Below are 55627 nucleotides of genomic sequence, written 5' to 3' on the forward strand. Positions count from 1 at the left end.
GGCAGCGCGGCGGCCAGGCCCTGGCTGTGGACGACCTCCAAGGGCAGGCACGGGGTCTGGGAGCTCAAGTGCTGGGCGAGGAGCGAGGGGGTCAGTCCTTCGGTGAGGACGTCGATGCGCAGCGGTGTGCTGGTGCGGGCGAGGTCGTCGACAAGTCGTTGGGCATCAGTGAGCAGCCGCCGTGCGCGGGTGGTGAAGACCTCGCCCGCGGGGGTGGGGGTCACCTGGCGGCGGTCGCGGTGGAACAGCTGGACGCCGAGGCGCTTCTCCAGGGCGGTGATCTGAGCGGACAGGGTCTGCTGCGCGATGGAGAGCCGGGCGGCGGCCCGGCCGTAGTGACGTTCTTCGGCGAGCGTCACGGCGTAGCGGGCCTGGCGCAGATCGAGATCCACCCCTTCACCGTAACAGCCTGAGACTGTCGAGTGTCTGGCGGAGAGTGTTGGACCCGCCAAGGTGCGCAGACGTTGACTGGGGAGCAGAAGACGCTGTTCGAGACACATCCGAAGCCTCGGCCGGCGATTTAACCGCTCATTCGAAGGTGTAGGCGCAAGCGTGATGAAGGCAGTGGTGATGGACTCCTATGGCGGCCCGGAGGTGCTGCGGGTGGCTGATCTTCCCGAGCCGCAGGCAGGCGCGGGACAGGTCCGGGTGCGGATCAAGGCGGCGGGGCTGAACCCGATCGATGCCAAGATCCGGCGCGGGGAGTTCGACGCGGTCTACGACATCTCTTTCCCTCAGCAGCTCGGCAACGAGTTCGCCGGTGTGGTGGACCAGGTCGGTGACGGTGTCGGCGGTTTCTCGGTCGGGGACGAGGTGATCGGGTTCGTGGACATGGCGGCCTACGCCGAGCAGGTCGTCGTCCCCGAGGAGAACCTGACGCCGAAGCCCGCGGCCCTCTCGTGGGAGACGGCCGCGGTCGTGGGGGCGGTCGGGCAGGCGGCGTTCAACGCGCTGGCCCGGCTGGAGCCGAAGGCCGGGGAGACGGTGCTCATCCATGGCGCGTCCGGTGGCGTCGGGAGCCTGGCGGTGCAGTTCGCCCGAGCGAGGGGCGTCCATGTGATCGGAACGGCGGGCGAGGCCAACCACGACTACCTCCGCTCCCTCGGTGCCACCCCGGTGGCGTACGGCGAGGGCCTGGAACGGCGGGTGCGCGAGTCGGCCCCGCAGGGCGTGGACGCCTCGCTGGACCTGACGGGATCCGAGGAGGCCATCAGCGTGTCCGTCGCCGTGACCGGCGACACGCGCCGGATCGTGACGCTGGCCGGCCCGGGGCTCGCCGAGCGGTACGGCATCACCATGATGTTCGGAACCCGCTCGGCCGCCACCGTCGCCCACGTCGCCCAGGCGGTGGCACGCGGTGAGGCCACCCTGCCCATCGCCCGCCGCTTCGCGCCGGCGGACATGGCCGAAGCGCACCGGCAGATGGAGAGCGGCGGACACCAGGGCAAGCTCGTCCTGACGGTGGACTGAACCCCGGAGCCCCGGTCGGCCGATCCCTACGAACCCCCGCCCGCCACCGCGTAGTCCGGCTCCGCCGGGTTGCGGAGCCCCTCCGCAGCGTCCGAGACGCGGCGCAGCAGGGCCAGGAAGACCGTCTGCTCGGCGGGGTCCAGGGGGGCGAGGAAGACCTGGTTCATCCGGGCCGTGCGGACCGCGAGGCGCTTGTGCACGCGTACGCCCTCCTCTGTGGCGTGCAGCACGGAGCGGCGGCCGTCGCGCGGGTCGCGCACCTTGTCGACGAGGCCGCGGTCGGCCAGCCGGCGGACCACCTCGGCGATGGTGGAGCGGTCGAGGCCGACCCGCTCGCCGACCGTCCGCTGGTCCAGGGCGTCCTCGCCCACCAAGGTGTTGAGCACGGCGAACTGCGGGGAGGTGACCTCCTCCGAGACCATCGTGGTCCACAGCAGCGTGTGCGCCTGCTGCAACCGCCGGGCCAGATGGCCCGGGTGGCTGCCGAGATCGAGTGCGGGCACGGTGGACTCCTCTCTCCCGACGACTCTCCCAGGAGACCGGTGTCCCCGAGCCGGGACAGTGTCTCACGTATGCACAGTGCACTGAGGGTCTTGACCGGCCCGGAAGGCGATGCCAGGCTGCTTCCCGTCGACAAATGCTCAGTGCACTGAGCATTTCTTTCCGCTCGGGAGGAACCAGCCGGATGGACAAGGTGGTGGCCACGGCAGCGCAAGCGGTGGCCGACATACACGACGGAGCGTCCCTGGCCGTCGGCGGCTTCGGCCTCAGCGGCGTACCGAACACGCTCATCCAGGCGGTGTTCGAGACCGGCGTCAGGCGCCTCGCCGTCGTCTCCAACAACTGCGGAGCCTTGGAGTCCGGTCTCGCCGTGCTCCTGGCCGCCGGGCGCATCGCCCGCGTGACCGGCTCGTACATCGGCGCCAACAAGGAGTTCGCCCGCCAGTACCTCGGCGGCGAGCTGGAGTTGGAGCTGATCCCCCAGGGCACCCTCGCCGAGCGGCTGCGCGCCGGCGGCGCGGGCATCCCCGCCTTCTACACACCGGCCGGCGTCGGCACCCAGGTCGCGGACGGCGGCCTGCCCTGGCGGTACGACGGCGACGGCGGCGTCGCGGTGGCGTCCCCGCCCAAGGAGGTCCGGGAGTTCGACGGCGTACCGCACGTCCTCGAACACGGCATCCGCACCGACTTCGCGCTCGTCCGCGCCGCCAAGGGCGACCGCCACGGCAACCTCGTCTTCGCCAGGTCGGCCCGCAACTTCAACCCGCTCGCGGCCATGGCCGGACGCGTCACCGTCGCGGAGGTCGAGGAGCTGGTCGAGCCCGGCGCGATCGACCCGGACCACGTGCACCTGCCGGGCGTCTTCGTCCAGCGCGTCGTCGCCCTTACCCCGGAGCAGGCCGCCGACAAGAAGATCGAGAACCGCACGGTCCGCACGATCCGCCCTGTCCGCCCCGTCCGCCCCGTCCGTACGGACCCTCCGACGCGTACGGACCGCACGACAACCCGAGAGGCGCGTGGCTGATGCCCTGGACCCGCGACCAGATGGCCGCCCGCGCCGCCGCCGAACTGCGGGACGGCGAGTACGTCAACCTCGGCATCGGACTGCCCACCCTCATCCCCGACCACCTCCCCGACGGCGTCCACGTGGTCCTCGAATCCGAGAACGGCATCCTGGGCACCGGCCCCTACCCGTACGAGCACGAAGTCGACCCCGACCTCATCAACGCGGGCAAGGAGACCGTCACCGTCCTGCCCGGAGCCTCGTACTTCGACTCGGCGCTCTCCTTCGCGATGATCCGCGGCGGCCACATCGACGTCGCCGTCCTCGGCGCCATGCAGGTCTCCGCCCGCGGCGACCTCGCCAACTGGGCCGTCCCCGGCAAGCTCGTCACCGGCATCGGCGGCGCCATGGACCTCGTCCACGGCGCCCGGCGGGTGCTGGTCACCATGACGCACACCGCCAAGGACGGCAGCCCGAAGATCGTCGAGGAGTGCACCCTGCCGCTCACCGGCCGGACCTGCGTCCACCGGATCATCACCGACCTCGGCGTCCTCGACGTCACCGACGACGGCCTGGTGCTCGTGGAGACGGCCCCCGGAGTCACCGCCCGGGACATCGCCGACCGCACGGCCGCCCCGGTGCGTACCGGGGCGACCGAAGCCCGTTGAGCCCGCCGATCCCGCAGGAGTTCACCGCCATGGCACTCACCCAGCAGGACATCGACGTCGAGATCGTCCGGCAGCGCACCGCGTACGAGAAGTCCGTCGCCGACGGCGCCCCGCGCGCCGACCACCCGCCGCGCGACTACCCGCCCTACCGCTCCAGCGTGCTGCGCCACCCGCGCCGGCCGCTCGTCACCATCGCCGCCCAGCGCGACCCGGAAGCCGTCGAGCTGGCCGCGCCCGCCTTCGGCGAGACCGACGTGACCGAGCTCGACAACGACCTCACCCGCCAGCACCCCGGCGAACCGATCGGCGAGCGCATCACCGTCACCGGACGCGTACGCGACCGCGACGGGCGTCCCGTACGGGGGCAGCTCGTCGAGCTCTGGCAGGCCAACGCCGCCGGCCGCTACGCCCACCGGCGCGACCAGCACCCGGCGCCCCTCGACCCCAACTTCACCGGCGTCGGACGGACCCTCACCGACGACGACGGCCACTACCGCTTCACCACCATCAAGCCCGGCGCCTACCCCTGGCGCAACCACACCAACGCGTGGCGGCCCGCCCACCTCCACTTCTCGCTCTTCGGCTCCGCGTTCACGCAACGGCTCGTCACCCAGATGTACTTCCCGAACGACCCGCTCTTCCCGTACGACCCGATCCTCCAGTCCGTCACGGACGAACGCGCGCGGCAGCGCCTGGTCGCCACCTACGACCACACCCTGTCCACCCCCGAATGGGCCCTGGGCTACCGCTGGGACATCGTCCTGGACGGCCCCGCCGCCACCTGGATGGAGGACGGCCGATGAGCGCCCTCGACCCCACCCCTTCGCACACGGTCGGCCCCTTCTACGGGTACGCCCTCCCGTTCCCCGGCGGCGGCGAGATAGCCCCCTTCGGGCACCCGGACACCATCACCGTCCACGGGTACGTCCTCGACGGCGAGGGCGGGCCCGTCCCGGACGCGCTCATCGAGGTCTGGGGGCCCGGTCCGGACGGCGAACTGCCGCGCAAGGGCGGCTCGATGCGCCGCGACCCCGTCACCGGGGGCTTCCTGGGCCGCAACGGCGTCGACTTCACCGGCTTCGGCCGCGTACCGACCGACGCCGACGGCCACTGGACGGTACGGACCCTGCGCCCCGGCCGGCGGGGCGCAGGCGCCCCCTACCTGAGCCTGTGCGTCTTCGCCCGCGGGCTCACCCACCACCTCTTCACCCGCGCCTACCTCCCCGAGCCCGCCGGGGCCGGGGCCACCGACGACCCCCTGCTCGCCTCGCTGCCGCCCGCGCGCGCCGCGACACTGGTCGCGCGCCCCGAACCGCACCGGACGTACCGGTTCGACATCCGGTTGCAGGGCGAGGACGAGACCGTCTTCCTGGAGTTCACATGACGGCGTACACGGCGTATACGGCGACCGCGTACGACCCCGAGGAGACGGGCCTGCTCGCCCCCGGGAGCGCCGGCACACCGGCCGAGGCCGCCACCTCCGACGCGGCCTTCCTGCGGGCGATGCTCGACGCGGAGGCCACCCTCGCCCGCGTCCAGGCGCCCCCGGAGGCCGCCGAGGCCATCGCGGCCGCCTGCGCGCGCCCCTTCGACGCCCCGGACGTACGGGACCTGGCCCTGCGCGCGCGTACCGGCGGCAACCCCGTCATCCCGCTCGTCGCGGACCTGACCGCCGCCGTACCGGAACACGCGCGGGCGTACGTCCACCGGGGCGCCACCAGCCAGGACATCCTCGACACCGCGGCCATGCTCGTCGCCTCCCGCACCCTCGCGCCGCTGCTGGCGGACCTGGAGCGCACCGCCGCGTCCCTGGGCGCCCAGGCGGCCGCGCACCGCGACACGCCGATGCCCGGCCGCACCCTCACCCAGCACGCCGTCCCCACCACCTTCGGCCTGAAGGCGGCGGGCTGGCGCGCCCTCGTCCTGGACGCCCGCGACCGGCTGCACGCCGTACGCGACCGGCTGCCCGTCCAACTCGGCGGCGCCGCCGGGACCCTGGCGGCCTTCGAGGCCTACGGCTGCGACCCGCTCGCCCTCGTCGGCGCGTACGCCCGCGAACTCGGCCTCGCCGAACCGGCCCTGCCCTGGCACACCCTGCGTACGCCGGTGGCCGACCTCGCCGGCGCCCTCGCCTTCACCGCCGGGGCGCTCGGGAAGATCGCCGCGGACGTCCTCGTCCTCTCCCGGACGGAGACGGGCGAAGTGACCGAGGGCAGCGGCGGCGGCTCCTCCGCCATGCCCCACAAGACCAACCCCGTACGCTCCACCCTGCTCGCGGCGGCCGCCCGGCGCGCGCCCGCCCTCGCCGCCGTCCTGTACGCCTCCGTCGCCGCCGAGGACGAGCGGCCCCCCGGCGCCTGGCACGCCGAGTGGGAGCCGCTGCGCGACCTGCTGCGCCTCGTCGGCGGCGGCGCGCACCACGCCGTGCGGCTGGCCGAAGGGCTGCGCGTCCACCCCGAGCGGATGCGGGCCGACCTGGACCTCACCCACGGTCTGATCGTCTCCGAGCGGCTGCGGACCCGCTTCCCGAAGGACGTGCTCACGCGTGCGGCGGAGGAGGTCCGCACGACCGGCAAACCGCTCGCCGACGTACTCGGCGTGTCATCCGAGCTGACGGACCCCACCCACTACACGGGCGCGGCCGGGCCCCTCACCGACCGCGCCCTGGAACGCCGATGAAGCCGATGGCGACGAAGCCGAAGAACCAACCCGCCCTTCTCCACCACGTCACGGAGGGCGACGACACCGCCCCCGCCCTGCTCCTCGGGCCGTCCCTGGGCACCTCCACCGCCCTGTGGGACCGCGTCGCACCGGGGCTCACCACCTTCCGCCGCGTGCGTTGGGACCTGCCCGGACACGGGCACAGCCCCGCCGGACTCCTCCGGCCGGGCACCACCACCGCCACCGTCACCGTCGCCGACCTCGCCGCGCACGTCCTGCGCCTCGCCGACGCCCTCGGCCTGGAGCGGTTCCACTACGCGGGCGTCTCCCTCGGCGGCGCCGTCGGCCTCCAGCTCGCCGCGCACCACCCCGACCGGCTGCACCGGCTCGCCGTCGTCTGCTCCTCCGCCCACTTCGGCGAGCCCGGCCCCTGGCGGGACCGCGCCGCGCTCGTACGCCGCGAGGGCACGGCACCGGTCGCGGTGACGGCGGCCTCCCGCTGGTTCACACCCGGCTTCAGCGGTGACCCCCTGGCCCGGCACCTGGTCGACGACCTGCGCCGGGCGGATCCGGTTGCGTACGCCGCCTGCTGCGACGCCCTGGCCGCCTACGACCTGCGCGACGCCCTGCCCTCCATCGCCACCCCCACCCTGGTGCTCGCCGGCCTCGAGGACCCGGCCACCCCGCCCACCCACGCCCATGAGCTCGCCACGGCCCTCCCCGACGCCGCCCTCACCGAGATCCCCGGGGCCTCGCACCTAGCCCCCGCCGAGCGCCCCGAGGAGGTCCTCGCCGCCCTGAAATTCCACTTCACGGCGTGAGGACGCATAGCCGAGCGCAAGCGGGTTACCCGGATGACGTGCCGAGCGCGGCGGGAACCCGCCGCGCGTCGCCGACAGCACGGAAGCGAGGAGTCACTGATGAGCACGGTGAAGGAAGCCGTAGAGGTCGAGGTGCCCCTGCACACCGCCTACAACCAGTGGACCATGTTCGAGTCGTTCCCCCACTTCATGGAGGGGGTCGAGGAGGTCAGGCAGGTCGACGACCGCCACAACCACTGGGTCACCAAGATCGGCGGGGTGAAGCGGGAGTTCGACACCGAGATCATCGACCAGCTCCCCGACGAGCGGATCGCGTGGCGGACGATCAGCGGCGACACCCACCAGAAGGGCATGGTCAGCTTCCAGCCCCTCGACGACACCCACACGCGCGTCGAACTGGTCATGGACGTCGAGCCGAGCGGTATGGCGGACAAGGCCGCCGACATGACCGGCATGATCGACCGCCGGGTCAAGGGCGACATGCGCCGGTTCAAGGAGTACATCGAGAAGCAGGGTGGGGAAGACGGCGGCTGGCGCGGCCGCATCCGCCCGGGCGACTGACGGGCCGGTCCCCCACGGAGCGGGGCCGCCGGCCCCGACGAGCGCGTGCATGACCCTCCTGACCCCCGGACCCACGTGGCCCGGGGGTCAGGCCGTGCCGTACGCCCGCCCCAGCGCCTGTGCCGAAGGGCCGGGCCAGCGGCGAGAAGTCCCGCCTCTCAGCCGAAGAGGTCCAGGAGGTCCGTACGGGAGCCGTTGTCGGCGGAGCGGATCACCCTCGGGCGCGGCTCAGGGTAGTCCGCTGCTGCGGCCCTGGCCCGGACGATCTCCGGCCCGCCGCACGCCGCGACCGCGAAGGCGCCGAAAACCTTGGCGAACGCGGCCGGGTCGCGAAACTCCACGCCGTACGCCTGGCCGTCCAGCAGCGGCACCCACACCACGCGGTCACGGCGGGTCCACTCCAGTACCGGCTGGTGGTCGGCGGTCGACCGCCCCTCCAGCCACAGGCGCGCCACGTGCAGCAGGTTCACCTTCTCCATCGGCAGCCGCCTGCGCCGTATGCGCAGTTCACGTGTCGTCAGCGTGACCTTCTGGTCCCTCTTCGGATACCAGAACACGCCGATCCCGAACGGCACCCACAGCACGAACCAGATGAACGGCCAGGCCACGGCGTCGCTCCACGATCGGACCAGCCCACCGTCCACCAGGTACAGGGCCCCGAAGACCAGGACCCACTTCGCCGTCATCCGCCAGAACCCGCTGCCCTGCCGGTACAGAACCCGCCCCTTGCTCTCCATCGTCATGCCCGCACGCTATCCGCAGCTCCGCGGGGACCAGACCGGTCAGGAACCTACCAAGTCGCGTAACAGAAGAGCTGCTCGCCAGGCGGCATCTCGAAGCGGTCGAGAGATCCGTTCAGCCGATGGTGAAGCGCTGGTTCTGGGCCCCTCGGTCGCAGCGGGCAGTGCGGTAGTAGCCGTCGTCCTGCTGGTAGAGGCAGCGGCCCGTGCCGACGCTTTGGAGCATGACGGCGCTGCGGGCGGCGGGCTGGACGGTGCGCCACTTCTGGTATGAGCCGCCGTTACAGCCCAGGGGGTAGACGTCGCCCCGGTCATTGCTGTCGAGGCAGCGGCCCCAGAAGTTGTTCTTAAGAGTGGTGTTGGTGTTGAGGCGGCCGTTCCACTGCCACAGGAGGCTGCCGCGTCCGGTGGTGCAGCGGTCGCCCTTGAGGTCGGTTTCGGAGCTCTCGCGCAGGCAATCACCGTAGCGGTAGTTCGCGAAGCGGCTGGTGGCGGTGGCAGCCGAGGCGGGTGTGGGGGTGAGGAGGGGGAGGGCGAGGCCGACTGCGGCGATGAGGGCGGCGGAGGCTTTCCGGGTCGGGAGGCGCACTGGAGGTCTCCTTGCAGTGGTTTTCAGAGGTACCTCGACAGGATCCCCGAACACCACCGCCTACGCCTGAAAAATGGGGAAACCCCCGGATGGAGCCGCTCATACCGGCCGATCCGGTCAGGGGACGGCGCTGGGCCGATCACCGCGGCTCGCTCACCGGTTTGCCCGGCCTGGTCCACGGAAGTGGTCGCTCTGGGCAGTCATCAACTTCCCCCTGAGGGAAGTGACGGACCTGCCCCCCCAACCCATCGCACGCACGGGCGATTAGGGGCCAAAGAAGTGGAAACATATTTCCGCTTTTAAGCATGTCTTACGGCAATACTTGCTGCAGGGAACATGTCATGCAAGCGTCGTGACGCTGGCCGAAAACGGCTCCAGTGGCCAGCTACCTGTTCGCGTGGGCATGGCTGATCCCGCAGCATCTGAGCCAGCGCACACGCCTCCCCCAGGGCGAGCAACACCCGCCGCCGCGGGTGGCACGACTCCTCACGCGTCACCGGCCGTCCAGCCCCGGACGGTCGTACCTGCCTGCCGGCCCTCGGGCCCTCCAAGGGAAAACCGCATGCGCCCCGATCACCTGCCGTCCGCCCGTCGGCGCACCAACCGCTTCTCGCCCAGCACCCGCCGGGCCGAGCGCACAGTGTGCTGGAGCCTGGCCGCCGCCATGCTGCTCACCGCCACCGAAGCCCTCGCCACACCCGCACCCGCCTGGTGGCCATGGGTGTGGCACAACGCCTGGACCGCCCACGTCATCACATTGCTGTGCTGGATCGTGCTGCGCACCCTGGAAAAGGCGGAGTTGTCGAACGCCGACGGCGAACCCGCCCCGTGTGATGCGCCCTGCGGCGACGAAAGCCCTGACGCACACTTCGATCAGGCCGCTTGAACGCTCACCCGATACTCCCGGCCGTGTGCGGCCGAATGCGGCGCCCGACGGAACCCCCTACCTGTGGCCGGCCTTGCGGAACGGCCTGTCCCATCGCCCTCGTTCCCAGGTCTTCGAGCCCGGCCGGTTTTCCGTCTGGGTCAAACGAGCGGTGGAAGGTGAAGGCGTACGGCGCGGAGCCGTATTCGTGAAGGTGCTCCAGCCTGGAAACGCCGTCCTGCCAGGTAGGTATCGCGCCGTCGGCGACCCACCAGAACGCGTAACCCGGGTGCCCTGTCCGCTCGAACCAGTCGTAACGCCTGTTGAGCGCCGCGCGGTGCAAGCCGGTGTAGATGGCGTCGAAGGCGGCGCCCAGATCGCTCCAGAGGGAGAGGGTCGCGGCCAGGGCGGTGGTTTCCGCACTGCGGCCTTTGCCGTACCAGGCCGGAACGACGAACTCTCCCCATTCGCCCCAGTCGGCGTCGAAGAGTACGCCCTGGACGTGGTGCGCCGGTTCAGCGTGCGCGATGAATCCGGGGTGCCGGCCGATCTCCTGGTAGACGGCCTCACCGCTCTCGTAGAACTCGCGCGTGAGAGGTCCGGGATCGGTGAGCGGTGATTTCAGGACGCTGAACGTGTACAGAGCGAGATGGGGCATGTGTCTCTCCCTGGCCGAGAGGGCTTGGTGGGGAAGTTCCTGACGGTCCCGCCATACGGGCGTGAACTCGATTCGCGGGCCTGCCCGGTCGCGTGGGGAGTTACAGGCATGATCCACTCAGCCCGATGGAACTCCTATGCGACGGTGGGCGCCGCCGAATGACAGGTGACGATAACCACCGCCGCAGACTCTGTCGAAGTTGCGTTTTCCCTCGTCAAGTGGCTTCTCGTAGAGGCCCTGGTGGCGGTTGAGACGGGAGAGCGCTGCTCGCTGTTCGGCAGTCCACATCGACCGAGAAGCCGACCGGTTGCAATCCGTTCTCCCCGTAGGAGCGGATGGCGCGAGCGTTGCCGGCGCGGACGCCGCCGGTGGGCGTCAGCCCGCCTCACCCCCACCCGCGCTCACCAGCGCACCGCCCGGCCGGAGGCCCGGAACACCCCGCGGGTCCACCACCACCAGTTCGTACGGGTACGTGCGGCCGCGTTGCCACTGGCCGCCCGAGAGGCGGATCGTGGCGACGTTCGGGACCGGGCCCGACGTCCAGTCCAGGGGGCCCGCCATCGTGTGCAGGCGCGTCGTGGCGAGGGCCGCCGTCACGGAGGCCGGGTCCGTCGGGTCGGTGGCGGTCGTCAGGGCGTGGGCGGCCACCTCGAAGAGGGCGTACGCGAGGCCCAGCGGCTGGAGCCATCGATTGCCGGTGGTGCGCTCGTACGCCTCGGCCAGCTCCGCGGCGGTCATGCCGTCCAGGGACGAGCGGTACGGGTGGGCCGGGGTCCAGTAGACGAGTGTCCCCACGTTCGCCTGCGGGGGCTCGCCGGTGGCCGTCGCGGCGGGCGGATACGCCAGCCACCGCGAACAGGTGATCAGCCGGGGCCGCAGCCCGGACGCCGCGGCCTCCCGCCGGAACAGGGCGAGGTCCGCCCCCGTCGCCGCACTCGTGACGACGTCCACCTCCGCCTCCCGGAACGCCTCCAGGGTCCCGCCGGTCCCGTCGAAGCCCCCGGACGGCTCCCGGTACCCCGGCGGGTCCACCAGCCGGTAGCCGCGCGCCCGGGCCGCCGGAAGGAAACCGTGCTCGGCGTGGCGCGACCACGCGCCCTGTGGGCCGTCGTTCCACAGGCACCCCACCGCGCGGCCCGGTCCCGCACCCGCCGCCTCCCACAGGTCCGCGAAGGTCTCCGCGATGTCGTCGAGACCCCAGCAGAAGTGGTACGTCCAGCGGAACGGACGTCGATCCGTCGCGCCGCGCCCGTAGAAGTACACCTGCCAGGGAAAGGTGCTGGACAGGCACGGAACACCGGCCTCCTCGCAGCTGTCGGCGACCGCCGGGAGCACCTCCGTGCCCGCCAGCGTCACCACCATCCGCGCCCCTTCGTCCCGCACCAGCTCCCGCACGGCCCGCCGCGCGCCTTCGGCGGTGGAGCGGCTGTCGCGACTCACCAGGCGCACCCGCCCGCGCAGTCTCGGCGCCAGGAGCTCCATCGCGTACGCCAGCGGATCCCCGAGTTGCGCCAGCCGACCGGTGCGTGCGACGACCACGCCCACGGTCGGGATCCGTCCCTCTTGCCCGTTCTTCTGTTCCATGCCCGGACAACGCCACCGCGCCGCGGGCGTAACGATCCGTCTCCGCGCACCGCCGGGGATGCGGCCGCGCTGTGCCCTGGTCGGGGACGAGATGCCGGGTTGGGCAGTGTCGTCGGAGACCGGGGCTCGTTGCACTTATCCGTAGGAACCTTTCTCTTCTTCCGATCCATACAGGAGTGAGCAGATATGAGCATGCGTCCCGGTATCCGACTGATCACCGTGTGCGCCGGCGTGGCGGGCGCGAGCATGGCGGCGATCGTTCCGGCCGCCGCCGTCGCGACCGCCGTCGCGGAGCAGCCGCCGGCCTCGGTGGGTACGCCCATCTCCTCCAACCTCAACAGCACGGGCCTGCTCGCCTCGGACCCGCAGGGGCAGGGCAAGCCCGGTCAGGCCTCGCCGCTGCCGGTCGGCGGCGGCCCCGTCGGCGGCCTCCTCGGTGGCGTGCCCGCCGGTCTGCCGCTCGGGGGCTGACGGGCGGGACGGCGCTCCGGCGCCACCGCACCGCCACACCACCGCATCACTGCGTCCCTGTGTCACGTCCCTGCTCTTCCAGCGTGCGCAGGAACGCCGTGGTCGCCGGAGTCGGGTTGAACTCGCTCCAGACCAGGTACTCAACCCGGCGCGGCCCCCCGGTGATCGGTACGGTCGCCAGCCCGGGCAGGCCCGCCGCGACCGCGGACGGCAGCAGGGCGATGGCGAGCCCCTCCCGGACCAGCCGCACCATCAGATCCGGCGCCAGCACTTCGAACGCGACCTCACGCGTCAACCGCGCCTCCCCGAACGCCCGGTCGCTCTGGGCCCGGCCGGGCGTTCCGGCGGGGAAGTCGACGAACGTCTCCTCGGCGAGCCGCGCCAGGCCCACCCGGGCCCTCCCCGCCAGGGGGTGCCCTTCGGGTACGACGGCGACCAGCCGGTCGCGCGCCAGCAGCCGTGCGCGGACGCCCCGGGGCCGGTCGCCCTCCGGCAGGCCCAGGGCCGCGACATCGAGCTCTCCCGCCACCACCTGGGCCGTCAGCTCGTCGCTGGCGGCCACGCGGAGGCTGATGCGCACCTCGGGGTGGCGCTCACGGAACACCCGCAGCACCGCCGGGACGTCGATCGCGGCGACGGTGGGGATCACGCCCACCGCCAGGCGCCCCCGCACGACGCCCGCCGCCGCGGCGGCCTCGGCGGCGGCGCGGTCGGCCGCCTCCAGCGACTGCCGCGCCGCCGGCAGGAACGCCTCACCGGCGGCCGTCAGCTCCACCCGCCGGCTCGTACGGGCGAACAGCTTCACCCCGAGCTCCCGTTCCAGCGCGGCGACGCGGTGGCTCAGGGCGGACTGGACGACGAAGCACCGCTCGGCGGCGCGCGTGAAGTTCCGCGTCTCGGCCACGGCGATGACGTAACGCATCTGCTGCAGATCCACCGATTCATCGTGCAGCACGATCGGTGGGATGAAAACCATGCGTTGGATTCATGGTTCCCGCGCGCCGACACTCGATGCATGACCACGGGGACGGCGCTACGGCGCACCACGACGCAGCAGATCGACCCATCGACCGGCCGGCGGGCACGGCGCTCCCGCTGGACGCTCCTCCTCCTCATCGTCACGACCGCGCTCGCGCCGATGGCGTGGGGCACCACCTACTGGGTCACGACCGAACTCCTCCCGCCCGGCCACCCGTTGTTCGCGGCGCTGACACGCTCGCTGCCGCTGGGGCTGCTCGCCGTCGCGGTCACCCGCACACTGCCGCGCGGTGACTGGTGGTGGAAGGCCGCCGTGCTGGGGGTGCTCAACATCGGCGCCCCCTTCCCGCTGCTCTTCGTCGCCGCGGAGCGGCTGCCCGGCGGCGTGGCCGCCACCCTCGGCGCGGCCCAGCCACTGATCGTGGCCGGGCTCGCGATCGTCGTGCTCAGCGAATCGCCGTCGTCCTGGCGGTTGTCGTGGGGGGTGGCCGGAGTCGTCGGCGTAGGGCTCGTGGTGCTGCGCCCCGGCGCCGGGTTCGACGCGCTCGGCGTCGTCGCCGGGGTGGGAGCCGCCGGGTCGATGGCCGCGGGGGTCACGCTCACCAAGCGCTGGGGACGCCCCACCGGGGTCGGCCCGCTGCCCTTCGCCGGCTGGCTGCTCACCGGCGGGGGACTGTTCCTGCTACCGCTGGTCCTGCTGTTCGAGGGCGTACCGCCGTACGTCGACGCGCACGCGGTGACGGGGTACCTCTGGCTCGCGACCGCCGGCGGGCTGATCGCCTATGTGCTGTGGTTCCGCGGCATCGGCCGCCTGCCGGTCACCGCCACGTCCCTCCTCGTCCTGCTCTCCCCGCTCGTCGCCGCGGTGGTCGGGGCCGTGCTCCTCGGCGAGGTCTTCACGCCGACGCAGCTCGGCGGCTTCGCCCTCGCGCTCGCGGCGCTCGTCGCCGGGCAGTTCACCCCCTCACGCGTACACCTCCCCCTACCGCGGGCCGACGTGCCGCGCACCCGGAAAGGCCACCACTCATGAGGATCACCGTCATCGGCGCCACCGGCATGGTCGGCTCGCGCGTCACCGCCGAAGCCGTACGCCGCCGTCACCACGTGACCGCCGTGTCCCGGCGGCCTCCCGAGCCGCGGCAGGCGGCGGGCGTGACGGCGCTGGCCGCGGACTTCACGACCGCCGGTCTCCCGGACGCCGCCCTCGCCGGAGCCGACGCCCTCGTGCTGAGCGTCCCTCCGGTCCTGGACGACGCCGCCGCCGTGACCGGCTCCACGCACCGCCTCCTCGACGCCGCGGCGACCGCGGGCGTCCGGGTGCTGGTGGTCGGCGGCGCCGGACCGCTCCGCACCCCCGGCGACCCCGCCCGGCTCGCCGTCGACGACGAGACGTTCGTCCCCGCGCGGTGGCAGTCCATCGCCCGCGCCAGCCTCGCGCAGCTGCGCGCCTGCGAGAGCCACACCTACCGGGGATGGACGTATCTCAGCCCGCCCGCGCTCCTCGAACCGGGTGAGCGCACCGGCACCTACCGGTGGGGCCGGGACACGCTGCTGACCGACGCCGCCGGGGTGTCGCGCATCAGCGCCGAGGACCTCGCGGTGGCCGTCGTCGACGAGCTGGAGCGGCCCGCCGGCGCGGCGCACCTGACGGTCGCCTACTGACCGGATGGGCGGTTACGGCCGGTGATGCGCCGCCGTCACCGTCACGGTCACCGACGGCGTGAACGCGACCCGCGTGAGCGATCCGTCGCCGGTCCAGCGCACCTCCACCGAGTCGCCGCCGTCCGTGCCTTCCAGGACCGCCGCCTCCGCGAGCGGGGCGGGGTCGGGGGAGGCGGTCAGGGAGGCGAGGGCCACCAGCAGCGCCGTACCGCCGTCGCACGGACCGGTGCCGACGCGGGGGAGGGTGGCCCAGCGGGTGTACGCCGTCCCCTGCGGCGCGCGCAGCTCGGCGGCGTCCGCGCCCGTCCAGCCGTGCAGGCCGTGCAGCTGCGAGACGAGCGGCTCGTCCGGGCCCGTGGCCCATCCGGACAGGTGGACGCGCGCGCCGCGCGGCAGGCCCGTCACCCGGTGCACCCGCAGCTCGTACCGGCCGCGCGCCACCGTCACGTGCTCCACCCTCAGGCCCGGCACCATCGGCGCGCCGGAGGGGAAGGAGGGCCGGTGCCAGGAGGCGGCCCAGCCCCAGCCGTCGCCGTGGCCCACGCCCAGGGGGCGGACCCGGCACCGTACGGACGGGACGCCGTCGACCTCGACGGACAGGTGGTTGTCGGGTGCGTTGCCGGCCGACGTCGGCCCCGTACGGGTCGAGTAGGCGAGCCGCCCGTACAGCACGTCGTGCCGGTCCGCCGACTCGCCCTCGAAGGGCCGCAGAGGGTCGCTGCCGTGGTTGTGCAGCCGCGCGATCCCGTCGGCGGCCGTCGTCTGCACCAGCAGCCCCGGCGCGGGCAGCGCCCGCACCCGGTCGGCGCCGTCCTCGGCGGGCGCGGCCTCCTCCCGTACGGTCCACAGCGGGGCGTCCGCCGGGACGAGCAGCGCCACGAACGCCTTGGACGCCCAGTACGGCGACGCCGGGCCCGAGTACGCCTGGAGCGTCGGCTCGTGCGGGCCGTGCCACCCCGGTGTCAGCAGCCCGTCGCCGTCCACGGCACCCCGGTCCAGGAAGTACCGCAGGCAGCCGCTCAGCAGCCGCCGCGAGACCCCGGGCGCCAGCGGCGTGTGCCCGGTCAGCGCGCCGAGGCCCACCGCCGCGCCCGCCGCGAAGCGGTACGTCAGCGACCGCCCGAAGTGGACCGGCGCCCCGTCCCCGCCGAACAGCAGCGAGAACCCCTCCAGGTGTGTGCGCAGCCGGGGACCGTAGACGTCCGACATCCCCTTGTCGCCCGCCAGATGGGCGTGGAGCACCGGATACAGGTGCAGGGCCCAGCCGTTGTAGTGGTCGAAGGCCCGGCCGTCGCCGTCCGCGTACCAGCCGTCGCCCTGGTACCAGGACTCCAGCAGCCCCAGGCCCCGCTCGACCGCCCGCGCGGTCTCCGCGTCGCCGCGCCCGACCGACTCCAGGAACCCGGCCACGGTGAGCGGGAAGAGGTACCAGTTGTTCGGCGCGGGCGTGTGCCGCAGGGCCCCGCGCAGCCACACCTCCGCCCGGTCGCGTACGGCGTCGTCGAGGCGGTCCCACAGCCACGGCCGGGTCAGCCGCAGCCCGAGCGCCACGGAGGCGGCCTCCACCATCGGCTGCCCCTGGACGTGGTGGTCGAGGACGAGGGGCCACGACTCGGCGTCGTCCCGGCCGGGCGTGCGCGTACCCGCCGCCAGCCCGTCCGCGTACCGGCCGAGCAGGCCGTACGGGTCCCCGCCGCCGGCGCCCGCGACCCGGAAGGCGGCCGCGAGGAAGGTCCGGGCGTACCCCTCCAGGCCGTCCGAACGGACCCCGGACACGGACGGGCGCCCCGGCAGGTCCAGCAGCGCGCCCCCGGGCGTCGCCCAGCGCCAGGCCGCCCGGACCAGGCCGTCGGCCACCGCCTCCCAGTGGGCGCGGGTGAAGCCGGTGTACGGGCTGGACTCGCGGTCGTAGGGCGGCAGTTGTGGCAGCCACGGCATCGTGTCACTCCCGTCGTCGGAACACGGGAATCGTGATCGCTCGGCGGTAAGCCGGTCAATGGATCGCCGGCAATCGATCGGACGATCAGGTGATCAGCGGAGTCGGGTGGCGATCTCCGCGATCGTCTCCGGCCCCACCCGGCAGCACCCGCCGATCAGCCGCGCCCCGGCCCGCCGCCAGCCCTTCACACGGCCGGCGGAGAAGGTCGGACGCCCGTCCCACGCGTGCGCCCGGGCGTCCCAGCGCTCGCCGCTGTTCGGGTACACGACGACCGGCTTGCCGGTCACGCGGGCGGCGAGCGCGACCGCCCGGTCGGCGTCCTCCGGGGCGCAGCAGTTGACGCCGACGGCCACGATCTCCTCCGCGTCCGCCGCGAGGGCGAACGCCTCTTCCAGCGGCTGCCCGGCGCGCGTCCGGTCCCCGGCGACGGTGTACGACAGCCAGGCCGGTACGCCGAGGCCGCGCACCGCGCGGAGCAACGCCCGCCCCTCGTCCGTGTCCGGCACGGTCTCCAGCGCCAGGACGTCAGGCCGGGCGGCGGCCAGCACCTCCAGGCGCGGCCGGTGGAAACGCTCCAGCGCGTCGACGTCCAGCCCGTACCGCCCCCGGTACTCCGAGCCGTCGGCCCGCATCGCCCCGTACGGCCCGGCGGACGCGGCCACCCACAGCGCCCGGCCGGGGCTCCGGGCCTCCGCACGGCGCGCGGCCTCGCGCCCCAGCTCCACGCTGAGCGCCAGCAGTTCGGCCGCCCGGTCGTGGTCGACGCCGCGCCGGGCGAAGCCCTCGAAGGTCGCCTGGTAGCTGGAGGTGATCACGACGTCCGCGCCCGCCGCGTAGTACGCCCGGTGCGCCTCGACGATCGCCTCGGGCCGCTCGGCGAGCAGCCGCGCCGACCACAGGTCGTCGGAGAGGTCGTACCCGGCGGCCTCCAGCTGGTTGGAGAGGCCGCCGTCCAGGACGAGGGCGGGGCCGTCGGTGAGGGCGTCGGTGAACGGGGGAGGGGTGACGGCGCTGCTCATGACGCCGAAGCTAGCGGAACCCGCGCCGTGCGCCGTGCTGCCGGGGGAGGGCGCCTGAGGTTTCTTGGTGCCATGAACGCCGTGAACGCCATGAGTGCCTTGAGCACCTTGAGCACCTTGAGCACCCTGAACCGTAAGAGACGTACCGCCCTGCTGGTCGCGGTCGCTGCCGTGACCCTGCCTCTGCTCCCCGTCTGGGCCGTCCCGCCCGCGCACGCGTCGACGGCGTACGGGCAGGTGGTGGACGCCTGCACCGGGACCGGCACCGGGACCGGTTCCGGCACCGGGACCGGGGCCCGTGTCGCGCCCGTCGTCTGCCACTTCGACGTCCCGCCCGGCACGTACGACGTCACCGTCACGCTCGGCGGCGAGCGCGCCGGCGCCACCTCCGTCACCGCCGAGACGCGGCGCGCGATGCTCCCCGAGACCGCCACCGCGGCCGGCGAGCGGATCCGCCGCTCCTTCACCGTCGACGTACGCACCCCCGAGGGCGAGCCCACCGGGCCCGCCGGGACGCCGGGGCTGCACCTGGTCTTCGGAGGCCCGGCGCCCGTGCTGTCCGCGGTCCGCGTCACCCCGGCGCCGTACGCCACCCGCAGGATCGTGCTCATCGGCGACTCGACGGTGTGCGACCAGCCGGGTGAGCCGTACGCGGGCTGGGGGCAGCGGCTGCCCGAGCTCCTCAGGCGCGGGCTCTCGGTCGCCAACCACGCCGACTCCGGCGAGAGCACCGTCACCTTCCTCGCCCACCCCGCCCTCTTCCCGGCCGCGCGACAGCGCGTCCGTCCGGGCGATCCGGTGCTCATCCAACTGGCCCACAACGACAAGCGGACCGACGCGCCGACCTACCGCGCGAACCTCACCGCGCTCGTCGACGGCGTACGCGCGCGGGGCGGCCGGCCGGTGCTCGTCACGCCCATCGTGCGCCGCTGGTTCAACGCCGACGGCACCCTCGACAACGACGCGGCCCTGCACGTCAACGCCCTCGGCGTCGACCACCCGGCGGAGATCCGCGCCCTGGCGGCCCGGCTCGGCACCCCGCTGATCGACCTGACCGCGCTCACCAAGGCGCGCGTGGAGGCGCTCGGTACGGAGGCGTCGAAGGCCCTGTACCTGACGGACGAGAAGCGCGACAACACCCACACCTCGGTGCGTGGCGCCACCGAGTACGCCGGGCTCGTCGCCGACGAGCTGGTGGCCCAGGGCCTGATCGGCGCGCGGCAGCGCAGGTGAGGGACGGTCAGACGCAGGTGCCGAGGGTCGCCAGGGCCGGCCACGCCGAGTCGGCGGCGAACAGCCGGGGCCGCGCCGCCGCGCCGGGCGTCAGGAGCGCGTAGTGCAGCGGCGTGAGGGACAGTGCGCCCCACGGCTCGACGGTGTGCACGCGGGCCAGTACCTCGCCGCAGCGACCGCAGCCGATCCACGGCACGACGGCCTGACCGGTGCCCTGGACCGGCAGCGGCCGGGCGTCCGGGTGTTCGATCAGCCGGAGCGCCGGCTCCTCCGCGCCCGGCCGGACGGCGGCGCAGCGCAGGAGCCGGGGCGTGAGCACCTCGCCCATGCCCCACTCCCGGGCCACGACCGCGATCTCGGCGACGACGGCCTCGCTCACCACCACGCCGTGTGCCTGGAGACCGGCCACGAGCCGGTCGAGACCGGCTTCCTGTTCTCCTGTGGCCCAAAGGTCCCGGACCTCGGTGGCCGCGGGCTCCGGAAGCAGGTCGGCGAAGCGATACCAGCGAGTAACTTCATCGATCACCCGGAGAGGTTATCGGGAGGAAGGCGAAGGCGAACGGTCCGGGGGCGTGACGGGACCCAGGTCACCCCTGAGGACGGTCCCGGTGATCGGGGCCGCCGACATCGAGAGCCGCCAGCCGATCACGCCCTGGCACACCCTCGCAGGCCCTCCCGCGCCCGGCAGCGACGCCCGCCAGGCCGGGTTTTGGACCGGCGCCCCCTGAATGGCGGGAAGTTGCTCTCTGGTGATGAGCCCCTTCACGGTGTAGCGTCGATGCCAGATGTCGTGGTTCGCAGTTCCTGCCCACGCGGAGGCGTGGGCTTCTTGCTGTGCAGTGCAGGACCAGGGCGATCACCTCCGGGTCCGCGCGGTGCGGACCCGTCATCAAACTGAGAGGCACCAGCATGGCCAGCGGAACCGTGAAGTGGTTCAACTCCGAAAAGGGCTTCGGCTTCATCGCGCAGGACGGCGGCGGTCCGGACGTCTTCGCGCACTACTCCAACATCAACGGCAACGGCTACCGCGAGCTCCAGGAAGGCCAGGCCGTGACCTTCGACATCACGCAGGGCCAGAAGGGCCCGCAGGCGGAGAACATCACCCCCGCCTGATCGCCGTGACGGTGCGCTGACCGCGCCTCGCGCCCGAGGCCCCCGGAAGCCGGTGCTTCCGGGGGCCTTCGCCGTCCGCCCCTCCGCCGGGCTCAGGGAAGCTTCGTGAACGGCGAGAGGAACGCCCGGGCGCCCGGGCTGTCCAGGCGGTAGGTCACATTGGTGGCATAGCACGGCGAGTCACCCGTGACGGTGGTGGCGACGAGCGTGCGCCTGCCGCCCAGCGTCGCGAAGTTCGGGCCGCCCGAGTCGCCGTAGCAGGCACCGCCGTTGCCCTGCGGCGCCGTCATGGCCAGGCGCAGCCAGGCGTCGTTGAGGGCGTCGTACGTGACGGGTGCCTTCATCCGGACACCGCCCCCGGGGTGCGTGTGACCGCCCGGGCCACGCCGGGCCTCCTGGGTGCCGTAGCCCGCGACCGTGAACGGCGTCTCCCTGAGCCCCTGCGGACCCAGCGCGCTCAGCGCCCCCGCCTTCGGCAGCGCGGCCGGGGTGAACGCCCAGCGTGCGGCGAGCCGGTCCGCCGGTACCTCGACCACCGCGATGTCGTGGGTGTCCGAGGCCGGGCCGGGGTACGCCGGGTGGTTGTGCGCCGTACCGGGGACGGCGACGGCGCGGGCGACCGCCGCCGGATCGCCGGGGTGCCGCTCGGCGGCCCGGTCGAGCGCCCCTTGGACGTCCTGGTCGAGGGAGACGAAGAACCGCACGTTGGCCGGCCAGTCGCTGGTGCAGTGCGCCGCTGTCAGAAACGTGTCCGTGTCGATCATCGTGCCGGAGCACACCCAGTCGACCCGGTCCGGGGTCGCAGGGTCGTCGTCGTGGTCCCAGGTGGCCACGAGCGCGCCGACCTCGGTGCGCTCGGGCGCGGGCGTGGCGTTGTACGAGTTGATCGCGGAGGACGGCAGGGCCGCGCCGAGGACGAGCGCGCAGGCCGCGGCGAGGACGGCGGTCGCGCGCGCGGAAACGGCGGTGGAGACCGTGGCGAAGGTGGTGGTCAAGAGAAACCCTTCGGTGCGTCGGTGCGTCGGTGCCGGGACGGGGGATTCTCCTGTGGGGGGAGCTGCGTCAGTGAAGCGCGTGAACGGCCGGCCGGGCAAGAGTCCTGCACGGCTCAGGACCCGGCGCCCTGGTTCAGCACCGTCGCCAGCTGCGCCCGCGAACGGACGTCGAGCTTCTGGTAGATGCGCGTCAGCCGTGCCTCGACGGTCTTCACGCTCAGGTACAGCCGGGCCGCCGCCTCCTGGTTGCTCGCCCCCTCGCCGACGAGCCGCGCCAGGTGCAGCTCCGCCTCGGTGAGCCGGGACAGGGCCGCGTTCCCCGCCGGTGCCGCGCCCGGCGCCGGCTCCGCGTACGACGGGTTCTCCGCGGTCAGCGCCAGCCACGGCACCGCGCCCGCCCGCTCGAAGACGGCCGCCGCCGCGTGCAGCGCCTGCTGCGCCGCCGAGCGCCTGCGCCGCCTGCGCTCCACCCGCGACAGCGCGATCAGGCAGCGCCCCTGCTCCAGTACGAGCCCGTGGGCGGCGAACCGGTCGGCCGTCTCGGCCAGCAGGGCCACCGCCTCGTCGGTCTTGCCGCCCGCCGCCATGCACAGCGCGTACGCCCGGTCGAAGCCCAGCAGCACCGTCGTACGGCCCAGGCGCTCGGCGACCGGGCCCACGTCGGCGAGGAGCGCCTCCGCCTCGTCCCGGGCGTCGTTGGCCAGCAGCGCCTCGGCCAGCTCCTCGTGCCAGCGCACCATCGACGGGTCCACGGCGCACTGGGCTGTCTCCGCCTCCTGCACGCGGCGCAGCGTCTCCAGGGCGCTCGCCACGTCCCCCGTGACCAGCTGGACGCGGCCGAGGGCGTACAGGCTGCGCGAGAGGAAGACGTGGTCGCCCTCCTCCTCCGACGCGCGCACGCTGCGCCGGGCGTATCCCGCGGCCCGCGCGAAGCTGCCGCCCGCCGTCTCCGCGAGCGCCAGGTGGTACCACGCGGGCCCCGGCGACAGGCCCGCCTCCAGGGTCAGCGCGAGCGACCGGTGGGCGTGCGCGAGGGCCGCCGCGCACTGCCCGCGCCGGGCCTCCACCTGGGAGAGGGTGTTCAGCAGCTCGATGGCGTCCTCGACCGGGCCGCGCCGCTCGACCAGCGGGAGCAGGGCGTTGAGCTGGTCACGGGCCTCGGTGAGCCGGTCGTCGAAGAGCGCGTGCCGGATCGTCAGGATCTGGGCGGCGTTGCGCACGCCGAGCGGCCGGTCGGTCATCTCCAGGGCCCGCGCCTCCGCCAGCGTCCGTTCGGCGTCCGGCGAGCCGAGCGCCCTGTCCATCCGGGCCTGTACGGTCAGGGCCTTCGCGGCCGTGTGCCGGTCGTCCACCGACGCGGCGAGCGCGGCCGACTCGACGGCGGCCGCCCGCGAACGTACCGGATCGCCGTCCGCGAGCACGTACTTGACCGCGAGCCGCAGCAGGACGCCCGCCCGGAGCCGCGGGTCGCCGTCGGAGTCCTCCATGGCGTGCACGTACAGCTCGTCGAGGTCCGTCAGCCCCTGCCCGGCCGTGTCGAGTACGGCGAGCCGGGCGCGCACCCGGTCGGCGGGCGCCGCGTCGCGGGCGAGCAGGTCGGCTGCGGCGCGCATCGCGAGGTCGGCGCGGGCGGCGCGGGCGGCCTCCTCGGCGGCGTCCACCAGCCGGGCGATGCGCCGCTCCCCGAGGCGCACCGGCGTCGACTCGGCGGCCAGCAGCGCCAGTTCGGCGGCGAGCGCGCTGTTGCCGCGGCGGCGGGCGGTCTCCGCGGCGGCGGTGACCTCGCCGGCGAGGTCCTCGTCGGGCACGTCCGTGGCGAGCGCCCGGTGGCGTACCGCCTCCACCGGGTCGTCCACCACGCGCGCGAGCGCCGCGTGGCCCGCGCTGCGCTCGGTCCAGCAGGTGTCGTGGACGAGGGTGGAGGGCAGCAGGCCCGCCGTGAAGGCGACCGTGCCGTCCTCGGTCACCGATATCAGGCCGGCGCGTTCGGCCGCGGCCAGCTCCGCCTCGGCGGTGGGGCGGCCGGCACGGCGGATCAGCGCCGCCGTCGGGCGCAGCGCGAGCGCCGCGAGCAGCAGCGTGGCGCGCACGTCGGGCGTGGCGGGGGCGAGCATGCGGCGCGCGAGGTCGCGGGCCCGGCCGGACAGCGGCAGCGCCTCGGCGTGGTGCACGGGCGTCCGCGCGTCGGCCAGCGACCGGCCGACGGCGAGCGCGAGGCGCGGATTGCCGCCGCTGGTGCGGTGGATGCGCCCGGCCATCCGGGACGGCAGCCGGTGGTGGACGAGGAGTTCGGCGATCTCGTCGGCCTGGAGCGGCGGTACGAGCAGGACGTCGGCCTCCGAGGGCACCCACAGGGTGCAGGAGGCGCCGTCGGCGTACGGGTCCGGCGTCTCGACCGCGAGGACGCGCAGCGTGGGCGGGGCCAGGTGGAGGGCGAAGCGCAGCAGGTCGGCGCTCTCCGCGTCGATGCGCTGGACGTCGTCGACGACGAGGAGGACCGGCCCGCGCTCGGCCAGGGTGCGCAGGATGCGGGCGATGCCCAGGCGCAGCGCGACGGGGTCCCAGCCGGTCTCGGGTGCCGTGGCCTCGCGGCACAGGACGGCGACGGCGGCGCGTTGCGGCCCGGGCAGCCCGTCGAGCGCGGCGGCGGGCACGGAGGCGATGAGGGCGGCGGCCGCGGCACCGGCCATGTCGCGGTCGGCGGGCTGCGGGGCGAGCCACAGGACCGTTTCTCCACGGCCGCAGGCGGCCTGGTCGGCGGCCGCCTGGGCGACCTCGGTCTTGCCGATCCCGGCCGGGCCGGTGAGGAGCGCGCGGCCGCGGGTGCGGAGGACCTGGTCCAGGCGCGTCAGCAGCTCCGCCCGGCCGACGGGCGCGACGCTCTCTCGCGGGGTGGCGCGCTCGCGTGACGTCGTGCGCTCGCGTGACGCCGCCCGGTACGGCGTCGACCCCGCCTGCACCACGCTCACCACCGCCCTCCGTCCCCGCTTGGGAGCAGAGAATACGAACCCGGCCACCCTCGTCCAGGTGTCGTGTCCGGCATGTGGACGGCCGGCCGGGGACGCGCGGCGGGGCGTGCCCGCGGCGCAGTGCCGCGAACACGCCCCTGACCAGCGGTGGAGCAGGTCATGCGGGGGGATCAGAAGGTGAGACCCCAGGAGTCGATGTAGCCGGTGTCACCCGAGGCCACGTCCTGGACGCGCAGTTTCCAGACACCGTTCGCGGCCTCGGACGAGGCGTCGACGGTGTAGGACGCGAGCACGTTGTCGGCCGAGTCGTTGCTGCTGGAGTTCTTCAGGCGGTACGCGCTGCCGTCCGGGGCCACCAGGTCGATGACCAGGTCACCGCGCCAGGTGTGCTTGATGTCCACGTCCACCTTGAGGGCGGCGGGGGCGTTGCCGGTACGACCGGTGACGGAGATCGAGGACGTCACGGTGGCGTTGTCCGTGATGTTCACGTTGGTCGCGTTGGTGAAGTTCGTACCGGTGCCGGGGGTGCCCGTGCCGCCGGTCACGGCCTGGACGGTCTTCGCGGCGTCGGCGATGCCGGTGCCGCAGCCGCCGGAGCAGGTGCCGGGCAGCGGGCGGGCGTTGCTCTTGATCGCGGTCTCGATCTCGGCCGGGGTCAGGGAAGACTTGGCCGACTTGAGCAGCGCGGCGAGACCGGCGATGTGCGGGGCCGCCATCGAAGTGCCCTGGTAGGGCTTGTAGTTCTCCAGCGACTGGGTCGTGGTGCCGGAGTTCAGGGTGGAGAGGATGCCGTTCTCGGGCGTGGTGATGGTGCCCGGCGTGTCGGTGGCGCGGCGGGTCTCACCGCCCGGGGCCGAGACGTCGATGATGGTGCCGTAGTTCGAGTAGTACGAACGGTTGCCCTCACGGCTGGTGGACGCCACGTTGATGACGTTCGCGCAGTTGGACGGCGTGAAGCCGGACGCGTTGGCGTTGCTGTTGCCCGCCGCGACGACGACGGTCGCCCCCCGCGCGACCGCCCCGTCGATGGCGTTCTTGTACACGGTCGGGCAGGTGGAGCTGGCGCCGCCGAGGCTCATGTTGATGACCTTGGCCGGCGTCGGGTTCACCGGGATGCCCGGGACGGTGCCGCCGGAGGCCCAGGTGATCGCGTCGGCGATGTCGGAGGACGAGCCGCCGCACTTGCCGAGCACGCGCACGTGCTGGACCTTCGCCCCGTACGCGATGCCCGCGACGCCCTTGGCGTTGTGGGTGGTCGCCGCGATGGTGCCCGCCACGTGGGTGCCGTGCCAGGAGGAGCTGCTCGCGCGGGAGCCGGTGCCGCACTCGCCGTCGGTCGCGTTCCAGTCGCCCTCGTCCTTGGGGTCGCTGTCGCGGCCGCCGCCGTCGCGGGCGTCGGTGGAGCTGGAGATGAAGTCGTAGCCGGCGATGGTGTTCGCGCTGAGGTCGCTGTGCGCGGCGTAGCCGGTGTCGATGACGGCGACGGTGACGCCGCTGCCGGTGGTGGTGTCCCAGGCGCCGGGCACGTTCATGCCGCCGGTGGGCTCGAAGAGGTCCCACTGCTTGGCGTACTCGGTGTCGTTGGGGGTGACCGCCATCGCGTAGGCGCGGATGTCGGGCTCGACCGAGGCGACGGCCGGGTCGGCGCGGAAGGCGGCCATGACCTCGGAGAGGTCCTGCTTCGACGCCGCCTCCTGGCCGAGGTCGACGAGCGCGGCGCCGCTCGCGAGGCGGCGCTCGAAGGAGAGGTCCTCGCCGGTCTTGGCGGCCTTCTCGGCGGCGTCGCCCTTGGCGGCGGTGTTGGACGTGGCCTCGGCGGTGCGGGACTTGTAGGTCACGATGACCTTCTCGACCGGCGCGCTGGGCAGCGTGACCCCGGCGGCGGGCCGGGGGGCGGGCTGGGGGGTGGCCTCTGCGGCGAGTGCCACCGACGAGGTGGCGGCCACGCCGATGATCGTGGCGCTCGCGGCCACGACGGATATGAGTCTCCGCCTGGAACCGTTCAAGGTGTTCCCTTTCAGGGCGGCTCCGGCGACTCCCGGAGCAGCTGACGGTGCAGGGCGCGCGGCGGGCGGCTGCGGGGACCGCGGTGCACCATGGGGGCAGTGCTCCGTGGTCCCCGGGCTGGGTGGGCCCGTGGCCGCCGCCGGCGCGACCGGTGGTGCTCAGGGGTTACATGCACCTGACATACGAGGTCAGGGAATGAGAACCGCCGGTGGGGCAGACAGTAGGGAAACCCGAGGTGAACCCGATATGGGGGAAACCCTTGTCCTCCCTGAGGGGGGTAGGGGGAGCCCTCCCCGGGCGCTCCTCGGAGCCTCCCGCGGCCGGCCTGCTGCCCGCCTGCGACTTGCCTGCGACCCGGGGCGGGACCTCGTGGGGGGCCTCGCACCGTGGCCTCGACCGGGGCCTGCCGACGGAACCGGAGTGGGTCTCCGGTAAGGTCGTCGCATGCTCACGACCGCTCCGCGCGGTCAGTGCGGTAGACGAGATCGAGGAGTGTCCGATGCCGGTGCTCGCCACCTACGCCCGCGTGTACGTCGACGACCTGGACACGGCGCTGCCGACGTTCCAGGCGCTGACCGGGACCGAGCCGGAGCTGCGCTTCGCGTACCGGGGCGTCGAGTTGGCGGCCGTCGGCGCCTACCTGCTCGTGGCGGGAACGGCGGAGGCGCTGGCGCCGTTCCGCAATGTGCAGGCCACCACCATCGTCGAGGACCTCGACGCGGTCCTGACCCTCGTCGCGGACGAGGGTGGCCGGATACTCGACGGGCCCAACGAGGTGCCGACCGGGCGGAACCTGACCGTGCTGCACCCCGGGGGCGCGGTGATCGAGTACGTCGCCTTCGACCCCGCCAAGGCGCCCGCACGGCAGGAGCGGTAGGCCGGACAGGCGTGCCCGCACCGCAGCCGCGGTAGGCGCGGTAGGCGCGGGCGCGAGAGGTGCGGTTGCCGGCCGGTCAGCTCCTCCTCACGCGGACCCTTCGGTCAGCGCCGCCAGGTCCGCCAGCGCCTCGGAGGCGAGGACGGGGGACAGCTCGCCCAGGCGCAGCTCACTGTCCCGCGGGGGCGACCAGGCCCCGGGGCGATCGTGCAGCCAGACGGCGTCGAGCGGCTGCTCCGGGTAGACGTCGACGGCCCCGACCGCTATCCCGTCGCGCGGATTGAGGACCAGATACCGGTCCGGCCCGACCTCCTTGCTGAGCCAGCACTCCACCCCGGCGTCCTGGGGCTCCCCGCGCCGCCAGCCGCGCCGCTCCAGGCCCAGCAGGCTGCCGGTGGGCACGGTGATGCCCTCGAAGCGGGGCAGCCGCCACCCCGCCGCCTCCTCCTCCGTGAACCGGTACACGGGCCGCTCCAGCTGCCGCACCGGCTGCTCGATCCCGTGGGCACCGAACACCGCACGCCACGCCGCCAGTTCGCCCTCGATCTCCAGCGGGTGGGCCAGCCGTACGGAGGCGGCCGCGGGCAGCTCGCGGCGCCGGCCCGCGACGTCCGTGCACGCCCGGTCCTCCGCCACCCGGAACGACCACACCGCGTCCCCGTCTTCGGCGAGCCACACCAGCCCCCGCGCCAGGTGACGCAGCAGCGGGTGACCGGCGATCAGCTCCCGGAACTCCTCCACCGTCCATGACCGGCCCGCGATCATGGCCGCCTCCAGCCGCCGCACCTGGTCCGATGCGACGGTCCGCACCTCCTTCTTCAGGGCCGTGAACCGCGCGCGCTCCGCCGACGCCCGTTCCGGATCGTCCTGCGGGCCCGGCTTCGGCAGGCTCTTCAGCCGCTTGCCGGACGCGTCCCGTACGTACGGCCGCAGCCGCTCGTCGAAGCCGACCGTGAAGCGCCGTGCGCCGTAGTCCAGGACCGTGCCGCCCGTCGCGTCGAGGCCCGCGTCCGGGACCAGCCGGTCGCCCAGCTGTTCGCCGGTGAGCCCGAGCCCCAGCGCCACCTCGACGATCCTCTCCTGGGCCCGCGCCTTCAGCGCCTTGAACCGGACGCGCTGCGCGATGCGGTGCAGTTGTGTCAGCGCCTCGTCGGTACCGATGGCGGCCAGCACGTCGAGCCCCTCCACCGCACGGTGGTGCGCCCACTCGCCCGGCCAGGCCCGCAGCACCGGGGCCAGCCGCCGCACGGTCTCGGCGTCGCCCAGCAGCCCCAGGGCGTGCAGCGTCCAACTGTCCTCGGCGGGCATCCCCGCCGACCTCCACCGCTCGAACAGCTCCCATCCGAAAGCGGCGAGCGAGCCGCGGTCGCACAGCTCCCGCACCACCGGCACCCCCGGGTAGACCCCGCCCGGCCGGGACATCGCCAGCATGGTCAGCGTGTGCCGCACCGACTCGGCGGGCAGCGCGCCGCCTCCGCCGCGCAGCAGGATCTGCGGAAGCGCGACGGGATCGGCCCACTCGGGGAGCGCGGGCAGTGTGGCGGGCAGGGCGGCCCGCAGCGGATCGGCGGTCGGCGCCAGCACCGCCCCGACCACCTCCGCGACCTCCTCGCCGTACCGCTCGGCGACCACCCCGCACACCGCCTCGGCCCCGTGCGCGGACCCGATGAGCCCCAGGGCGTACGCGGCATGGCGCCGCGCCGGCCCCGGCGCTCCCACCGCGTCCGGCACCAGCAGGGCGACCGCGGCCAGGCCGTGCCGCGCGAACCACGCGCGCGCCACCCCGTCGGCCTTCTTGAGCCGTACCGTCCACTCGGCCATCAGCCGGGCGGTCCCGGCGTCCCGGAACGGCAGCAGCAGCGCCCCCAGCGTGGCCGGTCGGCGCACGGCCGCCCGCTTCAGCACCGGCAGCGCGTCCGTCCCGTACCGCGCGGCGACCGGCCTCAGGGTGTTCTCGCCCTCCCAGTAGTCGTCCGGTGCCCACTCGGCGAGCAGGGGACGCAGCTCTTCCTCCGGGCCCCGGAGGAAGAGCTGCGCCGACGACAGGTCCTCCAGCCCGTAGCGGCGCAGCGCCTCCACGTCGACGGGCATCGTCTCCGAACCGCCGTCCAGGAGGTGGAGGTACGGCGAGCGGGTGGCCGCCCACGCCTCCCGCTCGCCCGGCAGCCACTCCACGACCGGTGCGGCGCCGGTGTCCAGCCCGGTGACCACCCTCGGCGCACCCATCTCCGCGTCAGCCTCCGCGCCCGGACGGGCCAGCCAGGGCGGGCTCGTCAGCAGCGCGGGCAGCGCCTCGGCGGGTGCGTCGGGCACCCGGTCCGGCCGCTCCAGGAACGGCCGGACGACGGCCGCGAGCGCCTCCTCGAACGTGGGCAGAGCGGCCGTAGCCAGCTCCCCATGGGCGCCGATGTGCTCGCCCAGCAGCTGTCGCGCGGCCTCGGCGCCCCGGCCCGAGCCCTGCGACGCCTCGGCCACCACGCGCAGCGCCGTCATCGGCCGGCGCTCCATTGCCCGCAGCAGCGCGGGCCGCACCCGCTTGTCGTCCGCCCGGGACAGCAGCGCCCGGAGCGCCGCCTCACCCGGCAGCTCGACCAGCGCGGCCGCGGCCGCCCTGACGCTCGCGGCGGAGGCGTACGAACGGTCGAAGACCTCCGCGACCAGCGGGGCCGCGGCCGGACCCAGCCCCTCGGCCACGGTCGCGATCGTGGAGAGCGGCCAGTCGATGTCCGCCTTCCCGCCCAGCCGGACGACCTGCTCCGGCGCGTCCATCGAGCAGAAGAGCATCGACCGCAGATACCCGTCGAGGAAGACGAGCGCACCGGGCTCGGCGCAGCATTCGGTCACCCAGTCGGTCTCGGACGGCACGAGGTACGACACCGCGATCCGCCGCCGCTCACCGTCACGCGCGCCCGCCAGGGCGGCGACCGCCTCCCGGTAGGTCCCCTCGTCGGCCGCCGCGAGCAGGGCCCTGATGCGGTCGGCCAGAGGCCGGCGCTGCTCGGTGAGGTAGGGGATGTGCGTCCCGGAACCCATCGCCGTGAGACCCGGATCCGACCGCCTGCCGCCCGACTGGACCCACACCGCCTCGATGTCGAACAACTCCACCACGGCCCGGGCCGCGAACGGCAGCCCGTGCTCCGCAGCCCAGATGTCCGCCCACGCGGCGGCCGTCGGCGGGGGCACTGCAACCATCGCGGCCACGGCGGCCGCGCCGAGCGGCGAGGGGCCGCTGCCGTCTAGGTGCGCCCGCGCCGCCGCCACCAGCCGTGCATCGCTGCCAGGCGCCGTGAGGAACTCCTCGATCCAGTCCTTGTCCTCCGTCAGGCGCGTTTCGAGGAGGGACGCCGCGTCGTTGTCCGGTCTGCCCGGGGTCCTCCGTACGCCGCCACGCCGCGGATGCAGCTTCCGCCGCCACGCCGCGGGCAGGACGAACGACTGCTCCGACTCCCCGGCCGCCGGGCCCGGCAACTCGTCACGGCGCACAGGCCCTCCTCGTTTCCGTCCATGTCGATCACTGGAAACGACCGTAGCGCGCACCACTGACAACGCCCCCGACCAGGCGTTTCAGAGGCGGGACTCGACCCCCGGCACCGTCCACGACGGTGCGATGCCGGTGAGCTGGCAGACCATCAGGTACAGGGGGATCGGCGGCGTGTACGGCGAGGTGCTGTCCGGCCGGTGGATCAGCCGGGGCCGGCGGTCCGGTACGCAGGCGTCGGCGGCGTAACAGGCGGGCAGGGGCCACCGCAGCTCCGTGTCCGAGCCGGCCGGGACGATCCACCACCACCAGTCGGTGTCGGCGAACACGCAGCCCGTGCCGGGCAGTCGCGACAGCAGCCGGAACCCGTGCCGCGCCGGTACGCCCACCGCGTCGCAGCCCAGCGTGGCCGGCAGCGACGGGGGCGGGGTCAGCCGCACCTGGTCCCGCGAAGCGTCCGGTCGGCCGTGGCGGCCACGCGCGGCGAGCAGCGTGGCCATCGACCTCAGCATGGTCCCGCCATACCGGAGGCCGACCCGGCGGCCTGGAAGGACCCGGTGGCCCCGGAGGCCTCGGCGGTCCCGAAGGCCCCGGCGGTCCCGGCGGCCCCGGAGGCCTCGGCGGTCCCGAAGGCCCTGGTGGTCCCGGTGGTCCCTGTGGGCCCGAAGGCCTCGGCGCCGTCGACGTCATCGAGCACCAGCTCCGCCCACACCACCCGCCCGGCGCCGTGCCGGGCGTCGTGTGCGCCCCACGCGCCGCACACCGCCTCCACGAGAAGCAGCCCCCGCCCCCGCTCCTCGGCGTCGACGTGCCGCCGCCGCGGCTCGGCCGCCGGACAGCCCTCGTCCTGAACCGCTATGCGCAACCGCCCGCCCCTGTCGCGCAGTTCGCACACGACCCGGCCGCTCGCCGTGTGCACCACGGCGTTGGTGAAAAGCTCCGAGACGACCAGTGCGACCGTCTCGCGCACCTCGCCTCCGAGGCGCCACCGGACGAGCCGGTCGTCGGCGAGACGTCTCGCCCGGGCCACCGACTGGGCGAGCGCGGGGAGTTCGAAGGAGAAGCGGCGGTCGTCGGAGGAGGGATACGCATCGGACGCGGACGCGGACGCGGATGTGGATGCGGACGCGGGTGCGGAAACGGTCCACGGTCGCGGAGCGGCCATGACATGAGGCGTCAGCGCATTACCAGGGACCACGACCGCTTCCTAACGTGGGGCGGCAGTACGCACGTTGCCTCTCCCGGAGCGAAGTGCGGGCTGCCGCGTGAACTGGTTCACCGGAATACTTTCCTCCCGACTCCGACACTTGGCAAGTAGCACTCTGAAAATTGCAGAGTGAGCTGTTCTGTCTGACCGTCACATGGCACACTCGCACTCGTCGAAACAGCGCGTGGGGAGGTCTGAAGTGAGCGAGCCGCGGTCCGCCCCCACCGTGGGACAGGTCGTTCTCGGCAAGCGCCTGCAGGAACTGCGGGAGCGTGCGGGGCTGAAGCGCGAGGAGGCCGCCAAGGTGCTCCGCGTGGCCCCGGCGACCATCCGCCGCATGGAGACGGCGGAGGTCTCGCTGAAGATCCCGTACGTCCAGCTCCTGCTGCGGGAGTACGGAGTCCCCGCCGACGAGGCCGACGGCTTCGTCCGGCTGGCCGAGGAGGCCAACAAGCCGGGCTGGTGGCAGCGTTTCCACGACGTCCTGCCCAGCTGGTTCAGCATGTACGTCAGCCTGGAGGGCGCCGCCAGCCTCATCCGGGCCTATGAACCGCAGTTCGTCCCCGGCCTCCTCCAGACCGAGGACTACGCCCGGGCCATCCTGCGCGGCGGAGCCGTCGGGCAGGCCAGGCCGGACGACATCGAACGCCATGTGGCCCTGCGCATGGCACGGCAGTCGCTGCTCACCCGGCAGAACGCGCCGAAGTTCTGGGTGATCATGGACGAGACGGTGCTGCGCCGGCCCGTCGGCGGCAGCCCCGCCGTCATGCGCGCGCAGATCGACCGCCTCCTGGAGGCGACCGCGCTCCCCAACGTCACCCTCCAGATCGCCGAGTTCGCCACCGGGCACCACCCGGGCACGTACGGACCGTTCGTCCTCTTCCGATTCGCCATGCCGGAACTGCCCGACATGGTCTACAGCGAGTACTTGACCGGCGCGGTCTACCTCGACGCGCGCACCGAGGTGGCCTCGCACCTGGAGGTCATGGACCGCATGGCGGCGCAGGCCGCCACCGCACCACGTACGAAGGAGATCCTCCGGGGTTTCCGCAAGGAGCTGTGAATGGACCGCGACCGCATATACAACGGCATGCCCGCCGCCGAGCTCGGGGCCGAGGGGTGGCACAAGCCGTGGAGCGGCGGCAACGGCGGCAACTGCGTCGAGGCCATGAAGCTGGCCGACGGCAGGGTCGCCGTACGCCAGTCCGCCGACCCGGACGGCCCCGCGCTCATCTACACCCACGGCGAGATCGCCGCGTTCATCCAGGGGGCCAAGGCCGGACAGGCCGACTTCCTGCTCACCTGACCCCCACCGAGTACACCCGGCCGATCAGCCGGCCTGCCGACCAGCCGACTCACCGATCAGCCGACTTACCGACCAGCCATCACCCAGCCGACCACTGGAGCGCCCGATGACCGGACAAGAACCTGTCGCCGTACCGCCTGCCACCGTGCACATCGACACGAGCAAGCCCCACCCGGCCCGTATGTACGACTGGTTCCTGGGCGGTAAGGACAACTACCCCGTCGACGAGGAGATGGCCAAGCAGCTCCTCACCGTCGACGCGCGCGGCAGGGACATGGCCCGGGTCAACCGCGCCTACATGCACCGCGCCATCCGGTGGCTCGCCGCCCAGGGCGTACGCCAGTACCTGGACATCGGCACCGGCATCCCGACCGAGCCCAACCTCCACCAGATCGCCCAGGAGACGGCCCCCGAGTCGCGGATCGTCTACTGCGACAACGACCCCATCGTCCTCGCGCACGCCGAGGCGCTGCTGCGTTCCACCCCCGAGGGAGCCACCGAGTACATCCAGGCGGACGCGCGCGAGCCCGAGGTCATCCTGGAGCGGGCGGGCAAGGTCCTCGACTTCGGCAGCCCCATCGCGCTGTCCATGCTGGCCCTGCTGCACTTCGTGGACGACGAGGACGGCGCGTACGAACTGGTCCACCGGCTCGTCGAGCAGCTCCCGTCCGGCAGCTACCTGGTCCTCTCCCACGTGACCGGCGAGTTCGACCCGGAGGGCGCCGCCAAGGCCCGCGCCCTGTACACGGCGCGCGGCCTCACCCTGCGTCCGCGCACGCGCGAGGAGTTCGCGCGGTTCTTCGACGGCCTGGAGCTCGTCGAGCCCGGGGTGTCGCTGACGGCGGACTGGCACCCGGAGCTCGGCGAGGTGGTCCCGGTCGCCGGCGACGAGCCGATCCCGGGCTACGCGGGCGTCGCCCGCAAGCCGTAGCCCTACGGGGAAGCCTTCGGGGGCACCAGCGTGACGAGGAACCTCTCCGCCGCGCCGGTGTTCCCGGCCGCGTCGACCGTCCGGTACTCCACGGTGTGCGTGCCGTACTCCGGCGTGGCGTCGTCCCACGGGACCACGCGCGCGCGGCCCAGCTTCCCGTACACCAGGCCGTCGATCTCCGTCCCGCCCGGCGTGAAACGGAAGGGCGCGTCCGCGTCCGTAGGCCAGCCGTAGTAGGTGTACCAGCCGTCACCGTCCACACGGAATTGGCGGACGACGTAGCCCTCCTGGTCGTCGCGCGCGGTGAGCCGCATCGTGAACGGCCCGTCATAGACGAACTCGTCAGGCCGCCCCGGCCGGCGCACCGTGCGCAGCGGCTCCGAGAGTTCATACGCCGCCGTCGCCGCCGTGGCGTCCACCGCCCAGCGCAGTTCGTCCTGCGAGCCCGAGTCCTCCCGGTCCGAGGTGCCCGCGATCCGGGCCGTCAGCGTGTACGTACCGGGCGACAGCCGCAACGCCGACAGGTCCAGGTCCCGGTCGTTGCCCGGGTTCGCCACGGGCCGCCCGTCCAGCGACCACCGCACCGCGAGCGTCCGGTCGTCGGGATGGGTGGTGTCGGCGTACACCACCGACCAGGCGCCCACGGGCGCGTCGGTCGCCGTGTGCCCGGTGAACCTCGGCACCACCACACCCGGCTCCGTGACCACCGACGTGTCCACCGTCCACGTGACCGTACGGGTCAGGGCGGACGAGGCCCGCACCGCCGGGTCCCGTACGAACGGCGTCGGGTCCGTCACCGTCGCCGTCAGCGTGTGGGTCCCACGGGCCAGGTCCAGCCGTCGCAGATCGACCGTCCGGACCCCCCTCAGCGCCCGCAGCGGGCGTCCGTCCAGCCGCCAGGCCACGTCCAGCTCGCCACCGTTCGGATGCAGCGTCTCCACCCAGACCGTCCGGTCCGCGCCGAGCGGCGCCGTGTTCGGGGTGTGCTTCTGCACCAGGTTCACCTTCGACGCGATGGCCTGGACCATCACCTCGCGGCCGACCTGGTCGAAGGCGTACCCCAGGGTCTTCATCATCGAGTGCGCGCTGGGGCGTCCCACCCCCGTGGTGCTGTACAGCCCGCCCTCGTGACGGCCGATGACACCGCCCGACTCGCTCTCCTCGCCCAGCCAGCGCCACCACTTGGCCCGCCGGTCCCGCATCGCGGCCTCGGACAGCACCGTGTGGTGTGCGGACGCCGGCTCGCCGCCCTCGTACGCGCCACCGGGGACGCCCCGCGCGTAGTAGTCGTACTCGTCCTGGAGCCTGCCCAGTGAATGGCCGATCTCGTGCGGGGTGATCAGGGCGGACAGGGCGTTGCCGCCGGACGCGGTGGCGTACGTGCCGCCCGCGCCGCCGTAGGTGTCGCTGTGGGCGAGGGCGACGATCTGCCGGTTGGCGCCCGTCGTACCGGGGACGAGGTCGGCGAGCGCGTTCGCCGCGCCGCCGTCCACGGTGAGCAGCCGCTGCACGCTGTCCGCGTCGCAGCCGCCCCAGAAGCCCATCCCCAACGGCGTGTCGCGGCGCGGGGCGTCCAGCCCCGGATCGCAGTCCACGCCCGACTCGCGCGAGGGGACCTCCACGGCCCACACGTTGACGTACGAGCGGTACGACGCGAACGGCTCGATGCTCCACAGCACGTTGAGGTGCCGCTCGACGTCCGCCCGGAACTCGAGCAGCTGCTCGGCGGTGTATCCGTCGCCGAGCAGGATCAGGTTGAACCGCTGGTCGGCCGGACCCGTCGTCTGTACGGGCACGACGGTGGCGGCTTCGGTGACCGGTGGGCGCTGTCCGGCGGTGGCCGGACCGGCGCCCACCAGCGCGGTGGCGAGGAGGACGGCCGCACCGGTCAGCGCGGCGGCCCGTCCGAGGCGTGGGGAGACCATGGGGCCGGAGCGTACGGTGCGCTCAACGCGCGGTAAAGAGAGCGCCGTTGCGCCACACGGTGAGGGCCTGTCCGCGGATCTTGTCGGTGGGCACGGGGCGGTGCCACCAGCGCAGGGGTGCGTGGGGGCCCGGCAAGATCGGCAGGACACCCCCTAGCGGAGGACCTGCTCGATGTGGTGGTCGAGGAGATGTCCGGCGGCTTCTGGGGTGCGGTAGCCGAGGGCGATGTCCACGCCGAGGCTGGTGGCGAGGGACCAGCAGATGTCGGCGTCGGCACGTTCCTCGCGGCGCGGCTTGCTGCCCCGCTCCTCCCGGGCCGCCGCGATGAGGCCGGCGGTGAAGGTGAGCAGCTCGTCGTCGCCCGGTGCCAGGACCTTGGCCATCGTCGGATCGGAGACTGCCCGGCCCGCGGCCGCCAGCGCGAAGCGCATCAGCCGTGTGCTCTCTGGGGCCGGGCTGATCAGGGCGTAGAGGCAGGCGCGGAGGATGGCCTCCGGGCTGGTCGTGCCGGCGGCGGTGACCGCGTTCTCGATGGTGGCGTTGACGGCCCGTACGGCTCGGTCGAGGGCGTCGCGGATCAGGGCCTGCATCGAGGAGTAGTAGTGCTGGACCTGGCCCATCGAGACGCCCGCCTCCTCGGCTACCTTTCGCAGCGACACCTGCTCGATGCCGCCGCGCACGGCCAGTGACCAGACGGCCTCGACGAGGCGCGTCCTGCGCGCTTCGTGATCCACGATCTTCGGCACGGTACCGCCGCCTTCCTCGCCACTTTCACCATGCGATCGCATTGTAAAACGAGTGCCATCGGTTTACAGTGCACGTGCATGGTAAACCGCGATCAGACGGAGAGGATCCCATGAAATACGGCCTCTACCAGGTGCTCGGCATGGCGCTGCTCGTCATCGGAGCCCAGGGCGCAATTCGCCAGCTCGTCGACCACGACAACGCCGGCCTGCTGGGCTGGTTACCAGGAGGCTTCGCCGCGAGCATCACCGTGTACGTCTTGGCCGTCGTGATCGGCGCGGTCATCGCGGGGCGGGCTCACGATGCTCGCAAGGCGGCCGGCAACTGACTCGCTGCGAGTGGCTGGGGGACTGTTCGGCGGATCATGGGCGGACTGGTCCTTCGGTTCCGGGAGCCAACGAGTGACCAGTCGGAAAGTCACATGATCCACCAGACGGGCCCTAGGATTTCGCCAGATACGCCAGGCCCGTGTGCTCCGCCACGTACGCGTCCAGCAGCCGCCGCGCCACCGCCACCGAGTCGACCAGCGGGTGCAGCGCGAACGCCTTCACCGCCGCCTCCCGCGAGCCGCTCTCCGCCGCCGCCAGCACCTCGCGCTCCACCGCCTTCACCGCCGTCACCAGACCGACGGCGTGGTACGGAAGCGGCGCCACCGCCACCGGATGGGCGCCGTTGGCGTCGACGAGGCAGGGCACCTCCACCACGGCGTCGGCGTCCAGCACCGACAGCGTCGTACGGTTGCGGACGTTCAGGATGAGGGTGGCGCGCTCGTCGCGCGCGATGGCCCGCATCAGCGCCAGCGCCACCTGCTCGTAACCGCCGGGCTCCAGGTCCTCCGCGGCCCGCTCCCCGGCGCCCGCGGCGGCCCGGTTGGCCGCCATGTACGTCGCCTCCCGCTCGGCGAGGGTGCTGTGCCAGGTGGCGAGGGACGGGGAGCCGTAGAAGGCCGCCTGCTGGTCGCGCAGGTAGGCGCCCCTGGTCCGTTCGGCGCCCCGGTAGGCCGAGGCCGCCTCGCGGTTGAAGTAGTAGTAGTGCAGGTACTCGTTCGGGATCGCGCCCAGCGAGCGCAGCCACGCGGCGCCGAAGAGCCGGCCCTCCTCGAAGGAGCCCAGCGCCTCCGGGTCCGCCAGCAGCCGCGGCAGCTCGTCCCGCCCGCCCACCCGGACGCCGCGCAGCCAGCCCAGGTGGTTGAGGCCCACGTAGTCGAACCACGCCTCCGCCGGGTCGGCACCCAGCAGCCGCGCCACGCGCCGCCCCAGACCCACGGGGGAGTCGCAGATGCCGATCACGCGGTCGCCGAGCACCCGCGCCATGGCCTCCGTCACGAGCCCCGCCGGATTGGTGAAGTTGATGACCCACGCGTCCGGGGCGACCGCCGCGACACGCCGCGCGATCGCCGTCGCGACCGGCACCGTGCGCAACCCGTACGCGATGCCGCCCGCGCCCACCGTCTCCTGGCCCAGCACGCCCTCGGCGAGCGCCACCCGTTCGTCGGCCGCCCGGCCCGCGAGACCCCCCACGCGGATCGCCGAGAACACGAAGTCGGCGCCGCGCAGGGCCTCGTCGAGATCCGTGGTGGTGCTCACCGCGGGCGCGTCCGGGACACCCGCCGCCTGCTCGGCCAGCACCCCGCCGATCGCCGCGAGCCGGCCCGCGTCCACGTCGTACAGCGTGACGCGCGTGACCCGGCCCGGCCCGCGGTCGCCGAGGAGCGCCCGGTACACCAGCGGGACGCGGAAACCGCCACCGCCCAGAATCGCTAGCTTCATGGCGGCAACGCTACAAGCACGCCGTCCACGTCACCCCAGGTCGAGGGCGTTGCGCAGGCCCAGCCGGTAGCGGGTGCGGTCGTGGCGCTTGAGGAGCTCGATCTCCGGGGCGCGGAACAGCGGCTTGACCGTGCAGCGGGGCGCCGTCGAGCCCGTGCGGTCCAGCAGGGAGTTGACCGCCTGGCGGGCCGCGGCGTTGGCGCCCTCCATCGTCGCGAGGTCGATGTCGACGGAGACGTAGTCGCCCGCCAGGTAGAAGTTGGGGATCGCCGTGGCGGCCGACGGCCGGTGGTGGAAGGTGCCGACCGGGTGGATGAGGAGCTCGTCCTCGTTGGTCGGGTTCGGGGTGCCGAGGCCGTCCACGCCCGGGTCCAGGTACCAGGAGTGCAGCGCGCTGTCCTTGAGCGCCGTACGGCCCGTGTCGTTGAGCGCCGCCTTCAGCTGGGCCCACACCTCGCGGGCCACCTGCTCGCGCGTGCACTGCTTGGCCGTCTTCCCGTACAGGATCCCCGGCTTGTCCCACTCGGAGATGTCGACGGACAGGCAGTCCACGGCCACGCCGTCACCGTAGTCGGCGGGGAAGTCCCGGTGAGGCCAGTGCTCGGCCTGTGCGATGGCGGTGAGCGACCAGGGCGAGTCGATGCAGTTGAGGTGGCCGTGGACGAGCGGCGGGCGCTCGGTCAGATAGAACTGGATGCCCGTCATCCAGTCCGTCTGGAGCTTGTCGCACCGCGCCAGCTGCGGATCCGCCGCGCGCAGTGCCGGACCCCAGGTGCGGCGGGCGTGCTCGACCGGCAGCGCGCAGACGTAGTGGTCCGCGGTGACGTTTCCGCGCACCCCGTCCGGGTCCTCGACCAGCGCGCCGCCGACCCGCCCGTCCCCGTACAGCACCTCGCGCAGCGTCCAGCCGATCCGAAAGTCCACGCCCAGGGAGCGGAGATGGGCCTCCCACGGGTCGATCCACGCCTCGTTGGTGGGGGCGTTGAGGATACGGTCCGGCGGGCCGTCCGCGCCGCGGCCGAGCGCGTTGAAGACGAACGCCTCGCCGAGGGTGCCGACGGTGCGGGTGCTGGCCTCCTCGGCCTTCGTCGCGACGATGTTGCGGGTGACGCCGATGGCGAGGATCCGCTGGTACGTCTCCGACATCCGCGCGGCCCGGGTGAAGTCCCACCACGGCGTGCGCTCCCACACCTCGTCGCGCCGCTCGTCGCAGCTGGTGAGGAAGACGAGCGCGCGGTTGACGAAGTACGCGGTCTCGTGCGGCGGCAGCCCGGCGGCCGTCTCGACGAGGGCGGTCAGCGCCCGGCGGATGTCGTCGAGCGTGAGGGCGGCCGGCTTGTGCCCGGGCCAGGGGATGGACATCCGCAGGTCCTCGCGGCCGGTGCGGGCGAACATCATCTCGGGCGGTGCGACGAGGTTGTCGAAGACGCCGCGCGCGTTGCCGGGGTACGGGATGCGCCGCATCGTGTCTGGCAGGTTGTGGTAGATCCCCGGGATGAACCGGAACCCGTGCTCGGCGGGGAGCGGTCTGCGCCCGCCCTTCGCGCTGCCCGGTACGTCGAAGCTGCGCGCCTTGCCGCCGAGCGCGCGCCGTTCGTAGACGGTCACCCGGAAGCCGCGCTCCGCGAGCTCGTGCGCGGCGGTGAGCCCGGCGACGCCGCCGCCGAACACCGCGACGGACCGGCCGGCCGCGCGCTCCGCCGCGGCCTCCGGCGAGCCCTGCGCGACGGCGGCCGCTGCGGGGCCGGCCGGGAGGAGGCCCGCCCCCACGGCACCGGCCGCCGCTGCGGCCCCCGCCACGAAACCACGCCGTGTCGTACCCGTACGCTCCATGCCCCACCCCTTACCCGCGGTAACGGTCACGTTGGTCGCAGGAGCATAGGGCCGCCCCGCCCGGCTCGGAACCGACCAGGAGTGCACGGGGAGCACATTGGCCGGTTTCCGCCAGGGCGGGGCGGGGCGAGGACGTCCGGGGGTCGCCCGGGGGTTGCCCGGGGTCAGCTGGTGTAGAAGCGCTTCACCGCCTTCAGGAACTCCTTGCCGTCGACCCGTCCGCTGTCGTCGGCGTCGAGCCGCGCGAAGTACTCCCCGGCCTCCTCGGCGGTCATGCCGAGGAATTCCGCCGCCCGTACGAACTCGTCGCGGTCGATCGAGCCGTCGCCGTCCGCGTCCAGGACGTCGAACAGTGTCCCGGAGACGTCACCCTCGCCTTGGTGTTGCGGGGCGCGGAAGGAGGGCGAGATGCGGGCGGCCGTGTACTCGTCGACCGTCAGGGTGCCGTCCTCGTCCTTGTCGGCGATCGAGAGCAGGAAGCCCCACTGCCGCTCGTTGGCGTCCATGAGGGCGCGGCCCTTGCCCGCGTCCTCCGGAATGCCGAGCTCCTTCAGGAGCCTGCGCGGGGCCCGCAGGAAGTCGTCGCGGCCGACGGAGCCGTCCCCGTCCGCGTCCATGCTCCGGAACTCCCGGAGGGCCGAGAGGTGTGCCTTGCTGCTGGTGTCGGTCATGTTCCGAGAGCGTGCCACCCGCACGGCCGCCGGTGGGCGATCCGTCGATCATGTTCGCTCCGACGGGTGATGCGGCGCCAGCCAGGAGGCGACCGCCTCGGCGATCGGCTGGCCCGTCTCCGCCTCCACGAAGCCGAACTGCCCGCCCTGGTTGCACTCCAGGAACCACCACAGCCCCTCCTCGTCCTCGGCGAAGTCGAAGGCGGCGTACGCCAGTCCGGCCAGGTCCGTGTAGTCGCGCACGCCCCGGACGATCCGGTCCGGCACCTCGGCCGGCTGCCAGGGGTGCCCGGTGTCGCCGTAGCGCCCGTCGACCTGGCCGGGCGCGGACGACTTCCGGGCGGCGAAGAGCCTTCCGCCCACATAGGTGACCCGCAGGTCGGCCCGCTTGGGCACGTACTGCTGGAGCAGGGTGGGGCCGGCCGCGACGCCGGTGAAGTCCGTACCGGGCCCGAGCAGCGTGGTCGGCAGCTCGACCGGCGGCCCGCCGCGCGGCGGCCCCGACAGGGACTTGACCACGACCGGCCCGTACGTCGCCGCGAACTCCTCCGCCACCCGGGGGAAGGTCGTGATGACGGTGGGCGGCACGGCGAAACCGCTGTGGTGCGCGAGCCGCAGCTGCCACGGCTTGTGCCGGGCCTGCGCCGCCTGCCGGGGGTGGTTCATCCAGCGCGCCGTGGTGGAGTACAGCATTCCGTACAACGCTTGCGCGGTCTCGGCGCCGAGCCAGTCCGAGCGCCCGGGCGCGTGCGCCGCCGGCTCGCCGGGCCTGCGCATCCATATGGAGCGCAGGGCCCGGGAGCTGACCATGCGGCCCTGCGCCGACAGATAGCCGTGGAAGTCGCCGCGTACGTACTCGGCCGACAGGTCCACCTCACCCGGGAGGTCGGCGGGATCCAGGCGGACCAGGGGGACGCCCCGGGCCTGCAGCTTGTCCACCACCATGTCGGCCGTGACGTCCTGAGGGCTGGTCAGGATCAGTACGGTCATGAGCGGGCCGCCGGCCGCTCAGTCGTCGAAGTGGGTCTGGGAACCGGCCTTGGACGTGGTGGTGCCGGCGGCCAGCAGGATCGCGGGCTCGGCGATGGCGGGGCGGCCGTCCGGCAGCACGTTCAGCTGGCGTGCGGCATCGTAGGTGTACAGCTCCGTGACGTCGACGTCGTCCGCGCTCTCCTGCGGACGGGCGTAGGCGTAAGCGAAAGGGTGCATGGCTCTCCCTCGTCTCATCATCTCGTTCATCGTGGTGCCGGCTCTCGATCCGTATGACAGTACGCAGCCAACCTGTAGGGTTCTCGTGACTGTGTGCCACGGCGGCGTGTGGGCGGTCCCCGTACGTTTTCCCCGTCGGCTCATGAACTCTCCTTGCGCGTCGCCCGGTTCCCGGCGGCGCGCGACCCGGCGGCGCCCGCTCCGGCGCGTCGGGGCAGAATGGGGCGTATGGCCCGACGTACCCCCCGACGTACCACCCCACCGCGCCCCGCACCGGCGGTCTCCGCCGTACGGGCCGACGCGCCCTGCCCCTGCGGGCGTGGGGACGCGTACGGGGCCTGCTGCGGACGGTTCCACGCGGGGGAGGCCCACGCCCCGACCGCGGAGTCGCTGATGCGCTCCCGCTACAGCGCCTTCGTCGTCCGCGACGAGCCGTACCTGCTGCGCACCTGGGCCGCGCGTACGAGGCCGCCGCGCGTGGAGTTCGACCCCGACATGCGCTGGACGGGGCTGGAGGTCACCGAGGCCACGGACGGCACCCTGTTCCACACGACCGGCACCGTCACCTTCGTCGCCCGCTACACCCACGGGGGAGAGCCCGGCGCGCTCCACGAGCGGAGCCGGTTCGAGAAGGAGGACGGGGCCTGGGTCTACGTGGACGGGACGTTCATCGACTGATCAGCCCTGACCGCGCACTGGCCGGACACCGGTCAGGCACTGGGCCGGACACCGGTCAGGCGCCGGTCAGGCGCCGGTCAGGCGCCGGTCAGGCGCCGGTCAGGCGCCGGTCAGGCGCCGGTCCGCGCGGTGTCGGCCGACGCCAGGTCCTCCGCCAGCATGCGCTTGGCGATCGTGTCCGTCGCCGCCCGCAGCTCCGGGCCGCTCGGGCTGTCGCTGTCCCGTTCGAGCCGGTCCGTCAGCCAGCGTGCCCACGCCTCGCTGATCACCGCGGCCTCCCGCGCCCCCGCCTGGGTGAGGGAGAACAGGTGCCCGGCCCGGGTCAGGTACCCCTCCTCGACCATCCGGTCGAAGACCGGAACGAGCACCTCCGGAGGCACCCGCCGCCGCGCCGCGATCAGCCCCAGGCTCGCGTGCCCCACCAGGCGGGTGAACAGCTCCACCTGCATCACCGCCCACGCGCCCGCCACGTCCAGCCGCGTGTCGGAGTCCTCGATCACCCGCCGCACCGTCGTCAGGTCCACCCGGCGCAGCAGCCTGCCCACCGACAGCTCCAGCAGCCGCGCCGAGTCCGCCGTCGCCACCGGTGACGAGAAGCCCTCGCCCATGTCCGACGCCGTGACGCGCGCCGCGTCCCGCAGCCGTACCTGCCGCAGGAACAGCGACACGGCGAAGCCGGCCACGGCCACCGGTACCGTCCACAGGAACACGGTGTGCAGGGTGTCCGCGTACGCCTCGATCAGCGGCACCGCCCGCTCGGCCGGCAGGCCGTGCACGCCCTGCGGGCTGAGCGCCGCGCGGGCCAGCGCCGCCGCCTCCGCCGGGGCCGCCGAATCCGGAACGTCCGCCACCGCCTCGCCGATGCCCTCCCGCAGGTTCGGCGCCAGGGCGTTGGCGTAGATCGTCCCGAAGACCGCCGTACCGAAGGACATGCCGAGCGTGCGGAAGAAGGTCACGCCCGAGGTGGCCGTGCCAAGGTCCGCGTACTCCACGGTGTTCTGCACGGCGATCGTCAGCACCTGCATGCACAGGCCGATCCCGATGCCGAGCACGAACATGTACAGCGACTCCAGCCAGGCGTCCGTCCCGCGCCCCATCAGGGACAGCAGGTAGAGCCCGACCGCCATCACCAGCGAGCCGACGATCGGGAAGACCCGGTACCGGCCGGTCTTGCTGGTCACGTTGCCGCTGTAGACGGAGGCGATGAGCAGCCCGATGACCAGGGGCAGCGTACGGACGCCGGAGACGGTGGCCGAGTCGCCGTCGACGTACTGGAGGTACGACGGCAGGAAGATCATCGCGCCGAGCATGGCGAAGCCCACGATGAAGCTGAGCACCGAGCACACGGTGAAGACGGGATTGCCGAACAGCCGCATCGGCAGCATCGGCTCCACGGCCCGCGTCTCGGCCACGCAGAACAGCCCGAGCGCGACGACCCCGCCCACGAACAGCCCGACGATGACCGGCGAGCCCCACGCGTACTCGTTGCCGCCCCAGCTGGTGGCGAGGATCAGCGCGCTCGCGCCGACCGCGACGAGGGCGATGCCGGGGTAGTCGATGACCGGCCGGGACGCCGACCTGACGGACGGGATGGTGCGGGCGGCGGCGAGCACCACGACGACGGCGATGGGGACGTTGACGTAGAACGCCCACCGCCAGGACAGGTGATCGGTGAACAGCCCGCCGAGCAGCGGTCCGATCACCGTCGACACCCCGAAGACCGCGCCGATCGCGCCCTGGTACTTCCCGCGCTCGCGCAGCGGGATGACGTCCGCGATCAGCGCCATGGACGTCACCATCAGCCCGCCCGCGCCGACGCCCTGCACCCCGCGCCAGAGGATCAGCAGCGGCATGTTGGCGGCCAGGCCGCACAGGAAGGAACCGGCGACGAAGACGACCGCGGAGACCTGGAAGACGACCTTCCGCCCGAAGAGGTCGCCGAACTTGCCGACCAGGACGGTGGCGACCGTCTCCGCCAGCAGGTACGCGGTGACGACCCACGACATGTGCGCGGCGCCGCCCAGGTCCGCGACGATCGTGGGCAGCGCCGTGCCGACGATCGTCTGGTCGAGCGCGGCCAGCAGCACCCCGAGCATGATCGTCACGAAGACGACGTTCCGCTGCCGGGCGTCGAGCACCGGCGGCGCCGCCACCGGTGCCTGCTGCGTGGTCGTCGTCGTCACGCTTGCACCCTCACACCGGCAGGGCACCGCCGCATGCGGGCACGGTCCGGACCGGTGACGGGCGCGCGCCTGGGGGTGTCTTCGGGATCAGGCCCTAGGTGAGTTCGATCTGGTACCGGATGAAGCCCCGGTTCTCGGCCACCTTGTCGTAAAGCCGCCGGGCCGTCGCGTTGGACTCGTGCGTGTTCCAGTACACCCGTACGCAGCCCTGCTCGCGCGCCCACTCCGTCACGGCGGCGATCAGCGCCCGCGCCACCCCCCTGCCGCGTACGTCGGCCGCGGTGAACAGGTCCTGGAGGTAACACACGTCCGGACCCGAGGTGTTGGCGTGCACGAAGAAGTGCGTGATGCCCACGAGGCGGCCGTCCAGCCGGGCCCCGAGGGCGTGCATCCGTGTGTCGGCCTGGAACTCACGCCAGGCCCGCTCGTACATCTGCGGCGGCTCCACCCTCTGGTAGAAGTCGATGTACGCGCGGAAGAGCGCCTCCCAGGCTTCCCGGTCGGACGGCTCCAGCTTTCCCGTGGTGATCATGGGATCACTGTGGCACGCGCCCCGGCGGGCTCAGAGGGCGGCCCCGCCCGGCCGCAGGAGCAGGCCCGGGTTGTACGCGCCGAGCACCTTGTTGGCCCTGGCCAGCAGCGCCAGCGCGTGCTCGCGGTCCGCCTGGTCCTCCTGGCACATGGGGAAGCGGAAGCGGCGGACCTCGCGGGCCGCGCACTCGGCGTCGATCTCCGCCTGCAGGATGCCGATCGGCATGCACGACCCGATCAGGGCGGCGACACGGTCGGGGATCGGGACGGGCACGAGGGGCGAGGCGGTCACGTCAGGTCCTTTGCTGCTTGCTGCCCGCTGCTCGGTGGCAGCGGTCCGATGCGGTGCTCCCTCCATGAGTACAGGACGCGTATCCCGGTTTTCCCGCGGGTTTGTATCTGTGCTGCAACCGTTTCTCACCCGGGCGCACCAGTCACGGGCGCGTGAGCCCTCCGATCAGCGGCCCCGGCCGCCCGGCCGCCCGCTCCGCAGATGGAGGGCCCGCAGCACCGCCTCCAGCGCGAACCGGGCCTCCGGATCGGTGAGCCGCCCGCCCAGCCGGTGCTCCAGGCTCCGCATCCGGTAGCGCACCGTCTGGGGGTGCACCTCCAGGAGCCGGCCCATCTGGGCCGCCGTACCGCGGGTTTCCAGCCAGACCCGCAACGTCTCGACGAGCCGGGAGCGGCGGGTCGGGGTGAGCTCGGCGAGCGGCGCCAGTTCGCGTTCGGCGAGCTGTTCGGTGAGCGCGGGATCGGCGAGCAGCCACAACGTCACCAGGTGGTCCGCGCAGAAGACGAGCGCCCGGTCCTCGATGGCCTCCGCGTCGATGAGCTCCAGCACGCGCCGAGCCCAGCGCAGCGAGTCGGCGGCGGAGGCGGTCGGCAGGGTGAGGCCCACGGCGGCGCGTACGGTCGGCAGCGCCGCCTCCAGCATGCGGCGGCGGGCGTCGTCCACGGCGCCGGGAATGAGCAGCAGCGGCTGCGGGTCGGCCGGGTCCAGCAGGACATCGTTGTCCAGCACCGACGGGGAGAGCGTTGCGGGGGAGCGCAGCGCCACCGGGGTGACCAGCTCGGGCAGCGTCCAGCCCGTCTGCTCGCACAACTCGGTGAGGGCGGTACGCGGCAGGGGCGGCCCCGACAGCACGAGGTGCAGCAGCCTTCTCCGCAGCAGCTCCGAGCGCGCGTCGGCCTGCGCCCGCACCTCCAGGTAGCCCTCGCGGGAGAGCGCTTCCAGCTCGTCGACGTACGCGAAGAGGGCGTCGGCGAAGCTCAGCAGCAGCGTCGGGGAGAGGTTGTAGCGCCGGCCGACCTTCTTCGCACGCCGCAGCGCGACCCGGGCGCCGAGGCGGTACGCGCCCTGGAGGGTCTCCAGGCTCCGGCCCTCGTACGCCTCGAACCGGCCGAACCGGCGGCACACTTCGTCGCGCAGCGTCGTGGGGGCGGAAGGGGAGGCGACACGCTCGGCGAAGGCGGCGATGTTCTGCTCGACGCCGTACTGGAGCGCCTGCCGGTAAGGGCCGTTGAGTAATCGCGCGTACTCGGGATAGGCCCGGGTGACCTCGATGCCGATCTCTTTGACCAGGCTGGGCAGTTCGGGCCTGATGATGGCGGCGAACTCCTGGGGGAGCTGCCCCAGCGGCTCGCCCGCGTCCGACGGCTGGGTGGTTCTGGGCATGCGGCTGTCCCCTCGTTCTCCGGACGTCCGGTGGGGGTGGGAGCGGGCGTGGGCGGTGAGAGCGCTCCCGCGGATCGACGGTCCGAGCACTTCCGGTGGCACTTCGTGGGGGCCCGAACATAGTCCAGGAGGTCCGGGCCGCGCAGTAGTTGGGACAGCCGCCGGGGGTCCGCCGCGGTGATTTGGCCGAAGCCGGACGGTGGCGGGGCGGCGGCCGGACGGTGGCGGGGGTTGGCCAGGGGCGGCCGGGCGGATGGCCGGGGGTTGTCGAGGGCGGCCCCGGGGTGGCCTGGCGGGTGGCCGGACCCGGCGAGGGCCGAAGGCGGGAGCGACGGGGAGCTGCTCACTTCTCAACAAGAAAGCGTGGCGATCTGCTCCGGTGACGACAAGAAAATACCGGCGAGTAAGGGCGCCGCGGAAAACCGTCGGCCGAGTATTGCGCGCTTGGTTACCCGCTCGTAGCGTCACTGGCGCAAGGTGCTTACGCCCGGCGGCCGATGGAGCGGGACATATCGGCGCCGCGTTCTGAGAAGTGAGCCGCTCACGCTTTCCGTACCTCCCACCCGAAAGAGCCGCGCGGGGACGGAAAGCGGTCCATCGGGTACGCCCGAATCCCCAGGAGGGAACACCCATGCGACGCATGACGAAACTGTCCGCCATCGCCGCCGCCGCGCTCCTCGGCGCGGCCGGAGTCACCGCCACCAACGCCTCGGCGGCCGCACAGGCCTCGTGGACCGTCACCAACCCCGCCGCCGACGACAAGTTCACCGCCGTGAACGTCGCCGGGACGACGGCGGTGCTCACCAACAAGTCCACCGGCGCGCAGGTCACCTGTCGGACCATCGCCGCGTCCGGCACCGCCGTGGACGGCGTCGACTCCGACGGCATCGGCCTGGCCATCATCCAGAACGCCACCTTCGGCAACTCGGCCTCCAAGTGCACCGGCCCGCTCGGCTCCACCTGGATCGCCACGAGCAACGCCCCCATGTCGCTCAACGGCACCACGTACAGCGCGGGTGTGACCAAGGGCAACATCACCGCCATCGACGTCAAGCTGACCGGCACCAGCATCGCCGGTACCTGTTCCGCACGCATCAAGGGGGCGGCCAACACCGGTTCGTACACGAACGCCACCGGTGTCCTGAGCATCGCGGACGACGCGACGCCCGCCCTGACGATCTCCGAGGTCACCGGTGCGTGCGCCGGTCTGCTGAACAACGGCAACGTGGCGACGTTCCGCGCCCAGTACAAGGTCACGCCCATCCTCACGGTCACCAGCCCGTAAGGCCCGTCGAGGGGCGGACGGCCGACTGCTGCCCCGCCGCGCGGACGGCTCACGTCCGGCCGCGCGGTCGGGACTCCGGGCTTCGGGACTCCTGGCTTCGGGACTCCTGGCTTCGGGACTTCGGGCTTCGGGACTTCGAGAGAGGGCGCGACGGTATGAGCGAGGCAGCGCACGGGCGACGGGGCCTGCGCCGTACGGTGGCGATGGGGGCCGTCGTACTGGTGGCGGGGCTCGTTCCCGGTACAGGTGTCGGTACGGGCGCCGCCGCCGACGAGGGCGGGCAGACCGTGGACCGGGCCCTCGCCTACCGCTGCGTCCTGCCGGGCGGCGGCGGGGAGCGGGCGGCGACGGTACGGATCTCGGCGGTCCTGCCCCGGCAGGTGCGGGCCGGACGGCCCGTTCAGCCGGAGTTCGTCACCGTGGGCGTGCGGCTGTCGCCGGAGGCGGTCGCCGATCTCGCCGCAGTGGGGGCGGCGAAGACCGGTGGCGTTGTCCGCCTCACCACGCTCGTCACCCAGGACGCCCCGGATGCCGAGGCCGTGGAGGCGCCCTGGGCGCAACTGTCGGCCCCGGAGACGGCCGTGCCCGCGCAGGGCGCGTACACGATCGAGGCACGGGGCGCCGTGCCGACGGTCACCGCCCGTTCCGAGGGTGAACTCGCCTTCTCGGCCGGGGCCGTCTCGCTGGACCTGCTGGCGCGGGGGGCGGACGACATGCCCACCACACCACCGAACCTGTCCCTCGCCTGCACACCCGAGCCGGGCGAGAAGACGGAGTTCGCGCGGGTCGCCGTGACGGCGGCGACCGCCCCCGCGACGCCGCCCGGGCCCGGCCCGGGGGAGCGGCCGAGGCCTCCGGTGGTGGAGGAGCCGGGCGGCCCGGCGCGGCAGCCCGGCCGCGGCGAAGAGCCCGGGGGCGGCAAGGCCGACGGAAAGGCCGACGGCGGGGCCGGCGGAAGGGCCGGCGGAAAGGGGGACGGCAGGGAATGTGTCGAAGAACCGCCCTTCCCCCTGGAACCGACTCCGGCGCACGGGTACATCGCCGGCTACTCGAATGTCCGGAAGCTCGGCGGGGCCATTTTCCTCAAAGAGCCGGGCATGCTGCGCGTGAACATGCTGAAGGCCTATCAGCTGCTCGTCTGCAACCCTCCCGAAGGGCCGTATTTCGCCATCTACAGCGATGTCCGGTTCGACCACCGCGGAAAGCCGCAACTCCCGCCCGCGACCTCGACCTTCCTCACCTTCGGCTTCATGCCCACCACCGCCACCGTGGAGCTGACCGCGGTCGGGCCGATGGAGATCGTCACCCACGGCTACCCCCTGGACGAGCAGGGGCGGCAGCCGGAGGTCTCCACGGTCACCGGCAAGGTGTGGATCCGGCTGTACGACGTGAAGGTCAACGGCACCCCGCTCGACGTCGGCCCCCGCTGCCGCTCGGCCCGCCCCATGGACCTGGTCCTGACCGGCCGCGGCTACAACGACGTCGACGGCCGGCCCCACGGGTACACCGTCGCCGGTGGCGGACCGCTGACGGCCACCGCGACGCTCCCGGACTTCCGCGGCTGCCGGGCGGGAGCAGGCGCCGGAACAGGAACGGGCGCAGGGGCGGGCGCGGGAGTTCGGGCGGGCGTTCGGGCGGGGGAGGACCTGGACCGGCTCTTCACCGCGTCGCTCTCCGGTACGGGCAATTACATGAAGATGACGCAGGGCCCGCTCTGCGCGCCCGGCAGCCCGCACTGCCCCGACCCGCCGAGGCCGCGGCCCGAGCGCTGAGGCGGGGCGGCCCGGCCGATACGCACCGGGCGACAAATTCCGCCGGCGGATTTGTCACGCGATGACAAACGCGCGGGTCACCCCGGAAAGCGCCGGCGGAACGCTTGTCCGTGCCTTCACCGTCACCGTAACGTGCGCTTTCCCCGGTGCACTTTTGTCACTTCCTCAGCACGAGCGGCGTCTGTCTGGAGTTGTGGTGGGATGGGAACAGAAGTGGTCGTCGAAGGGCTCACCAAATCCTTCGGCAAACAGAACATCTGGCAGGACGTGACCCTCACCCTGCCCGCCGGTGAGGTAAGCGTCATGCTCGGGCCCTCCGGCACGGGGAAGACCGTCTTCCTGAAATCCATCATCGGGCTCGTCAAACCCGAGCGCGGCCGCGTCCTCATCAACGGTGTCGACATGGTCAACAGCCCGGAACGCGACATCTACGAAACCCGCAAGCTCTTCGGTCTGATGTTCCAGGACGGAGCCCTCTTCGGCTCGATGACGCTCTTCGACAACGTCGCGTTCCCGCTCCGCGAACACACCCGCAAGAAGGAGTCCGAGATCCGCCGCATCGTCATGGAGCGGATGGACATGGTCGGACTCGTCGGCGCCGAAGGGAAACTCCCCGGCGAGATATCCGGCGGCATGCGCAAACGCGCGGGCCTGGCCCGGGCGCTGGTCCTGGACCCGCACATCATCCTGTGCGACGAGCCCGACTCCGGGCTCGACCCCGTGCGCACCGCGTATCTCTCGCAGCTGCTCATCGACCTGAACGCGCAGATCGACGCGACGATGCTCATCGTCACGCACAATCTCGACATCGCGGCGACCGTTCCCGACAACATGGGGATGCTCTTCCGGCGCCGACTCGTCACCTTCGGGCCGCGCGAGGTGCTGCTCACCAGTGACGAGCCGGTCGTGGCTCAATTCCTCGCCGGACGGCGCGAGGGGCCGATCGGCATGTCGGAGGAGAAGGACGCCGCGACCCTCGCGCGCGAACAGCGCGCCTCCGCTCCGTACCCGCCGCACCCCCGGCCGCTGGCACCGCAGTTGGAGCCCTCGCCCGGCATGCCGGCCCGCGCGGCCGTACTGCGCCGTCGCGAGAGGGTCCTCGGGATGCTGTCGGACCTCCCGGAAGCCGCCAGGTCGGCCATCCTGCGCAGTTACGCCCCAGCCGGCGGTCCCGCCTCATGACCCCCGAACACCCGGCGCCCGGCGCCCGGCACGTCGAGGTCCCGGCGCCCGAGCCCGCACCGCCCGAGCCCGCACCGCCCGAGCCCGGATCGCCCGAGCCCGGATCGCCCGAATCCCGGTCGGCCGCCGAGACCCCCTACCCCCAAACCCCGGTGCCCTCACGCCTGCTCGCGCCGCTCCGCGAGAGCGGCAAGCTCTTCGCGCTCGCCGCCACCGTGTCCCGCGACATCTTCCGGCGGCCCTTCCAGTTCCGGGAGTTCGTCGAGCAGTTCTGGTTCGTCGCGAGCGTCACCATCCTGCCCGCCGCCCTGGTGTCGATCCCGTTCGGCGCGGTCATCGCGCTCCAGGTCGGCTCGCTCACCCAGCAGCTCGGCGCCCAGTCGTTCACCGGCGGCGCCAGCGTCCTCGCCGTCATCCAGCAGGCCAGTCCGCTGATCGTGGCCCTGCTCATTGCCGGCGCCGGCGGCTCCGCCATCTGCGCCGACCTCGGTTCGCGGAAGATCCGCGAGGAGCTCGACGCCATGGAGGTCATGGGCGTCTCGCCCGTCCAGCGGCTCGTCGTGCCCCGCGTGCTCGCGACCATGCTCGTCGCGGTGCTCCTCAACGGCATGGTCTCCGTCGTCGGCACCCTCGGCGGCTACTTCTTCAACGTCGTCATGCAGGGCGGCACCCCGGGCGCGTACCTCTCCGGCTTCTCCGCCCTCGCCCAACTGCCCGACCTCTGGATCAGCGAGATCAAGGCGCTGATCTTCGGCTTCCTCGCCGGCATCGTCGCCGCCCACCGGGGCCTGAATCCGCGCGGCGGACCCAAGGGTGTCGGCGACGCCGTCAACCAGTCCGTCGTCATCACCTTCCTCTTCCTCTTCTTCGTCAACATGGTGCTCACCGCGATCTACCTCCAGATCGTCCCGGCGAAGGGGGCCTGACCATGGCCTCGCCCCTCGCCTGGCTCGACCGCTCCGGCGACCAGCTCCTCTTCTACGTCAAGGCGCTGCTCTGGATCCCGCGCACCCTGCGCCGCTACCTGAAGGAGGTCCAACGCCTCCTCGCCGAGGTGGCCTTCGGCAGCGGCGGCCTCGGCGTCATCGGAGGAACCATCGGCGTGATGGTCGCCATGACGCTGTTCACGGGAACCGTCGTCGGTCTCCAGGGGTACGCCGCGCTGAACCAGATCGGCACCTCCGCCTTCACCGGCTTCGTCTCCGCCTACTTCAACACCCGCGAGATCGCCCCGCTCGTCGCCGGACTCGCCCTCTCCGCCACCGTCGGCGCCGGCTTCACCGCGCAGCTCGGCGCGATGCGCATCAACGAGGAGGTCGACGCCCTCGAAGCGATGGGCCTGCGCTCGATGCCGTACCTCGTCACCACCCGCATCATCGCGGGCGTCGTCGCGATCATCCCGCTCTACGCGATCGGCCTGCTGTCCTCGTACGCCGCCTCCCGCGCGGTCACCGTGCTCTTCAACGGCCAGTCGGCGGGCACGTACGACCACTACTTCGCCCTCTTCCTCTCCCCGGACGACGTGCTGCTCTCCATCCTCAAGGTGCTGATCTTCAGCGTGATGGTGATCCTCGCGCACTGCTACTACGGCTTCCACGCCCACGGCGGCCCGGCGGGCGTCGGGGTCGCCGTCGGCCGCTCCGTACGCAACGCCATCGTGCTGATCAGCGTCACCGACTTCTTCCTCTCGCTCGCCATCTGGGGCGCGACCACGACCGTGAAGGTGGCCGGATGAACACGCGCACCCCCACGCGCACCACGCGCACCCCCACGCGCACCCCCATGCGGACCCAGGCGCGGACCCGCGTGCGCACCCTCCGCAGACGCCTCGCCGGGGCCGTGTTCCTGCTCGTCCCCGTCCTCCTCATCCGGCTGTCGGTCGCCGTATACGACAAGGAGTTCAGCCGCGACGCCACCGTCACCGTCCTCACCGCCAGCGTCGGCAACGAGATGCACCGCGGCGCCGAGGTGAAGCTGCGCGGCGTGGTCGTCGGCGAGGTGCGCGACATCCGCGCCGACGGCACCGGTGCCCGCCTCACCCTGGCCATCCGCCCCGGCCACCTCGACCGCATCCCGGCGGACGTCACCGCCCAGATGCTGCCCACCACCCTCTTCGGCGAACGGTTCGTCGCCCTCGTCCCACCGGCCGCCACCTCCTCACCGCGTACGCTCGCGGCGGGCGCCACCATCCCGCAGGACCGTTCCGCCAACGCCGTCGAACTCGAACAGGTCCTGGACCAGGTGCTCCCCCTGCTCACCGCCGTGAAGCCCGAGAAACTGTCGGCCACCCTCACGGCCGTCGCCCAGGCACTCGAAGGCCGCGGCGAGCAGCTCGGCCGCACCCTCGTCACGCTCGACGCGCACCTGAAGAAGCTCAACCCGCACCTGCCCGCCCTCAACCGCGACATCACGCACCTCGTCGAGGTCAGCCGGGTGTACGGGGACGCCGCGCCCGACGTCCTCGACGCGCTCACCGACTTCACCACCACCAGCGGCACCCTCGCCGAGCAGCAGGCACAGCTCTCCCGGCTGTACGGCGCCACGACGGCGACCGCCCACGACCTGACGGCCTTCCTGCGCGAGAACCGGCACAACCTCATCCGCCTCTCCGCTACCTCGCGCCCCACCCTTGAGCTCCTCGGCCGCTACGCCTCCTCCTACCCCTGCACCCTGCGCACCCTCGCCGGCTTCGTCCCCGCGATGAACCGGGCGCTCGGCAAGGGCACCGACGAGCCGGGGCTCCACGTCACCGTCCGTACCGTGCCGTCCCGTGGCGCGTACGTGCCCGGCAAGGACCGGCCCGTGTACGAGGCGAATGGCGGGCCGCACTGCTACTCCGTCCCGTACACGGGGAAACCCGGCGGCGCCGCCGGTGCGAGCGACCGCGCCCGGGGACTGGGCCTGCCCAACTCCCCGCAGGAGAACCAGCTCGTCAACGAGCTCATCGCCCCGGGCCTCGGGACCGCGCCCCAGGCGCTGCCCGACTGGTCCACCGTCCTGACCGGCCCCCTCTTCCGTGGAGCGGAGGTGACCCTGCAGTGAAGCGCCGCTCCCTCGCCGGGCCGCTCACCAAGTCGCTCGCCTTCATCGTGGTGACCGTCTTCGCCACCGCCGTCCTGGCGCTGTCCATCGCCAACACCGGGGTCGGTGAGACCAGCGCGTACCGTGCGCGATTCACCGACGTCACCGGCCTCGTCGAGGGCGACAGCGTGCGGATCGCCGGGGTGAAGGTGGGTCAGGTCTCGTCGATCCGCGTCGTCGACCGGCGCGTCGCCGAAGTCGGCTTCACCGTCCAGAAGGGACGGGCACTGCCCGCCTCCGCCACCGCGTCGATCAAGTACCTGAACATGGTCGGCCAGCGGTACGTCGACCTCGACCGGGGCACCGGCCCCGTCGGGCGGGCCCTGCCGCCCGGTGCCGTCATCCCGCTGGAGCGGACGACTCCCGCCCTCGACCTCACCCAGCTCTTCAACGGATTCCAGCCGCTCTTCGAAGGGCTCTCACCGACCGAGGTCAACAGCCTCGCCGGCTCCATCGTCCAGGTCCTCCAGGGGGAGGGCGGCACCGTCGACTCGCTGCTGCGGCACGTGGGTTCGCTGACCGGCACCGTCGCGGCCAAGGACAAGGTGATCGGTGAGGTGATCCGCAACCTCACCACGGTGCTGCAGACGGTCAACGACCGCGAAGAGAACTTCAACGACCTCGTCGTCACCCTCCAGCAGCTCGTCAGCGGCTTCGCCGGCGACCGCGAACCGCTCGGGGAGGCCATCACCGCCATGGGTTCGCTCACCACCGTCACGGCCGGGCTCCTCGAGGACGGCCGCGCCCCGCTCAAGGAGGACATCCGCCAACTGGGCCGCCTC

At 73.0% G+C, this 55627-nt stretch carries 52 protein-coding genes and 2 pseudogenes (2 of these 54 cut by a window edge); 27 read left to right on the forward strand and 27 right to left on the reverse strand.

Going from position 1 to position 55627, the window contains the following annotated elements:
• Positions 1-392: the 5' portion of a LysR family transcriptional regulator gene (locus AC07FJ_RS05675; protein ID WP_479045608.1), read on the reverse strand. It extends 583 nt beyond the left edge of the window; only the first 392 of its 975 coding nucleotides appear in the window; its start codon is at positions 390-392; the stop codon falls past the left edge of the window.
• 163 nt (positions 393-555) lie between these two features.
• On the opposite strand from AC07FJ_RS05675, the gene AC07FJ_RS05680 reads away from it, so the two are divergent.
• Entirely contained in the window at positions 556-1470 is a 915-nt protein-coding gene (locus AC07FJ_RS05680; protein WP_479046896.1) for an NADP-dependent oxidoreductase, read from the forward strand.
• Between the two features lie 26 nt (positions 1471-1496).
• Here the strand turns inward: AC07FJ_RS05680 and AC07FJ_RS05685 are convergent, their stop codons facing one another.
• Complete coding sequence (locus AC07FJ_RS05685; protein WP_479045611.1) at positions 1497-1973, reverse strand: MarR family winged helix-turn-helix transcriptional regulator; 477 nt, start codon at positions 1971-1973, stop codon at positions 1497-1499.
• 182 nt (positions 1974-2155) lie between these two features.
• Here AC07FJ_RS05685 and AC07FJ_RS05690 point away from each other — a divergent pair, with 182 nt between their 5' ends.
• The 7 genes and pseudogenes from AC07FJ_RS05690 (at position 2156) to AC07FJ_RS05720 (ending at position 7685) form a co-directional block, all read left to right on the forward strand.
• Positions 2156-2995, forward strand: coding sequence for a CoA transferase subunit A (locus AC07FJ_RS05690; protein ID WP_479045613.1), 840 nt, complete (start codon positions 2156-2158; stop codon positions 2993-2995).
• Positions 2995-3642 (forward strand): CoA transferase subunit B, encoded by a 648-nt coding sequence (locus AC07FJ_RS05695; protein ID WP_479045616.1) that lies wholly within the window; start codon positions 2995-2997, stop codon positions 3640-3642. The genes AC07FJ_RS05690 and AC07FJ_RS05695 overlap by 1 nt, the downstream gene beginning before the upstream one ends.
• A gap of 29 nt (positions 3643-3671) precedes the next feature.
• Positions 3672-4445: a protocatechuate 3,4-dioxygenase subunit beta gene (pcaH, locus tag AC07FJ_RS05700; RefSeq protein WP_479045618.1), complete on the forward strand. Its 774-nt coding sequence runs from the start codon at positions 3672-3674 to the stop codon at positions 4443-4445.
• Entirely contained in the window at positions 4442-5026 is a 585-nt protein-coding gene (gene pcaG / locus AC07FJ_RS05705; protein WP_479045620.1) for a protocatechuate 3,4-dioxygenase subunit alpha, read from the forward strand. Before pcaH ends, pcaG begins: the two co-directional genes overlap by 4 nt.
• Complete coding sequence (gene pcaB, locus AC07FJ_RS05710; RefSeq protein ID WP_479045623.1) at positions 5023-6321, forward strand: 3-carboxy-cis,cis-muconate cycloisomerase; 1299 nt, start codon at positions 5023-5025, stop codon at positions 6319-6321. Before pcaG ends, pcaB begins: the two co-directional genes overlap by 4 nt.
• A 5-nt stretch (positions 6322-6326) precedes the next feature.
• Positions 6327-7115 (forward strand): annotated as a pseudogene (locus tag AC07FJ_RS05715) (alpha/beta fold hydrolase); the annotation flags it as partial.
• A 108-nt stretch (positions 7116-7223) separates the two neighbouring features.
• Positions 7224-7685 (forward strand): SRPBCC family protein, encoded by a 462-nt coding sequence (locus tag AC07FJ_RS05720; RefSeq protein ID WP_479045625.1) that lies wholly within the window; start codon positions 7224-7226, stop codon positions 7683-7685.
• Between the two features lie 158 nt (positions 7686-7843).
• Here the strand turns inward: AC07FJ_RS05720 and AC07FJ_RS05725 are convergent, their stop codons facing one another.
• Positions 7844-8428 carry a hypothetical protein gene (locus AC07FJ_RS05725; RefSeq protein ID WP_479045627.1) on the reverse strand — a complete coding sequence of 195 codons (585 nt, stop codon included), beginning with the start codon at positions 8426-8428 and terminating at the stop codon, positions 7844-7846.
• A 112-nt stretch (positions 8429-8540) separates the two neighbouring features.
• On the reverse strand, positions 8541-9014 hold the full coding sequence (locus AC07FJ_RS05730) for an RICIN domain-containing protein (protein WP_479045629.1): 474 nt from the start codon (positions 9012-9014) through the stop codon (positions 8541-8543).
• A gap of 562 nt (positions 9015-9576) precedes the next feature.
• Here AC07FJ_RS05730 and AC07FJ_RS05735 point away from each other — a divergent pair.
• Complete coding sequence (locus AC07FJ_RS05735; RefSeq protein ID WP_479045631.1) at positions 9577-9900, forward strand: hypothetical protein; 324 nt, start codon at positions 9577-9579, stop codon at positions 9898-9900.
• 4 nt (positions 9901-9904) lie between these two features.
• On the opposite strand, the gene AC07FJ_RS05740 is transcribed toward AC07FJ_RS05735, so the two are convergent.
• Together AC07FJ_RS05740 and AC07FJ_RS05745 are read right to left on the reverse strand one after the other, a co-directional pair.
• Entirely contained in the window at positions 9905-10537 is a 633-nt protein-coding gene (locus tag AC07FJ_RS05740) for a DUF3291 domain-containing protein (RefSeq protein WP_479045633.1), read from the reverse strand.
• Positions 10538-10912: 375 nt separating this feature from the next.
• Positions 10913-12121, reverse strand: a complete 1209-nt coding sequence (locus AC07FJ_RS05745) for an ABC transporter substrate-binding protein (RefSeq protein WP_479045635.1) — start codon at positions 12119-12121, stop codon at positions 10913-10915.
• Positions 12122-12307: 186 nt separating this feature from the next.
• Between AC07FJ_RS05745 and AC07FJ_RS05750 the strand changes: the two genes are divergently transcribed.
• Entirely contained in the window at positions 12308-12592 is a 285-nt protein-coding gene (locus AC07FJ_RS05750; RefSeq protein ID WP_479045637.1) for a hypothetical protein, read from the forward strand.
• A gap of 46 nt (positions 12593-12638) precedes the next feature.
• On the opposite strand, the gene AC07FJ_RS05755 is transcribed toward AC07FJ_RS05750, so the two are convergent.
• Complete coding sequence (locus AC07FJ_RS05755; protein WP_479045639.1) at positions 12639-13529, reverse strand: LysR family transcriptional regulator; 891 nt, start codon at positions 13527-13529, stop codon at positions 12639-12641.
• 78 nt (positions 13530-13607) lie between these two features.
• Between AC07FJ_RS05755 and AC07FJ_RS05760 the strand changes: the two genes are divergently transcribed.
• The gene (locus AC07FJ_RS05760) at positions 13608-14600 is read left to right on the forward strand and encodes an EamA family transporter (protein WP_479045641.1); all 993 of its coding nucleotides are present in this window, start codon (positions 13608-13610) and stop codon (positions 14598-14600) included.
• A complete protein-coding gene (locus AC07FJ_RS05765; protein WP_479045643.1) occupies positions 14597-15232 on the forward strand; it encodes an NAD(P)-dependent oxidoreductase in 636 nt (211 codons plus the stop codon). Before AC07FJ_RS05760 ends, AC07FJ_RS05765 begins: the two co-directional genes overlap by 4 nt.
• A 12-nt stretch (positions 15233-15244) precedes the next feature.
• Here AC07FJ_RS05765 and AC07FJ_RS05770 read toward each other — a convergent pair whose 3' ends face one another.
• Both AC07FJ_RS05770 and mmuM read right to left on the reverse strand, forming a co-directional pair.
• A complete protein-coding gene (locus AC07FJ_RS05770; RefSeq protein WP_479045645.1) occupies positions 15245-17170 on the reverse strand; it encodes a DUF2264 domain-containing protein in 1926 nt (641 codons plus the stop codon).
• Between the two features lie 93 nt (positions 17171-17263).
• The gene (gene mmuM / locus AC07FJ_RS05775; protein ID WP_479045648.1) at positions 17264-18190 is read right to left on the reverse strand and encodes a homocysteine S-methyltransferase; all 927 of its coding nucleotides are present in this window, start codon (positions 18188-18190) and stop codon (positions 17264-17266) included.
• 117 nt (positions 18191-18307) lie between these two features.
• Between mmuM and AC07FJ_RS05780 the strand changes: the two genes are divergently transcribed.
• Entirely contained in the window at positions 18308-19423 is a 1116-nt protein-coding gene (locus AC07FJ_RS05780; RefSeq protein ID WP_479045650.1) for a rhamnogalacturonan acetylesterase, read from the forward strand.
• Between the two features lie 7 nt (positions 19424-19430).
• Here AC07FJ_RS05780 and AC07FJ_RS05785 read toward each other — a convergent pair whose 3' ends face one another.
• A complete protein-coding gene (locus AC07FJ_RS05785) occupies positions 19431-19949 on the reverse strand; it encodes a hypothetical protein (RefSeq protein ID WP_479045653.1) in 519 nt (172 codons plus the stop codon).
• 383 nt (positions 19950-20332) lie between these two features.
• Between AC07FJ_RS05785 and AC07FJ_RS05790 the strand changes: the two genes are divergently transcribed.
• The gene (locus tag AC07FJ_RS05790; protein ID WP_190203608.1) at positions 20333-20536 is read left to right on the forward strand and encodes a cold-shock protein; all 204 of its coding nucleotides are present in this window, start codon (positions 20333-20335) and stop codon (positions 20534-20536) included.
• Between the two features lie 92 nt (positions 20537-20628).
• Here the strand turns inward: AC07FJ_RS05790 and AC07FJ_RS05795 are convergent, their stop codons facing one another.
• The 3 genes from AC07FJ_RS05795 to AC07FJ_RS05805 form a co-directional block, all read right to left on the reverse strand.
• On the reverse strand, positions 20629-21531 hold the full coding sequence (locus tag AC07FJ_RS05795; RefSeq protein WP_479045655.1) for a trypsin-like serine protease: 903 nt from the start codon (positions 21529-21531) through the stop codon (positions 20629-20631).
• 113 nt (positions 21532-21644) lie between these two features.
• Positions 21645-24500, reverse strand: a complete 2856-nt coding sequence (locus tag AC07FJ_RS05800; protein WP_479045657.1) for a helix-turn-helix transcriptional regulator — start codon at positions 24498-24500, stop codon at positions 21645-21647.
• 170 nt (positions 24501-24670) lie between these two features.
• Positions 24671-26473 carry a S8 family peptidase gene (locus AC07FJ_RS05805; protein ID WP_479045659.1) on the reverse strand — a complete coding sequence of 601 codons (1803 nt, stop codon included), beginning with the start codon at positions 26471-26473 and terminating at the stop codon, positions 24671-24673.
• 533 nt (positions 26474-27006) lie between these two features.
• Between AC07FJ_RS05805 and AC07FJ_RS05810 the strand changes: the two genes are divergently transcribed.
• Positions 27007-27384 (forward strand): VOC family protein, encoded by a 378-nt coding sequence (locus tag AC07FJ_RS05810; RefSeq protein WP_479045661.1) that lies wholly within the window; start codon positions 27007-27009, stop codon positions 27382-27384.
• A gap of 87 nt (positions 27385-27471) precedes the next feature.
• Here AC07FJ_RS05810 and AC07FJ_RS05815 read toward each other — a convergent pair whose 3' ends face one another.
• The 3 genes and pseudogenes from AC07FJ_RS05815 to AC07FJ_RS05825 all read right to left on the reverse strand — a co-directional run.
• On the reverse strand, positions 27472-30867 hold the full coding sequence (locus AC07FJ_RS05815) for a DUF4132 domain-containing protein (protein WP_479045663.1): 3396 nt from the start codon (positions 30865-30867) through the stop codon (positions 27472-27474).
• A gap of 81 nt (positions 30868-30948) precedes the next feature.
• Entirely contained in the window at positions 30949-31374 is a 426-nt protein-coding gene (locus tag AC07FJ_RS05820) for a hypothetical protein (protein ID WP_468283693.1), read from the reverse strand.
• A gap of 185 nt (positions 31375-31559) precedes the next feature.
• Positions 31560-32060 (reverse strand): annotated as a pseudogene (locus AC07FJ_RS05825) (ATP-binding protein); the annotation flags it as partial.
• Positions 32061-32268: 208 nt separating this feature from the next.
• On the opposite strand from AC07FJ_RS05825, the gene AC07FJ_RS05830 reads away from it, so the two are divergent.
• The 3 genes from AC07FJ_RS05830 (at position 32269) to AC07FJ_RS05840 (ending at position 34306) form a co-directional block, all read left to right on the forward strand.
• Positions 32269-33132 carry a helix-turn-helix domain-containing protein gene (locus AC07FJ_RS05830; protein ID WP_479045666.1) on the forward strand — a complete coding sequence of 288 codons (864 nt, stop codon included), beginning with the start codon at positions 32269-32271 and terminating at the stop codon, positions 33130-33132.
• A complete protein-coding gene (locus AC07FJ_RS05835) occupies positions 33133-33375 on the forward strand; it encodes a DUF397 domain-containing protein (RefSeq protein WP_355357486.1) in 243 nt (80 codons plus the stop codon).
• 106 nt (positions 33376-33481) lie between these two features.
• Complete coding sequence (locus AC07FJ_RS05840; protein ID WP_479045668.1) at positions 33482-34306, forward strand: SAM-dependent methyltransferase; 825 nt, start codon at positions 33482-33484, stop codon at positions 34304-34306.
• A 2-nt stretch (positions 34307-34308) separates the two neighbouring features.
• Here the strand turns inward: AC07FJ_RS05840 and AC07FJ_RS05845 are convergent, their stop codons facing one another.
• Together AC07FJ_RS05845 and AC07FJ_RS05850 are read right to left on the reverse strand one after the other, a co-directional pair.
• Positions 34309-36231, reverse strand: coding sequence for a M64 family metallopeptidase (locus tag AC07FJ_RS05845; protein WP_479045670.1), 1923 nt, complete (start codon positions 36229-36231; stop codon positions 34309-34311).
• A 153-nt stretch (positions 36232-36384) separates the two neighbouring features.
• Positions 36385-36966: a TetR/AcrR family transcriptional regulator gene (locus AC07FJ_RS05850; RefSeq protein ID WP_479045673.1), complete on the reverse strand. Its 582-nt coding sequence runs from the start codon at positions 36964-36966 to the stop codon at positions 36385-36387.
• Between the two features lie 122 nt (positions 36967-37088).
• Between AC07FJ_RS05850 and AC07FJ_RS05855 the strand changes: the two genes are divergently transcribed.
• Positions 37089-37304 (forward strand): hypothetical protein, encoded by a 216-nt coding sequence (locus tag AC07FJ_RS05855; RefSeq protein ID WP_479045675.1) that lies wholly within the window; start codon positions 37089-37091, stop codon positions 37302-37304.
• 112 nt (positions 37305-37416) lie between these two features.
• Here AC07FJ_RS05855 and AC07FJ_RS05860 read toward each other — a convergent pair whose 3' ends face one another.
• The 5 genes from AC07FJ_RS05860 to tgmA all read right to left on the reverse strand — a co-directional run bounded on the left by AC07FJ_RS05860 (position 37417) and on the right by tgmA (position 42458).
• Entirely contained in the window at positions 37417-38745 is a 1329-nt protein-coding gene (locus tag AC07FJ_RS05860; protein ID WP_479045677.1) for a 6-phospho-beta-glucosidase, read from the reverse strand.
• Positions 38746-38775: 30 nt separating this feature from the next.
• Entirely contained in the window at positions 38776-40578 is a 1803-nt protein-coding gene (locus AC07FJ_RS05865; RefSeq protein WP_479045679.1) for a hydroxysqualene dehydroxylase, read from the reverse strand.
• Between the two features lie 164 nt (positions 40579-40742).
• Positions 40743-41249 carry an EF-hand domain-containing protein gene (locus tag AC07FJ_RS05870; protein WP_479045681.1) on the reverse strand — a complete coding sequence of 169 codons (507 nt, stop codon included), beginning with the start codon at positions 41247-41249 and terminating at the stop codon, positions 40743-40745.
• 48 nt (positions 41250-41297) lie between these two features.
• Positions 41298-42239: an ATP-grasp ribosomal peptide maturase gene (tgmB, locus tag AC07FJ_RS05875; RefSeq protein WP_479045684.1), complete on the reverse strand. Its 942-nt coding sequence runs from the start codon at positions 42237-42239 to the stop codon at positions 41298-41300.
• Between the two features lie 18 nt (positions 42240-42257).
• Positions 42258-42458 carry a putative ATP-grasp-modified RiPP gene (gene tgmA / locus AC07FJ_RS05880; RefSeq protein WP_468283674.1) on the reverse strand — a complete coding sequence of 67 codons (201 nt, stop codon included), beginning with the start codon at positions 42456-42458 and terminating at the stop codon, positions 42258-42260.
• 228 nt (positions 42459-42686) lie between these two features.
• Here tgmA and AC07FJ_RS05885 point away from each other — a divergent pair, with 228 nt between their 5' ends.
• The gene (locus AC07FJ_RS05885; RefSeq protein ID WP_479045686.1) at positions 42687-43136 is read left to right on the forward strand and encodes a YchJ family protein; all 450 of its coding nucleotides are present in this window, start codon (positions 42687-42689) and stop codon (positions 43134-43136) included.
• A gap of 110 nt (positions 43137-43246) precedes the next feature.
• Here the strand turns inward: AC07FJ_RS05885 and AC07FJ_RS05890 are convergent, their stop codons facing one another.
• The 4 genes from AC07FJ_RS05890 to AC07FJ_RS05905 all read right to left on the reverse strand — a co-directional run bounded on the left by AC07FJ_RS05890 (position 43247) and on the right by AC07FJ_RS05905 (position 47525).
• Positions 43247-45319 carry an MDR family MFS transporter gene (locus AC07FJ_RS05890; RefSeq protein ID WP_479045689.1) on the reverse strand — a complete coding sequence of 691 codons (2073 nt, stop codon included), beginning with the start codon at positions 45317-45319 and terminating at the stop codon, positions 43247-43249.
• Between the two features lie 94 nt (positions 45320-45413).
• Positions 45414-45851: an N-acetyltransferase family protein gene (locus AC07FJ_RS05895; RefSeq protein ID WP_479045692.1), complete on the reverse strand. Its 438-nt coding sequence runs from the start codon at positions 45849-45851 to the stop codon at positions 45414-45416.
• Positions 45852-45881: 30 nt separating this feature from the next.
• Positions 45882-46142: a hypothetical protein gene (locus tag AC07FJ_RS05900; RefSeq protein WP_361415506.1), complete on the reverse strand. Its 261-nt coding sequence runs from the start codon at positions 46140-46142 to the stop codon at positions 45882-45884.
• 165 nt (positions 46143-46307) lie between these two features.
• On the reverse strand, positions 46308-47525 hold the full coding sequence (locus tag AC07FJ_RS05905) for a PucR-like N-terminal domain-containing protein (protein WP_479045694.1): 1218 nt from the start codon (positions 47523-47525) through the stop codon (positions 46308-46310).
• Positions 47526-48156: 631 nt separating this feature from the next.
• On the opposite strand from AC07FJ_RS05905, the gene AC07FJ_RS05910 reads away from it, so the two are divergent.
• The 7 genes from AC07FJ_RS05910 to AC07FJ_RS05940 all read left to right on the forward strand — a co-directional run.
• Entirely contained in the window at positions 48157-48810 is a 654-nt protein-coding gene (locus AC07FJ_RS05910; protein WP_479045696.1) for a hypothetical protein, read from the forward strand.
• Between the two features lie 155 nt (positions 48811-48965).
• The gene (locus AC07FJ_RS05915; RefSeq protein WP_479045698.1) at positions 48966-50582 is read left to right on the forward strand and encodes a DUF6801 domain-containing protein; all 1617 of its coding nucleotides are present in this window, start codon (positions 48966-48968) and stop codon (positions 50580-50582) included.
• 201 nt (positions 50583-50783) lie between these two features.
• Positions 50784-51764 carry an ABC transporter ATP-binding protein gene (locus AC07FJ_RS05920; RefSeq protein WP_479045701.1) on the forward strand — a complete coding sequence of 327 codons (981 nt, stop codon included), beginning with the start codon at positions 50784-50786 and terminating at the stop codon, positions 51762-51764.
• On the forward strand, positions 51761-52690 hold the full coding sequence (locus tag AC07FJ_RS05925; protein ID WP_479045703.1) for an MlaE family ABC transporter permease: 930 nt from the start codon (positions 51761-51763) through the stop codon (positions 52688-52690). The genes AC07FJ_RS05920 and AC07FJ_RS05925 overlap by 4 nt, the downstream gene beginning before the upstream one ends.
• 2 nt (positions 52691-52692) lie before the next feature.
• Positions 52693-53499, forward strand: coding sequence for an MlaE family ABC transporter permease (locus AC07FJ_RS05930; protein WP_479045706.1), 807 nt, complete (start codon positions 52693-52695; stop codon positions 53497-53499).
• A 47-nt stretch (positions 53500-53546) separates the two neighbouring features.
• Complete coding sequence (locus AC07FJ_RS05935) at positions 53547-54806, forward strand: MCE family protein (RefSeq protein ID WP_479046899.1); 1260 nt, start codon at positions 53547-53549, stop codon at positions 54804-54806.
• Positions 54803-55627 carry the 5' portion of an MCE family protein gene (locus tag AC07FJ_RS05940; protein WP_479045709.1) on the forward strand. 207 nt of this gene lie beyond the right edge of the window, so the window shows 825 of its 1032 coding nt (coding positions 1-825); it begins with the start codon at positions 54803-54805; its stop codon lies beyond the right edge, outside the window. The genes AC07FJ_RS05935 and AC07FJ_RS05940 overlap by 4 nt, the downstream gene beginning before the upstream one ends.

The sequence above is a fragment of the Streptomyces sp. NPDC045998 genome (genome assembly GCF_056430285.1).

What these genes read in the sequence shown, in the direction of transcription:
- AC07FJ_RS05680 (WP_479046896.1), top strand. Translation starts at nt 556, where the DNA reads ATGAAGGCAGTGGTGATGGACTCCTATGGCGGCCCGGAGGTGCTGCGG.
- AC07FJ_RS05690 (WP_479045613.1), top strand. Translation starts at nt 2,156, where the DNA reads ATGGACAAGGTGGTGGCCACGGCAGCGCAAGCGGTGGCCGACATACAC.
- AC07FJ_RS05695 (WP_479045616.1), top strand. Translation starts at nt 2,995, where the DNA reads ATGCCCTGGACCCGCGACCAGATGGCCGCCCGCGCCGCCGCCGAACTG.
- pcaH (WP_479045618.1), top strand. Translation starts at nt 3,672, where the DNA reads ATGGCACTCACCCAGCAGGACATCGACGTCGAGATCGTCCGGCAGCGC.
- pcaG (WP_479045620.1), top strand. Translation starts at nt 4,442, where the DNA reads ATGAGCGCCCTCGACCCCACCCCTTCGCACACGGTCGGCCCCTTCTAC.
- pcaB (WP_479045623.1), top strand. Translation starts at nt 5,023, where the DNA reads ATGACGGCGTACACGGCGTATACGGCGACCGCGTACGACCCCGAGGAG.
- AC07FJ_RS05720 (WP_479045625.1), top strand. Translation starts at nt 7,224, where the DNA reads ATGAGCACGGTGAAGGAAGCCGTAGAGGTCGAGGTGCCCCTGCACACC.
- AC07FJ_RS05725 (WP_479045627.1), bottom strand. Translation starts at nt 8,428, where the DNA reads ATGACGATGGAGAGCAAGGGGCGGGTTCTGTACCGGCAGGGCAGCGGG.
- AC07FJ_RS05735 (WP_479045631.1), top strand. Translation starts at nt 9,577, where the DNA reads ATGCGCCCCGATCACCTGCCGTCCGCCCGTCGGCGCACCAACCGCTTC.
- AC07FJ_RS05740 (WP_479045633.1), bottom strand. Translation starts at nt 10,537, where the DNA reads ATGCCCCATCTCGCTCTGTACACGTTCAGCGTCCTGAAATCACCGCTC.
- AC07FJ_RS05745 (WP_479045635.1), bottom strand. Translation starts at nt 12,121, where the DNA reads ATGGAACAGAAGAACGGGCAAGAGGGACGGATCCCGACCGTGGGCGTG.
- AC07FJ_RS05750 (WP_479045637.1), top strand. Translation starts at nt 12,308, where the DNA reads ATGAGCATGCGTCCCGGTATCCGACTGATCACCGTGTGCGCCGGCGTG.
- AC07FJ_RS05760 (WP_479045641.1), top strand. Translation starts at nt 13,608, where the DNA reads ATGACCACGGGGACGGCGCTACGGCGCACCACGACGCAGCAGATCGAC.
- AC07FJ_RS05765 (WP_479045643.1), top strand. Translation starts at nt 14,597, where the DNA reads ATGAGGATCACCGTCATCGGCGCCACCGGCATGGTCGGCTCGCGCGTC.
- AC07FJ_RS05770 (WP_479045645.1), bottom strand. Translation starts at nt 17,170, where the DNA reads ATGCCGTGGCTGCCACAACTGCCGCCCTACGACCGCGAGTCCAGCCCG.
- mmuM (WP_479045648.1), bottom strand. Translation starts at nt 18,190, where the DNA reads ATGAGCAGCGCCGTCACCCCTCCCCCGTTCACCGACGCCCTCACCGAC.
- AC07FJ_RS05790 (WP_190203608.1), top strand. Translation starts at nt 20,333, where the DNA reads ATGGCCAGCGGAACCGTGAAGTGGTTCAACTCCGAAAAGGGCTTCGGC.
- AC07FJ_RS05810 (WP_479045661.1), top strand. Translation starts at nt 27,007, where the DNA reads ATGCCGGTGCTCGCCACCTACGCCCGCGTGTACGTCGACGACCTGGAC.
- AC07FJ_RS05820 (WP_468283693.1), bottom strand. Translation starts at nt 31,374, where the DNA reads ATGCTGAGGTCGATGGCCACGCTGCTCGCCGCGCGTGGCCGCCACGGC.
- AC07FJ_RS05835 (WP_355357486.1), top strand. Translation starts at nt 33,133, where the DNA reads ATGGACCGCGACCGCATATACAACGGCATGCCCGCCGCCGAGCTCGGG.
- AC07FJ_RS05840 (WP_479045668.1), top strand. Translation starts at nt 33,482, where the DNA reads ATGACCGGACAAGAACCTGTCGCCGTACCGCCTGCCACCGTGCACATC.
- AC07FJ_RS05845 (WP_479045670.1), bottom strand. Translation starts at nt 36,231, where the DNA reads ATGGTCTCCCCACGCCTCGGACGGGCCGCCGCGCTGACCGGTGCGGCC.
- AC07FJ_RS05855 (WP_479045675.1), top strand. Translation starts at nt 37,089, where the DNA reads ATGAAATACGGCCTCTACCAGGTGCTCGGCATGGCGCTGCTCGTCATC.
- AC07FJ_RS05860 (WP_479045677.1), bottom strand. Translation starts at nt 38,745, where the DNA reads ATGAAGCTAGCGATTCTGGGCGGTGGCGGTTTCCGCGTCCCGCTGGTG.
- AC07FJ_RS05865 (WP_479045679.1), bottom strand. Translation starts at nt 40,578, where the DNA reads ATGGAGCGTACGGGTACGACACGGCGTGGTTTCGTGGCGGGGGCCGCA.
- AC07FJ_RS05870 (WP_479045681.1), bottom strand. Translation starts at nt 41,249, where the DNA reads ATGACCGACACCAGCAGCAAGGCACACCTCTCGGCCCTCCGGGAGTTC.
- tgmB (WP_479045684.1), bottom strand. Translation starts at nt 42,239, where the DNA reads ATGACCGTACTGATCCTGACCAGCCCTCAGGACGTCACGGCCGACATG.
- tgmA (WP_468283674.1), bottom strand. Translation starts at nt 42,458, where the DNA reads ATGCACCCTTTCGCTTACGCCTACGCCCGTCCGCAGGAGAGCGCGGAC.
- AC07FJ_RS05885 (WP_479045686.1), top strand. Translation starts at nt 42,687, where the DNA reads ATGGCCCGACGTACCCCCCGACGTACCACCCCACCGCGCCCCGCACCG.
- AC07FJ_RS05895 (WP_479045692.1), bottom strand. Translation starts at nt 45,851, where the DNA reads ATGATCACCACGGGAAAGCTGGAGCCGTCCGACCGGGAAGCCTGGGAG.
- AC07FJ_RS05905 (WP_479045694.1), bottom strand. Translation starts at nt 47,525, where the DNA reads ATGCCCAGAACCACCCAGCCGTCGGACGCGGGCGAGCCGCTGGGGCAG.
- AC07FJ_RS05910 (WP_479045696.1), top strand. Translation starts at nt 48,157, where the DNA reads ATGCGACGCATGACGAAACTGTCCGCCATCGCCGCCGCCGCGCTCCTC.
- AC07FJ_RS05915 (WP_479045698.1), top strand. Translation starts at nt 48,966, where the DNA reads ATGAGCGAGGCAGCGCACGGGCGACGGGGCCTGCGCCGTACGGTGGCG.
- AC07FJ_RS05920 (WP_479045701.1), top strand. Translation starts at nt 50,784, where the DNA reads ATGGGAACAGAAGTGGTCGTCGAAGGGCTCACCAAATCCTTCGGCAAA.
- AC07FJ_RS05925 (WP_479045703.1), top strand. Translation starts at nt 51,761, where the DNA reads ATGACCCCCGAACACCCGGCGCCCGGCGCCCGGCACGTCGAGGTCCCG.
- AC07FJ_RS05930 (WP_479045706.1), top strand. Translation starts at nt 52,693, where the DNA reads ATGGCCTCGCCCCTCGCCTGGCTCGACCGCTCCGGCGACCAGCTCCTC.
- AC07FJ_RS05935 (WP_479046899.1), top strand. Translation starts at nt 53,547, where the DNA reads ATGCGGACCCAGGCGCGGACCCGCGTGCGCACCCTCCGCAGACGCCTC.